General features: G+C 61.5%; 60 protein-coding genes and 1 tRNA gene (2 of these 61 running past the window's edge). 33 read left to right on the top strand and 28 right to left on the bottom strand.

Going from position 1 to position 55606, the window contains the following annotated elements; genetic code table 11:
- From gltB to pyk, 3 genes are all read left to right on the top strand, one after another.
- Positions 1 to 1547, top strand: partial view of a glutamate synthase large subunit gene (gltB, locus tag QFZ60_RS12040; protein WP_307090711.1) — the 3' portion only. It extends 3067 nt beyond the left edge of the window; the window shows 1547 of its 4614 coding nt (coding positions 3068-4614); the start codon falls outside the window, past its left edge; it ends in the stop codon at positions 1545 to 1547.
- Positions 1540 to 2997 (top strand): glutamate synthase subunit beta, encoded by a 1458-nt coding sequence (locus tag QFZ60_RS12035; RefSeq protein WP_307090710.1) that lies wholly within the window; start codon positions 1540 to 1542, stop codon positions 2995 to 2997. The genes gltB and QFZ60_RS12035 overlap by 8 nt, the downstream gene beginning before the upstream one ends.
- Before the next feature lie 64 nt (positions 2998 to 3061).
- Complete coding sequence (gene pyk / locus QFZ60_RS12030; protein WP_307090709.1) at positions 3062 to 4558, top strand: pyruvate kinase; 1497 nt, start codon at positions 3062 to 3064, stop codon at positions 4556 to 4558.
- 70 nt (positions 4559 to 4628) lie between these two features.
- Here the strand turns inward: pyk and QFZ60_RS12025 are convergent, their stop codons facing one another.
- On the bottom strand, positions 4629 to 5234 hold the full coding sequence (locus QFZ60_RS12025) for an ANTAR domain-containing response regulator (protein WP_009358190.1): 606 nt from the start codon (positions 5232 to 5234) through the stop codon (positions 4629 to 4631).
- A 201-nt stretch (positions 5235 to 5435) separates the two neighbouring features.
- Here QFZ60_RS12025 and QFZ60_RS12020 point away from each other — a divergent pair.
- The 6 genes from QFZ60_RS12020 to QFZ60_RS11995 all read left to right on the top strand — a co-directional run bounded on the left by QFZ60_RS12020 (position 5436) and on the right by QFZ60_RS11995 (position 10143).
- Positions 5436 to 5517: transfer RNA gene (locus QFZ60_RS12020), tRNA-Leu, on the top strand.
- An 87-nt stretch (positions 5518 to 5604) separates the two neighbouring features.
- The gene (locus QFZ60_RS12015) at positions 5605 to 6735 is read left to right on the top strand and encodes a site-specific integrase (RefSeq protein ID WP_307090708.1); all 1131 of its coding nucleotides are present in this window, start codon (positions 5605 to 5607) and stop codon (positions 6733 to 6735) included.
- A 130-nt stretch (positions 6736 to 6865) separates the two neighbouring features.
- Positions 6866 to 7138, top strand: a complete 273-nt coding sequence (locus QFZ60_RS12010; protein WP_307090707.1) for a hypothetical protein — start codon at positions 6866 to 6868, stop codon at positions 7136 to 7138.
- Positions 7139 to 7315: 177 nt separating this feature from the next.
- The gene (locus tag QFZ60_RS12005; protein ID WP_307090706.1) at positions 7316 to 8068 is read left to right on the top strand and encodes an HNH endonuclease family protein; all 753 of its coding nucleotides are present in this window, start codon (positions 7316 to 7318) and stop codon (positions 8066 to 8068) included.
- A gap of 252 nt (positions 8069 to 8320) precedes the next feature.
- Positions 8321 to 8617 (top strand): hypothetical protein, encoded by a 297-nt coding sequence (locus QFZ60_RS12000; RefSeq protein ID WP_307090705.1) that lies wholly within the window; start codon positions 8321 to 8323, stop codon positions 8615 to 8617.
- 905 nt (positions 8618 to 9522) lie between these two features.
- A complete protein-coding gene (locus QFZ60_RS11995) occupies positions 9523 to 10143 on the top strand; it encodes a hypothetical protein (RefSeq protein ID WP_307090704.1) in 621 nt (206 codons plus the stop codon).
- A 142-nt stretch (positions 10144 to 10285) separates the two neighbouring features.
- Here QFZ60_RS11995 and QFZ60_RS11990 read toward each other — a convergent pair whose 3' ends face one another.
- Positions 10286 to 10630, bottom strand: coding sequence for a hypothetical protein (locus tag QFZ60_RS11990; protein WP_307090703.1), 345 nt, complete (start codon positions 10628 to 10630; stop codon positions 10286 to 10288).
- A gap of 102 nt (positions 10631 to 10732) precedes the next feature.
- Between QFZ60_RS11990 and QFZ60_RS11985 the strand changes: the two genes are divergently transcribed.
- From QFZ60_RS11985 to QFZ60_RS11965, 5 genes are read left to right on the top strand one after another with little or no spacing between them, the layout of a single operon-like run.
- Complete coding sequence (locus tag QFZ60_RS11985) at positions 10733 to 11221, top strand: hypothetical protein (RefSeq protein WP_307090702.1); 489 nt, start codon at positions 10733 to 10735, stop codon at positions 11219 to 11221.
- The gene (locus QFZ60_RS11980; RefSeq protein WP_307090701.1) at positions 11218 to 12255 is read left to right on the top strand and encodes a hypothetical protein; all 1038 of its coding nucleotides are present in this window, start codon (positions 11218 to 11220) and stop codon (positions 12253 to 12255) included. Before QFZ60_RS11985 ends, QFZ60_RS11980 begins: the two co-directional genes overlap by 4 nt.
- The gene (locus QFZ60_RS11975; RefSeq protein ID WP_307090700.1) at positions 12245 to 12688 is read left to right on the top strand and encodes a hypothetical protein; all 444 of its coding nucleotides are present in this window, start codon (positions 12245 to 12247) and stop codon (positions 12686 to 12688) included. Before QFZ60_RS11980 ends, QFZ60_RS11975 begins: the two co-directional genes overlap by 11 nt.
- Positions 12675 to 13532, top strand: a complete 858-nt coding sequence (locus QFZ60_RS11970) for a S9 family peptidase (protein ID WP_307090699.1) — start codon at positions 12675 to 12677, stop codon at positions 13530 to 13532. The genes QFZ60_RS11975 and QFZ60_RS11970 overlap by 14 nt, the downstream gene beginning before the upstream one ends.
- Positions 13519 to 13851 (top strand): S9 family peptidase, encoded by a 333-nt coding sequence (locus QFZ60_RS11965; RefSeq protein ID WP_307090698.1) that lies wholly within the window; start codon positions 13519 to 13521, stop codon positions 13849 to 13851. Before QFZ60_RS11970 ends, QFZ60_RS11965 begins: the two co-directional genes overlap by 14 nt.
- Here the strand turns inward: QFZ60_RS11965 and QFZ60_RS21690 are convergent.
- Positions 13743 to 14066 (bottom strand): helix-turn-helix domain-containing protein, encoded by a 324-nt coding sequence (locus tag QFZ60_RS21690; RefSeq protein WP_373427721.1) that lies wholly within the window; start codon positions 14064 to 14066, stop codon positions 13743 to 13745. The two genes, QFZ60_RS11965 and QFZ60_RS21690, sit on opposite strands and share 109 nt — an antisense overlap.
- A 204-nt stretch (positions 14067 to 14270) precedes the next feature.
- Here QFZ60_RS21690 and QFZ60_RS11960 point away from each other — a divergent pair, with 204 nt between their 5' ends.
- A complete protein-coding gene (locus QFZ60_RS11960) occupies positions 14271 to 14780 on the top strand; it encodes a hypothetical protein (RefSeq protein WP_307090697.1) in 510 nt (169 codons plus the stop codon).
- Between the two features lie 31 nt (positions 14781 to 14811).
- Here QFZ60_RS11960 and QFZ60_RS11955 read toward each other — a convergent pair whose 3' ends face one another.
- Complete coding sequence (locus QFZ60_RS11955; protein ID WP_157238423.1) at positions 14812 to 15135, bottom strand: helix-turn-helix transcriptional regulator; 324 nt, start codon at positions 15133 to 15135, stop codon at positions 14812 to 14814.
- Between the two features lie 186 nt (positions 15136 to 15321).
- Between QFZ60_RS11955 and QFZ60_RS11950 the strand changes: the two genes are divergently transcribed.
- From QFZ60_RS11950 to QFZ60_RS11925, 6 genes are all read left to right on the top strand, one after another.
- Complete coding sequence (locus QFZ60_RS11950; protein WP_307090696.1) at positions 15322 to 16221, top strand: hypothetical protein; 900 nt, start codon at positions 15322 to 15324, stop codon at positions 16219 to 16221.
- A gap of 976 nt (positions 16222 to 17197) precedes the next feature.
- Positions 17198 to 18085: a C40 family peptidase gene (locus QFZ60_RS11945; RefSeq protein ID WP_307090695.1), complete on the top strand. Its 888-nt coding sequence runs from the start codon at positions 17198 to 17200 to the stop codon at positions 18083 to 18085.
- A 263-nt stretch (positions 18086 to 18348) separates the two neighbouring features.
- Positions 18349 to 19200: a hypothetical protein gene (locus QFZ60_RS11940; RefSeq protein WP_307090694.1), complete on the top strand. Its 852-nt coding sequence runs from the start codon at positions 18349 to 18351 to the stop codon at positions 19198 to 19200.
- 10 nt (positions 19201 to 19210) lie between these two features.
- Positions 19211 to 19381 (top strand): hypothetical protein, encoded by a 171-nt coding sequence (locus QFZ60_RS11935; RefSeq protein WP_166185493.1) that lies wholly within the window; start codon positions 19211 to 19213, stop codon positions 19379 to 19381.
- A 625-nt stretch (positions 19382 to 20006) separates the two neighbouring features.
- Positions 20007 to 20375 carry a hypothetical protein gene (locus QFZ60_RS11930; RefSeq protein WP_307090693.1) on the top strand — a complete coding sequence of 123 codons (369 nt, stop codon included), beginning with the start codon at positions 20007 to 20009 and terminating at the stop codon, positions 20373 to 20375.
- Between the two features lie 152 nt (positions 20376 to 20527).
- Positions 20528 to 21172: a hypothetical protein gene (locus tag QFZ60_RS11925; RefSeq protein WP_307090692.1), complete on the top strand. Its 645-nt coding sequence runs from the start codon at positions 20528 to 20530 to the stop codon at positions 21170 to 21172.
- 331 nt (positions 21173 to 21503) lie between these two features.
- Here QFZ60_RS11925 and QFZ60_RS11920 read toward each other — a convergent pair whose 3' ends face one another.
- The gene (locus QFZ60_RS11920; RefSeq protein ID WP_307090691.1) at positions 21504 to 22115 is read right to left on the bottom strand and encodes a hypothetical protein; all 612 of its coding nucleotides are present in this window, start codon (positions 22113 to 22115) and stop codon (positions 21504 to 21506) included.
- 357 nt (positions 22116 to 22472) lie between these two features.
- Here QFZ60_RS11920 and QFZ60_RS11915 point away from each other — a divergent pair, with 357 nt between their 5' ends.
- From QFZ60_RS11915 to QFZ60_RS11905, 3 genes are all read left to right on the top strand, one after another.
- Positions 22473 to 23015, top strand: a complete 543-nt coding sequence (locus tag QFZ60_RS11915) for a hypothetical protein (RefSeq protein ID WP_307090690.1) — start codon at positions 22473 to 22475, stop codon at positions 23013 to 23015.
- Positions 23016 to 23169: 154 nt separating this feature from the next.
- Positions 23170 to 23898 carry a YcnI family protein gene (locus tag QFZ60_RS11910; protein WP_307090689.1) on the top strand — a complete coding sequence of 243 codons (729 nt, stop codon included), beginning with the start codon at positions 23170 to 23172 and terminating at the stop codon, positions 23896 to 23898.
- 75 nt (positions 23899 to 23973) lie between these two features.
- Positions 23974 to 24543, top strand: coding sequence for a copper resistance CopC family protein (locus tag QFZ60_RS11905; protein ID WP_307090688.1), 570 nt, complete (start codon positions 23974 to 23976; stop codon positions 24541 to 24543).
- A gap of 1247 nt (positions 24544 to 25790) precedes the next feature.
- Here QFZ60_RS11905 and QFZ60_RS11900 read toward each other — a convergent pair.
- Entirely contained in the window at positions 25791 to 26705 is a 915-nt protein-coding gene (locus tag QFZ60_RS11900; protein ID WP_307090687.1) for a nitrilase-related carbon-nitrogen hydrolase, read from the bottom strand.
- A 143-nt stretch (positions 26706 to 26848) separates the two neighbouring features.
- Here QFZ60_RS11900 and QFZ60_RS11895 point away from each other — a divergent pair, with 143 nt between their 5' ends.
- Positions 26849 to 27256 (top strand): rhodanese-like domain-containing protein, encoded by a 408-nt coding sequence (locus QFZ60_RS11895; protein ID WP_307090686.1) that lies wholly within the window; start codon positions 26849 to 26851, stop codon positions 27254 to 27256.
- A 45-nt stretch (positions 27257 to 27301) separates the two neighbouring features.
- Here QFZ60_RS11895 and QFZ60_RS11890 read toward each other — a convergent pair whose 3' ends face one another.
- From QFZ60_RS11890 to QFZ60_RS11860, 7 genes are all read right to left on the bottom strand, one after another.
- Complete coding sequence (locus QFZ60_RS11890; protein WP_307090685.1) at positions 27302 to 27913, bottom strand: bifunctional 4-hydroxy-2-oxoglutarate aldolase/2-dehydro-3-deoxy-phosphogluconate aldolase; 612 nt, start codon at positions 27911 to 27913, stop codon at positions 27302 to 27304.
- Entirely contained in the window at positions 27903 to 28937 is a 1035-nt protein-coding gene (locus tag QFZ60_RS11885) for a sugar kinase (protein ID WP_307090684.1), read from the bottom strand. The genes QFZ60_RS11890 and QFZ60_RS11885 overlap by 11 nt, the downstream gene beginning before the upstream one ends.
- Positions 28938 to 28963: 26 nt before the next feature.
- Complete coding sequence (locus tag QFZ60_RS11880) at positions 28964 to 30133, bottom strand: ABC transporter ATP-binding protein (RefSeq protein WP_307090683.1); 1170 nt, start codon at positions 30131 to 30133, stop codon at positions 28964 to 28966.
- Positions 30134 to 30137: 4 nt separating this feature from the next.
- Positions 30138 to 30872 (bottom strand): carbohydrate ABC transporter permease, encoded by a 735-nt coding sequence (locus tag QFZ60_RS11875; RefSeq protein ID WP_307090682.1) that lies wholly within the window; start codon positions 30870 to 30872, stop codon positions 30138 to 30140.
- Positions 30873 to 30973: 101 nt separating this feature from the next.
- The gene (locus tag QFZ60_RS11870) at positions 30974 to 31903 is read right to left on the bottom strand and encodes a carbohydrate ABC transporter permease (protein ID WP_307090681.1); all 930 of its coding nucleotides are present in this window, start codon (positions 31901 to 31903) and stop codon (positions 30974 to 30976) included.
- Positions 31904 to 31969: 66 nt separating this feature from the next.
- The gene (locus QFZ60_RS11865; protein WP_307090680.1) at positions 31970 to 33253 is read right to left on the bottom strand and encodes a sugar ABC transporter substrate-binding protein; all 1284 of its coding nucleotides are present in this window, start codon (positions 33251 to 33253) and stop codon (positions 31970 to 31972) included.
- Between the two features lie 87 nt (positions 33254 to 33340).
- Positions 33341 to 34930, bottom strand: a complete 1590-nt coding sequence (locus QFZ60_RS11860; RefSeq protein WP_307090679.1) for an amidohydrolase family protein — start codon at positions 34928 to 34930, stop codon at positions 33341 to 33343.
- An 88-nt stretch (positions 34931 to 35018) separates the two neighbouring features.
- Between QFZ60_RS11860 and QFZ60_RS11855 the strand changes: the two genes are divergently transcribed.
- The 3 genes from QFZ60_RS11855 to QFZ60_RS11845 are packed head-to-tail and all read left to right on the top strand — an operon-like array spanning position 35019 to position 37300.
- Positions 35019 to 35753 (top strand): IclR family transcriptional regulator, encoded by a 735-nt coding sequence (locus tag QFZ60_RS11855; RefSeq protein ID WP_307090678.1) that lies wholly within the window; start codon positions 35019 to 35021, stop codon positions 35751 to 35753.
- A 17-nt stretch (positions 35754 to 35770) separates the two neighbouring features.
- Positions 35771 to 36901 carry an aminotransferase class V-fold PLP-dependent enzyme gene (locus QFZ60_RS11850; RefSeq protein ID WP_307090677.1) on the top strand — a complete coding sequence of 377 codons (1131 nt, stop codon included), beginning with the start codon at positions 35771 to 35773 and terminating at the stop codon, positions 36899 to 36901.
- Between the two features lie 18 nt (positions 36902 to 36919).
- The gene (locus QFZ60_RS11845) at positions 36920 to 37300 is read left to right on the top strand and encodes a RidA family protein (protein WP_307090676.1); all 381 of its coding nucleotides are present in this window, start codon (positions 36920 to 36922) and stop codon (positions 37298 to 37300) included.
- A 206-nt stretch (positions 37301 to 37506) separates the two neighbouring features.
- Here the strand turns inward: QFZ60_RS11845 and QFZ60_RS11840 are convergent, their stop codons facing one another.
- Positions 37507 to 38301, bottom strand: a complete 795-nt coding sequence (locus QFZ60_RS11840) for a helix-turn-helix transcriptional regulator (RefSeq protein ID WP_307090675.1) — start codon at positions 38299 to 38301, stop codon at positions 37507 to 37509.
- Positions 38302 to 38687: 386 nt separating this feature from the next.
- Here QFZ60_RS11840 and QFZ60_RS11835 point away from each other — a divergent pair, with 386 nt between their 5' ends.
- Positions 38688 to 38900, top strand: a complete 213-nt coding sequence (locus QFZ60_RS11835; RefSeq protein ID WP_307090674.1) for a hypothetical protein — start codon at positions 38688 to 38690, stop codon at positions 38898 to 38900.
- Positions 38901 to 39223: 323 nt separating this feature from the next.
- Complete coding sequence (locus tag QFZ60_RS11830) at positions 39224 to 40180, top strand: hypothetical protein (RefSeq protein ID WP_307090673.1); 957 nt, start codon at positions 39224 to 39226, stop codon at positions 40178 to 40180.
- A gap of 332 nt (positions 40181 to 40512) precedes the next feature.
- On the opposite strand, the gene QFZ60_RS11825 is transcribed toward QFZ60_RS11830, so the two are convergent.
- The 4 genes from QFZ60_RS11825 to QFZ60_RS11810 all read right to left on the bottom strand — a co-directional run bounded on the left by QFZ60_RS11825 (position 40513) and on the right by QFZ60_RS11810 (position 44831).
- Positions 40513 to 41280, bottom strand: coding sequence for an SGNH/GDSL hydrolase family protein (locus QFZ60_RS11825; protein ID WP_307093298.1), 768 nt, complete (start codon positions 41278 to 41280; stop codon positions 40513 to 40515).
- Positions 41281 to 41760: 480 nt separating this feature from the next.
- A complete protein-coding gene (locus QFZ60_RS11820) occupies positions 41761 to 42396 on the bottom strand; it encodes a DUF5655 domain-containing protein (RefSeq protein ID WP_307090672.1) in 636 nt (211 codons plus the stop codon).
- Positions 42397 to 42661: 265 nt separating this feature from the next.
- The gene (locus tag QFZ60_RS11815; RefSeq protein ID WP_307090671.1) at positions 42662 to 44293 is read right to left on the bottom strand and encodes an ATP-binding protein; all 1632 of its coding nucleotides are present in this window, start codon (positions 44291 to 44293) and stop codon (positions 42662 to 42664) included.
- 334 nt (positions 44294 to 44627) lie between these two features.
- Positions 44628 to 44831, bottom strand: coding sequence for a hypothetical protein (locus QFZ60_RS11810; RefSeq protein WP_307090670.1), 204 nt, complete (start codon positions 44829 to 44831; stop codon positions 44628 to 44630).
- A 164-nt stretch (positions 44832 to 44995) separates the two neighbouring features.
- Between QFZ60_RS11810 and QFZ60_RS11805 the strand changes: the two genes are divergently transcribed.
- Entirely contained in the window at positions 44996 to 45220 is a 225-nt protein-coding gene (locus QFZ60_RS11805; protein ID WP_307090669.1) for a hypothetical protein, read from the top strand.
- A gap of 500 nt (positions 45221 to 45720) precedes the next feature.
- Here QFZ60_RS11805 and QFZ60_RS11800 read toward each other — a convergent pair whose 3' ends face one another.
- Positions 45721 to 46035: a 4a-hydroxytetrahydrobiopterin dehydratase gene (locus tag QFZ60_RS11800; RefSeq protein WP_307090668.1), complete on the bottom strand. Its 315-nt coding sequence runs from the start codon at positions 46033 to 46035 to the stop codon at positions 45721 to 45723.
- A gap of 57 nt (positions 46036 to 46092) precedes the next feature.
- Complete coding sequence (locus QFZ60_RS11795; protein WP_307090667.1) at positions 46093 to 46716, bottom strand: hypothetical protein; 624 nt, start codon at positions 46714 to 46716, stop codon at positions 46093 to 46095.
- Positions 46717 to 46798: 82 nt separating this feature from the next.
- On the opposite strand from QFZ60_RS11795, the gene QFZ60_RS11790 reads away from it, so the two are divergent.
- Entirely contained in the window at positions 46799 to 47416 is a 618-nt protein-coding gene (locus QFZ60_RS11790) for a TetR/AcrR family transcriptional regulator (protein ID WP_307090666.1), read from the top strand.
- 318 nt (positions 47417 to 47734) lie between these two features.
- Here QFZ60_RS11790 and QFZ60_RS11785 read toward each other — a convergent pair whose 3' ends face one another.
- The 8 genes from QFZ60_RS11785 to QFZ60_RS11750 form a co-directional block, all read right to left on the bottom strand.
- Positions 47735 to 48061 (bottom strand): DUF202 domain-containing protein, encoded by a 327-nt coding sequence (locus QFZ60_RS11785; RefSeq protein ID WP_307090665.1) that lies wholly within the window; start codon positions 48059 to 48061, stop codon positions 47735 to 47737.
- A gap of 4 nt (positions 48062 to 48065) precedes the next feature.
- Positions 48066 to 48470 carry a YidH family protein gene (locus QFZ60_RS11780; RefSeq protein ID WP_307090664.1) on the bottom strand — a complete coding sequence of 135 codons (405 nt, stop codon included), beginning with the start codon at positions 48468 to 48470 and terminating at the stop codon, positions 48066 to 48068.
- A gap of 2 nt (positions 48471 to 48472) precedes the next feature.
- Positions 48473 to 48682 (bottom strand): hypothetical protein, encoded by a 210-nt coding sequence (locus QFZ60_RS11775; RefSeq protein ID WP_307090663.1) that lies wholly within the window; start codon positions 48680 to 48682, stop codon positions 48473 to 48475.
- An 81-nt stretch (positions 48683 to 48763) separates the two neighbouring features.
- Complete coding sequence (locus QFZ60_RS11770; protein WP_307090662.1) at positions 48764 to 49951, bottom strand: 4-hydroxybenzoate 3-monooxygenase; 1188 nt, start codon at positions 49949 to 49951, stop codon at positions 48764 to 48766.
- Positions 49952 to 50233: 282 nt separating this feature from the next.
- Positions 50234 to 51679, bottom strand: a complete 1446-nt coding sequence (locus QFZ60_RS11765) for an MFS transporter (RefSeq protein WP_307090661.1) — start codon at positions 51677 to 51679, stop codon at positions 50234 to 50236.
- Between the two features lie 79 nt (positions 51680 to 51758).
- Positions 51759 to 53018 (bottom strand): MFS transporter, encoded by a 1260-nt coding sequence (locus QFZ60_RS11760; RefSeq protein ID WP_307090660.1) that lies wholly within the window; start codon positions 53016 to 53018, stop codon positions 51759 to 51761.
- 79 nt (positions 53019 to 53097) lie between these two features.
- Positions 53098 to 54024 carry an MBL fold metallo-hydrolase gene (locus QFZ60_RS11755; protein WP_307090659.1) on the bottom strand — a complete coding sequence of 309 codons (927 nt, stop codon included), beginning with the start codon at positions 54022 to 54024 and terminating at the stop codon, positions 53098 to 53100.
- A 30-nt stretch (positions 54025 to 54054) separates the two neighbouring features.
- Positions 54055 to 55434, bottom strand: coding sequence for an aldehyde dehydrogenase family protein (locus QFZ60_RS11750; protein ID WP_307090658.1), 1380 nt, complete (start codon positions 55432 to 55434; stop codon positions 54055 to 54057).
- 159 nt (positions 55435 to 55593) lie between these two features.
- On the opposite strand from QFZ60_RS11750, the gene QFZ60_RS11745 reads away from it, so the two are divergent.
- Positions 55594 to 55606, top strand: partial view of an SDR family oxidoreductase gene (locus QFZ60_RS11745; protein ID WP_307090657.1) — the 5' end (the start) only. It continues 788 nt past the right edge of the window; 13 of the gene's 801 nt are visible here — the first part of the coding sequence; the start codon lies at positions 55594 to 55596; the stop codon falls past the right edge of the window.

Here is a 55606-nt window from a genome sequence, read left to right as displayed (position 1 = left end):
TCATCTACGATGCCAAGCGCGCCAACCCCTCGGCGAGGGTGCACGTCAAGCTCGTCTCCGAGGTGGGGATCGGCACCGTGGCATCGGGCGTGACCAAGGCCAAGGCCGACGTCGTGCTCGTTTCCGGGCACGACGGCGGAACCGGCGCCTCGCCGCTGAACTCGCTCAAGCACGCCGGTGTCCCGTGGGAGCTCGGCCTCGCCGAGACGCAGCAGACGCTGATGCTCAACGGCCTGCGCGACCGCGTGGTGGTGCAGGTGGACGGCCAGCTCAAGACCGGCCGCGACGTGGTGATCGCCGCGCTGCTGGGCGGCGAAGAGTTTGGTTTCGCCACCGCTCCGCTGGTGGTGGAAGGCTGCATCATGATGCGCGTCTGCCACCTGGACACCTGCCCGGTGGGCGTGGCCACGCAGAACCCTGAACTGCGGGCACGCTTCAGCGGCAAGCCGGAGTTCGTGGTCAACTTCTTCGAGTTCCTCGCCGAGGAAGTCCGGGAGATCCTGGCCGAGCTTGGCTTCCGCAGCCTCGAGGAGGCCATCGGTCACGCCGAGGTCCTGGATACCCGCGAAGCGATCAACCACTGGAAGGCCGACGGCCTGGACCTGGACCCGATCCTGCACGGCCTGGAGTTCGACGACGACGCGCCGCTGCGCAACATGACCGGCCAGAACCACGAGCTGGACAAGCACTTCGACCAGCGCCTGATCACCATGGCCACTGAGGCGCTGACCGACCGCAGCCCCGTGAAGATCGCGGTGGACGTCATCAACACGGACCGTTCCGTGGGCACCATGCTGGGCCACGTGGTCACCAAGACGTTCGGCACGGACGTCCTGGCCACCGACACGATCGATGTCACCCTGAGCGGCACCGCTGGGCAGTCCCTGGGCGCCTTCCTGCCGGCAGGCATCACCCTGCGGCTCTACGGCGACTCGAACGACTACGTGGGCAAGGGCCTTTCCGGCGGCCGGATCATCGTCCGCCCGGACCGGACCAACGTCTTCAAGGCGGAGACCAACGTCATCGCCGGCAACGTGATCGGCTACGGCGCCACCAGCGGCGAGCTGTTCCTGCGCGGCCAGGTGGGCGAACGCTTCCTGGTCCGCAACTCCGGTGCCACCGCCGTCGTCGAAGGCATCGGCGACCATGGCTGCGAGTACATGACCGGCGGCCAGACGCTGATCATCGGCCGCACAGGCCGCAACTTCGGTGCCGGCATGTCCGGCGGCACTGCCTACGTCCTGGACCTGGACACTGCCAAGGTCAACAAGGACGCCCTGCAGTCCGGTGAACTCCAGCTCCGCGAGCTGGACGCCGAGGACCGCGACATCGTGCACGGCCTGCTGGTCAAGCACGTTGAAGAAACTGACTCCCAGCTGGCGGCGCGCCTCCTCGAGAACTTCGATGACACCGCCGCCCGCATTACCAAGGTGCTGCCGCGCGACTACGCGGCCGTGCTGCAAACCCGTCTCGACGCCATCGAAGAGGGCCTTGACCCCGACGGCGAAGAAGTATGGTCTCGAATCCTGGAGGTGACCGGTGGCTGATCCACGCGGATTTCTGAAAGTACGCCAGCGTGAAACCCAGCCACGCCGTCCCGTTCCCGTCCGCATCATGGACTGGAAAGAGGTTTATGAGGCGCAGGAAAAGGGCACGCTGAAAGCGCAGGCCGGACGCTGCATGGACTGCGGCATTCCTTTCTGCCACCAGGGCTGCCCGCTGGGCAACCTCATTCCCGAGTGGAACGACCTCATGTGGCGGGACAAGGGGGAGGAAGCGATCGAGCGCCTGCACGCCACGAACAACTTCCCCGAGTTCACCGGCCGGCTCTGCCCGGCACCCTGCGAGGCGTCCTGCGTGCTGGGCATCAACCAGCCCGCGGTCACCATCAAGCAGGTGGAAGTCTCGATCATCGACGAGGCGTGGGACAACGGCTGGGTCAGCCCGCTGCCGCCTGCACGCCTGACCGGGAAGACCGTTGCCGTCGTCGGCTCCGGCCCTGCCGGCCTGGCCGTCGCCCAGCAGCTCACCCGCGTGGGCCACACCGTTGCCGTCTACGAGCGGGACGACAAGATCGGCGGCCTGCTGCGCTACGGCATCCCCGACTTCAAGATGGAAAAGGAGCAGGTGGACCGCCGCGTCGAGCAGATGAAGGCCGAAGGCACCCGCTTCCGGACCGGCGTCTCCGTGGGCACCGACGTCACCTGGGAGCAGCTGCGCAGGCGCTACGACGCCGTCGTGGTCTGTACGGGTGCCACCGTTCCGCGGGACCTGCCCATCCCGGGCCGCGACCTGGACGGCGTCCACTTCGCCATGGACTACCTGGTGCCGGCCAACCGCGCGGTTGCGGGGGAGACCATCGAGAACCAGATCAACGCCCACGGCAAGCACGTGGTGATCCTGGGCGGTGGCGATACCGGTGCCGACTGCCTGGGCACCGCCCACCGGCACGGCGCCGCCTCGGTGACCACCCTGGCGATCGGCAAGCAGCCGCCGTCGGAGCGCGCCGGCCACCAGCCGTGGCCCACGTTCCCCACCCTGTTCGAGATGGCCAGCGCACATGAGGAAGGCGGCGAACGCACCTACCTCGCCTCCACGGTCGAGTTCGTCGGCGAGAACGGCAAGCTGACCGGCGTCAAGGTCGCCGAGACCGAATTCGTCGATGGCAAGCGCCTCCCGAAGGCCGGCACCGAGCGGATCATCCCCGCCGACCTGGTGTTCCTGTCCCTCGGCTTTACCGGCGCTGAACCTGCCGGCATCACCGAGCAGGTAAACGCGGAGTTCGACGGCCGCGGAAACGTGGCCCGCGACGGCTACTACATGACCAACACCGAAGGCGTCTTCGTGGCAGGCGACGCCGGCCGCGGGCAGTCCCTGATCGTGTGGGCCATCGCCGAAGGCCGCGCCGCCGCTGCCGCCGTGGACAAGTACCTGATGGGAAGCACCATCCTTCCCGCTCCCGTAGCGCCGACGGACCGGGCCATCGCCGTCCTCTAGGGGTGCATCGAGGGTTCACCTCGCCGACAACTTAACCAATGCAAGAGACCAATAGGGTAGGTATATGAGACGCGCAAAAATTGTGGCTACGTTTGGCCCGGCAATTGCCAGCTACGAGAACACCCTGGCTGTGCTGGAGGCCGGTGTTGACGTGGCCCGCATGAACATGAGCCACGGCGACTACACCGTGCATGACAACACCTATGAGAACGTCCGCAAGGCAGCAGCCGACCTTGGCAAGGCCGTTGCCATCATGGCCGACCTGCAGGGCCCCAAGATCCGCCTGGGCCGCTTCGTGGATGGTCCGCACGCGCTGGCCGTGGGTGACATCTTCACCATCACCACCGAGGACGTTCCCGGTACCCAGGAAATCTGCTCCACCACCCTGAAGAGCCTCACCGAGGACGTCAAGGTGGGCGATGCCCTGCTGATCGACGACGGCAAGGTGGCACTGCGCGCCATCGAGGTCGACGACGTCAAGGTAGTGGCCGAAGTTACCGTCGGCGGCATGGTGTCCAACAACAAGGGCATCAACCTTCCCGGCGTGGCCGTCAACGTTCCCGCGCTGAGCGAAAAAGACGAGGACGACCTCCGCTGGGCCATGCGCCGCGGTGTTGACCTGGTGGCACTGTCCTTTGTCCGCGATGCTTCCGACATCGCCCGTGTGCACGAGATCATGGACGAGGAAGGCCGCCGCGTGCCGGTCATCGCCAAGATCGAAAAGCCGCAGGCCGTTGAGCAGCTGCCCGAGATCATCGATGCGTTCGACGCCATCATGGTGGCCCGTGGCGACCTTGGTGTGGAGCTTCCGCTGGAGGAAGTGCCGATCGTCCAGAAGCGCGCCATTGAACTGGCCCGCCGCTGGGCCAAGCCGGTCATCGTGGCCACGCAGGTCCTCGAGTCCATGATCGACAACCCGCGCCCCACCCGTGCAGAGGCATCCGACTGCGCCAACGCCGTCCTGGACGGTGCGGACGCGGTCATGCTCTCCGGCGAGACCAGCGTGGGCAAGTACCCGATCGAGACGGTCAAGACCATGGCCCGGATCATCGAATCCACAGAGGTCCACGGCCTGGAGCGCGTCCCCCCGCTGGGCACGAAGCCCAAGACCCGTGGCGGCGCCATCACACGTGCCGCCGTCGAAATCGCCGACCAGCTGGACGCCAAGTACATCTGTGCGTTCACCCAGTCCGGTGACTCCGCCCGCCGGCTTTCCCGCCTGCGTCCCATCAAGCCGGTCTTCGCCTTCACCCCGGTGGAGCAGGTGTGGAACCAGATGGCACTGACCTGGGGAATCCAGCCTGTACTGGTGCAGATGGTGGACCACACTGACGCCATGACCGCGCAGGTGGACCGCAGCCTGGAGGAAATGGGCCTGGTGCAGGATGGTGACCTGGTGGTCATCGCCGCCGGTTCGCCTCCCGGAAAGGCCGGTTCCACCAACTCACTGAAGGTGCACAAGGTGGGCGACCTTGCCGACTCCACCCGCGCCGGCGACGTCAACAGCAACAAGGAAAAGCTCGGCCCCTGGCCGGAAAAGAAGAAGAAGGTTCAGGACTAGCCTTCAGAACAAGAAAGGGAGGATCCCCACCGGTTGGTGGGGATCCTCCCTTTCTTTGTTGAGCTGTGGCTTAGTTGACCTGGTTGATGATGGTTTCGGCGACCTCGCGCATGCTGAGGCGGCGGTCCATGGAGGTCTTCTGGATCCAGCGGAACGCCTCGGGTTCGGTCAGGCCCATCTTGGTGGTCAGCAGGCTCTTGGCGCGTTCGACGAGCTTGCGGGTGGCGAACTGTTCCTGAAGGTCGGACACCTCGCTCTCGAGGGCCTTGATTTCCTCGTGGCGGGAGAGTGCGATCTCCAGCGCCGGGATGAGGTCTGCGGGGGTGAACGGCTTCACCACGTAGGCCATTGCACCGGCGTCGCGGGCGCGCTCCACCAGTTCCTTCTGGCTGAAGGCGGTCAGCAGCACCACGGGAGCGATGCGGGCCTTGACGATCTTCTCGGCCGCGGAGATGCCGTCCATGACGGGCATCTTGACGTCCATGAGGACCAGGTCCGGCTTGAGTTCCTCGGCGAGCTGGACGGCCTTCTCGCCGTTGTCCGCCTCGCCCACAACGTCATAGCCTTCGCCGCGCAGGATCTCGATGATGTCGAGGCGGATGAGGGTTTCATCCTCTGCCACAATGACGCGGCGCGCCGGCTGGGACGTGGGCTTGGACTCCGTCTGTTCAGTCACGGGATCTCCTTGAAAAGGTACGGCGGGACATCACTATCTTAGGTGCCACCGCGGCTGTACTTGGCTTGCAGGGTTTGTTTGCGGCGACGGCGGCGCGATTCTGGAATTCAGCCTATCTGCATGTAGAGTAATTCCGCGTACGTGAAGCGATCGCGTTGCTCACAGTCAGCTGTGGGCGTACTTCGGCTTCACGTATTCCGCGCCCGAGTGGCGGAATTGGCAGACGCGCCGCACTCAAAATGCGGTATCGAAAGGTGTGTGGGTTCGAGTCCCACCTCGGGCACAGTGTTTTCGCAGGTCAAGGGCCTGTTTCCTCTTTGAGTGTTGACAAAACCGCCTAAAGTGTTGACAGCGGCGTACCGTTTTTGGTGTGGCAAGCATTCGGAAACGCACCAAAAAGGACGGCTCGTCGTCCTACATGGTCTTGTGGCGGGACCCGAAGAGCCGCGAGCAGCAGGGACTGACAGTTGCCACGGTCGTCGAAGCTGAAACCCTGAAGAGGCTTCTTGACGCCAACGGCCAGTCCTTCGAGATCGCCCAGCATGCCATTCTGTCGAATGAGAAACGCACGCCTACTGTGGCCGAAGTCATCCAGGAGCACATCGACCTGTTGATCCGCCCCTCAAGCGGAACCACGAAGACGTACCAGACCATGCTGGACCTTCATATCCGGAACGTCATCGGCCATGTACCGGTGGACAAGCTGGATTACCGTCTGATCGCACACTGGGTGAAGTCGATGATGGCCAAGGGCAAGGCGCCGAAGACCATCCATAACGTGCACGGCCTGATTTCGGCAGCCATGAATACCGCGGAGATGCTCGGCTACATCACGCGGAACCCCTGCCGCGGCGTGCAGCTTCCCGGAATTGAGAAAGCCGAGGACGAGGCAATGTTCCTGACCCATGGCGAGTTCAGCCTCATCATGGAGGGCATGGGGGAGCGGTACAAGGCTTTCACCAACTTCCTTGTCATGACCGGTACCCGCTTTGGAGAGGCCACCGCGCTGACCGTGGCGGACGTTGATCTGCTGTCCAAGCCGCCTACCGCCCGGATCAACAAGGCATGGAAGCGGGACGGCCAGAATCAGTTCTACATCGGGGCGACGAAGACAGGTGCCGGTAAGCGAACCATAGGACTCAACCCTGCCCTGGTGGAGCTGCTGATACCGCTGGTGGCGAGCCGGCCTGGTAAGGAACTTGTGTTCACCACGCCCAAGGGTGAGCGAATCATCCACAAGCTGTACTGGCACCACTACTGGGTCCCAGCCGTTCGAACGGCCCAGGCAATCGGCCTGACCAAAAACCCACGCATCCACGACCTCCGCCACACCCACGCGTCCTGGCTGATCCAGGACGGAGTGCCCTTGTTCACCATCTCGCGCCGGCTCGGGCATGCCTCGACCAGGACTACAGAGCAGGTGTACGGGCACTTGATGCCGGAGGCCCTGCAGGCTGGCGCTGACGCCACTGAACGTTCTATAACGGCCTTTCTTCGATGACGGCGGTAGTGCAAGAATCGGGCGCTTCGGATCTCTGTCCCGGTTGATTTCCAGACTCGCACTTCCGTCATGTCGATTGGTCTCCATGCGGCCATGGAAGGGGAAAGCACCCTTCCTAATTGGAGATCCCGTGGAGATCGAGTTCTTTGAACCTGCTGAAGCTGCCGCACTGATGCGCTGCACAGAGTCATGGCTCCGTGACGGCGCCACCAGTGGACGATTTCCGCACGCATGCTGGGGAAAGGGGAAGATCATCTTCACTTCCGAACACATCATGGAAATCGCAAAGTTGAGTGAGATCCTCCCCGCCACCACTGCTTCGTCGCTCTCCGCGAGTGGGCACGTGACGAAGGAACGGCTCATCGGTACCCGCTCGAAAGTTAAACTCGCCACCGCGAATTGAGCGGGGCACCAATACGCGTCGCAACTGGGTACAAACAATCGCCTCAACGAGGCGCCACACGAAGCGGACGACGTGGGCCCAGAGGAAAGGAAATGTGGCAGGCACCACGGACACGGTTACGCTCGCCAGGCATTGGTCGAAGCTAGCGTGGAACGACCGTCGAAATCCAAAAGGACCATGAAGACCACCTGTTCTCCAGCCAAAATCCTGACCGCTGTCACCGCATTGATGCTGGCGGGGTCATTAGTAGGTTGCGACGCTGCAGCTAACGCTCTTGAGGCCATTGAGTCTACTCAAGGTAGCGCTGCCGATGAGCCTGCCCCGCTCGACCCGGCGTTGGTGGGTGACGCTGCCGATGCCCTCGTCCAATTGGAAAGCATTCCTGTGAAGGGTCGCGCGCCAAAGACCGGATACACGCGCGACGAGTTTGGACCGGCATGGGCTGACGTCGACCGAAACGGCTGCGACACCCGCAATGACATTCTCGCCCGGGATCTGTCCAACGAAACGTTCAAGCCGGGCAGCAAAAACTGCGTGGTCACCGCTGGCACCCTTGCCGATAGGTACACCGGCACCATCATCAACTTCGTCCGCGGCCAGGACACCAGCTCCGAGGTGCAGATCGACCACCTCGTTCCGCTCAGCGATGCTTGGCAGAAGGGCGCACAGCAGCTCAGTGCCGACCAGCGCAAGGAACTCGCCAACGACCCGCTGAACCTCATGGCCGCCGACGGCCCCACCAATAGTGCCAAAGGCGACAAGGATGCCGCCACGTGGCTGCCGCCGAACAGTGCTTTCCGATGCGAGTACGTCGCCCGCCAAGTTGCCGTCAAAGCTCAGTACGCCCTTTGGGTCACCCAAGCCGAGCATGATGCCATGACAGGGATACTTTCGAGCTGCAAACTGATCACGGCGTCCGTACGTCGTTGACGGGTGGACCGGCCGAATTGTTGTACCTACGTTGGATGAAACGGTTCCGGCAGAAGCAGCTTGTCCTTTCTGTACGCCTCAAAGACCTACTGGCAGCTCCAGGCCGTGGTCCTCCTATCCATCTGTTCTCAGGCTTGGGCGGCCCACCGGCACGCAATCTCAGGTAGCCGAAGAGTGCCTGGCCGCGAAATCCACCGCTTACCGACCTAATAGGGCTATAGGCCAGACAGGTGCGCCCGAATATGCTTCCCCATGGGGTTCATAATTTTCATGGTCATCGTCTTCATTCTCATGTTCTGCGCGGCCGGCTGCATTGGGTTCGCGCTTTTCTTGTCCGGTGAGAAAAGTAAGAAGAAAGCCGAGGCAAACGCGCCTGAGATCTTAGACAAAGCATTCGTCGGGGAGGACGTTGCATTCAAGATCAACGATGCCTCGCCTAAGTACGAGACAGTGGTTCTCGGCGCCAAGGCCCGCAGGTACAGGTTGGCCAACGAAACGCGAGACACTGCCAGCGGTTCCTCCAAGACGCTGATCTTCGAGAAGATCTGACCCTACGCAGGAGTCTGCTTGTCAGTTTTTCCATGCTGCCCGAAATACAAGTAAACGATTCAGTTCTTAGGTGGCAGTAGGAGAGCGCGGTGGCACCCTTGACAAGCTAATCCCTTCGAAGGCACGCGCTGCTGGTACCGCGACACGCCGACACAAAAAATTGTTTTGAGCTGATTTTCTGGAAACCCCTGGGGGAAATATAGGGAAAGCTGCTCCGCCCTCTCAATGTCCGTTTGGCGCACAGAATGTTCCATATGGAGTCCGGCGAGCCCATATAGAATATTTGAACCTATACAGGGCACCTCGTTCGCAGCCAGGCTTTCCCTAATGTTGACGGGATCCCCCAGGGATTGGGGCCGCTTGGCCCCGTTTTCCGGAATGACCATACGGGTCTCGTCGTACTGGACCGTTAGCCTTTTAACGTAAGCGGCAGGGCCCCCCGAGTCGGCAAACTTTCAGGGGCCCTGCCATTAGGAAACGATCAGCGCGTGCTGGTGCGTTCCGTGCCTAATGCTACCCATCCCTGGCACGGAACGCACTCAGCCGCGCGGGAAGTCTGTGCAAATGGCGAAGCGAAACAGCCCACACCGGCCCTGTCAATGTCGTCACTGCAGGTCCGCCCTGCCAAGGATTCTTCATCCCTGGGCGGCGCCGGCCGCGGCCGCCATCATTGAGCTTGTAAAGGCGCTGATGAGGGCCTAGACAAAAAGGTGCCCCTCCGGGCCTCCCTGCCGCGGAGGGGCCCCTTTCCGGGCTCGCCTGCTTCCCGCTAACAGCCCGTTCTCAGTCCACCTCTCGGTGGCACCAGGACGGCAAGGGCCCCGCGCTTGGGCATCTCTTCCGAACTCCAGTGCATCCACCGCTTACCCACAGAAATCCGGCGCAACCACTGTCATGATGGACCAATGAGTGCATCCATCAAGGTTCCCTACACAGAATCCCGGACCGGGGAGTGGGAGGGAGTGCGGAAGGTATACAAGCCGTCGGTGCCCGGGCCTGACGTTCTCCGGGCCTTGCATTGGTCCCGTCATGCTCTTGGTGAGGCGTATGGCCGCTGCACCGGCAGCCAAAATGATGCACAAAAAACTTGGACGGCAGCCGTTGAAGGTGTCTGGTGGGCACTCGCCTTGGACGAAGAGCTCAAGGAGCAGATGCCAGTGATTTACCCGGAGGCGCGAGCTCAGGACCCGTACGGCCAGACTGTGAGTGGGTTTCGGTGGCTGCGTAACCGGCACGCCCACGAGATTCTCGTGACTGGGCAGGGAGGCCCGAAGAAGGACTTTTTCGCTAAACCCGGCGATGACTACATGTTCTACATCAGTACTTCGAACCGCTGGAAGAGACGCGATGATATAGCACCTCGCCGGGAGAAGATCGACGAAATAGCCCAGGAGCGTTACGACAGCCACGTAGCTGGTTGGCCCTTGGATATGACACTATCCAGGGCTAGTACCTGGTTCGACAGGGTATTCAGTGCGTGTGGTTATCCGCCCGTTGATGAGATGGTCGACAAGACGGTCCTCTAAGCAATGGCATAGGTGAGGCCCCGTGGCATTGGGGGTAGCCACGGAGCCTCTTGACGGCCCGCCCAGATGGGGGAAAATGGGCAGCCGCCTCAACAAAGTTACTGGCCGGTCAAGTTCCGTGCAAACCAAACGTTCCCGGAGCTCAGCCGACAGGGATGCCAGCGTGCAGGTGGCGTTCCAGAAAGCGTTCTAACCCATGCAACTCGTCGAAGAAGACAACCTCCCCGACAGTTGATATTTCCTCCCCCATGGCCTTGTCCCAGGTTTGTTTGACTCCGATCGCAACTGCGATTCGAGATTCCTGCGGTGCCTCGGCAAAGCTGAACAAGTAAGCAGCGTTCGATTTGGTCCTCACGCTGCTGCTTATCGGTGCCACCAATTGCTTGGACGATTGTCGGGCCAGAACCCGACCAATGAATTGCTGCGGTGACCTGTCTTTTTCGTCCAGACATAAGCCATACTTCTGGTGCCTATCAGCTCTGGACATGTCCAGAGCGGGGGCGTTCAATTGAAGGTGGAGCGCTTGGCGCCACCGGTGGCAGCTATCAATGGAAGCCACGCTTGCTGTCCGCTGCAAGGAGGGGGCGGTATGGGCCAGCAAAAATCGCAAGAACAGGGGCCAGCTCAGGTTGCGGCGGAGGCTTTCTTATCACTGCGGCTACCGAGCCACCTATCGCTGGAGAAGCTCATCGCAATCGTGGCCGCCCGACGTCGGCGTCGAATCGAGATCGAGGCCACGACGATCCTCAACGGCACGTCCGTCTGCGGTCTCTGGTTGTCGACGGATAGTCGGGAAATCATTCTGCACGCCGTCACGGACTCGGCACTCCATAGGCAGCAGTTCATCCTTCATGAACTTGGGCATATGATCCTGCGCCACGATGAGTTGGGGATCTCCTCCGACTATGCAGGCAGCCTCTTCCCCAATCTTGACGGAGAGATGGTGTCACGAGCTTTGGCGCGGAGCAGCTTCGTCGACGATCTGGAGGCCGCAGCTGAGACTCTCGCAGATCTTCTTGCCGGCGCTATCCGCGACAGCACCATGGAGCCAAGGTCTTTTGAACAGGTTTTCGGGTGATCCAGGCAGTCGCGGCTGCGGTCATTTGGGGCCTTGTTCTGTGCTTGCTGCCCGGCGCGCGTACCAGGAAAGACCACAGCATCCTCGTTGCCGCCGTTGCGATTGCAACCGCGCTCTCCTTGAATGTCGATCCAATCTATCTCGTGGGTGATCGAGCCCTTGGCGGCCACAACCTCCTGGATCTTCTCGCGAACATTTTGATGGTCGTGGGAATCTACTTTCTTTCGCAGGCAATCCTCCGGGCTGCAGAGCTCAACGATGCATCGGTGCGCAGAGACCGTCGCGGCCTCCTAATCTTGGCTCTAGTCTCCGTGGGGCTGGTCCTCGCATTCCTCCTCATCGAAGCACCCGTATCCTCAACGAAATTCATGTTGGATTACGGGGACCAGCCTGCTGCCGCCCTCTATTCCGCCATCCAGTTCGTCTACATCGGGGCGGTTGTCGGCGTCACCGGATACGTGTGCTTCAGATTCCGACGGCGGATGGCCGCCTCCTACTTTCGCGTCGCCTTCACCCTTATCGGCATTGGCTGCTTCCTGGCTCTCGTCGTAGTGTTCTCAGTCTTGGGAATGGACCTAGCCCATCTTCTCGGAGACCAGTCGACAATGCTGCAGTTGGCGGCTATCTACGACACCAGTTTTGTTGGGGCGATGTTCTTCCTGTGCGCTGGACTGGCTATGCCACCAGTAGCACGCCGGATCGTTCAGCGAACGCAACATATGACCCAGGCTGGCTTACTCGAAGACCTCACATCCACTTGGGAGAAGGCGACAGCTACACGCAAGGATGGACGCCTGGCGACGCCCGCTGGAGTCATCGAACGGGGAGACCCAGAGACGCGGAGGCTTCATCGGATGCTCGTCGAGATCGAGGATGCTCTCCTGATGGATCCCGCTGCTGCTAAGTTGCTGGATGAAGCTGATTTTCAAACATTGACTCGAACAGAGACCTACCTCGCTTCCCATAGGGACACGCAGGGTGCTCGATTGGGCAGTGCGCGATGGGGGAGGGGGAAGAACCCAAGTGGCAGATGATGCCGTGGAACCCCCGGACTCGCCGCAGGCCAGGCTCGCTCGCAAGATCAATCTCTTGCTGGATTTGTATGAGTCCCGAGGAACAGGGCCCTTGTCCTACAAGGAAGTCAGCGAAGCAATGTCCCAACATGGCACGCCGTTGTCGCGGTCAAGATGGGCTTACATGCGAAGCGGTGACAGCTCCCTGGCTATGGACCAGGATCTGCTGCAGAACCTCGCGGCATTCTTCGGCGTGGATCGCCGGTACCTTTTGGATGACTCAACAGAGATACCCGAACTAGTGGAAGCCCAGATCAACCTCCTAAGGTCGATGCGGGAGGCTCGCGTGAAAAATTTCGCAGCAAGGCAACTGCAGGACTTGTCTCCCGAAACGCTGGCGCGACTTACGGACGTCATTGACAAGCATGTCAGGAGCGAAGATGAAGACTCCTAGAACGCTGCGCTTTCTCACCATTGCAGCCGTATGCGCATCTTCAGTGACGTTTTTGGGAGCTGCCTACTTTGCGCGTCGGGTGGTTGTGCCAAGCACTTCACGTCGGGAGGATCTTTCCATCAGGAAAGTCTTCTCCGGCGAGGATGGATCCCTGAGGATCGAACTGCCAGCGACCCCGTTAACGAGAGCGCCAGGCCGATACAGCTTGTGGTTCGGCAACGGCAAGGGCCACGCCTGCATAGGGGCTGTAATAGCCGAGGACACCAACGCGGAAGCGGTGACTCGTCTCGTGGAACGAGTCGACTCCGGTGACCTGCACGCTGCTGCCGCCGGCATCTGGAGTGGGTACGCGTACTCCAAACCAGAGCAACTGGGCCTGCCTTTTGAAGACGTGGAGATTCAGGTCGACGGCGGCACGGCGCCTGCATGGAAATTCACGCCGACCGCCGCCGGTCCGGTGTCGTCGACATGGGCCATCCACGCGCATGGAATGGGTGGAAAACGGGCCGGCGCCCTTCGCGGTGTTCCTGTTGCGAGAAGACTCGGCATCACATCGCTGGTCGTGTCGTTCCGGAACGACGGCGAAGCGCCGCCGTCGAAGGATTCCCGGTACTCATTGGGCCAGAATGAGTGGTTGGATGTGGAAGCGGCCATCAACTATGCGGTGGACCACGGCGCCGAGCGGATCGTATTGTTCGGTTGGTCTCTGGGCGGTTCGATGGCCCTGCGTGCAGCAGATCTTTCAGCCCACTCTGATCGGATCATCGGACTGGTGCTCGTGGCTCCCGTCCTGGATTGGGCCGAGACTCTAACGTCTAACGGGAGCGCAAGTGGGTTTGCCTGAAGCTATCGCCAGGGCTGGGCTGCGTATGTTGGCCTCGGATGTAGGCCGCTGGGTCACCGGTCTCAAGCAATCCATTGACCTCTCCGCGCTGGACTGGGTTACCCGCGCCGGGGACCTCAAGACACCGACCCTCATATTGCACGGGATCGACGACAAATCGACACCGGTCGCAGCCTCTGAACGATTCGCAGAGCTACGACCCGACCTCGTTCAGTTGGTTCGCTTCGATGTTCCGGGGCATTCGCTCGAGTGGAACGCTGATACCGAGAAGTGGGAGTCGTCCGTGACGCGGTTCCTGAAGTCGCTGCCCGCTGACTGAAACGTGGCCGCAAGGTCCGCAAGCTCCCTTTCGACCATATCCGGCCGCGCTTTATACTTTCCCGAACCGAGGATGACTAGGCCTGCCTCGCACAGAAGACTGAGGTGTTTGCGTACAGAGGCAGCAGATACGGTGAGGGCTGCGGCGACCTCCCGGCAGGTCGCCGGGCCATGGATGATCAAATAGCGAATGAGGCGGCTTCGCGTCTGGTTCATCAAGATGTTCGCCATGGAGACCACCAGGTGACGAGGGAATCTCTTGTCGCCCGCTGTAGACGGGTCTACAGCAGAACGATACGCTCATCCAGATACGGATGGAAGGACGAAGCCCCGCTTATTGCATGTGGCGTTGGCCAAGGCAATACTGGGCACAATTAGTGACTCGCTGACGATAGTCATGTCTGACCTGGGAGGTGAAGCGTGTCTGGAGGCGATGAAGGTCTCGAAGGCGCGGAACTGTCTCCCCAAGCCGAACTTGCACGCCGCCTCAACCTGCTGCTTGACGTCGTCGTTGCAGAGCGAGGACAACCCGTCACGTTCCGCGAAGTCCAGCAGAAGCTGGCGGAGAAGGGCATCAAGCTTTCCAGAGCCCGCTGGTTCTACATGAAAGACGGCACAGGCAGGCTGGTGAGCGACCCCGCGCTGCTAGGCGCCCTGTGCGACATCTTCAACGTGGATCCGGCATATTTGCTAGGTAGCGACGACGCAAGCCTTCCCGAGCGCATTGATTCCCAGCTTGAGTTTGTGAAATCGCTCCGCGCTGCGAGGGTGAAGACTTTCGCGGCTCGGACCCTTGGTGACGTGTCGCCCGAGACACTTCGGGCGATCACAGAGTACTTGAATAAGGACATCAGCCGCCGGCCAGAAGGGGAGAGGGCCGAGGCCCGTCCGCAGTTGGACGCGGATGAGGGGCCGGGGCGCGCAGACTAAACGTCTGGCTCATCTTTCCAACCCACTGCCGCTACTTTTCCAGCAAGTACTTAAGGTGAGCGTCGAGCAGTTCCTTGATCCGGACAGGGTTCGCCGAATACCGCGGTGACCGTCCGTGCCTACGTCCAGGCTCGACGTCGACCATCACCACGCCTGCCTCTTCGAGCGCGGCCAGATGCTTCGCGACGCTGGGATCGCCCGCGCTGACAGCAGCGACGATGTCTCCGCGCGTCGCAGGCCCAGTGGCTGTGAGGAATCGAAGGATTTCGTTTCGGGCCCGATTGCCGAAGGTTGCGACGGCAGCCTCGACGTCGGCCGACCAGGCGGCGTCGTGGGGCTGCGTAATTCTCGGCATACGGCCATTCTTCCCGAAGGCATCGCAAAAAGTAAGAACAGCACTCTTGACGATACTTTAATTATCTTCGACAATAATTCCTGTAGCTTCTTCTGATCGTTGTTGGATCTCCGCATCCACTAACTGGGGTGGCCGTTTGGGCGACTCTGCGAACTACTCGATCTGAACAGTCAAAGCGGTGAAGCCATGGAAATTGAAGCCAAGGCGTATCAATCTACAAAGGGGCCAGAGACGGTCGCTGACGTTGACGTCTCGTTGCGAAGCGCACCTCCGCCGGGAGAACCCGTCATCCAGATCGACCGGATCATGGTCGCGGTCGATGCGGTGCACCGTTACGTCGTTTCCCGCCTCACGCGAATTGGGCGGTCCTGCGATGTGGACGACGTTATGCAGGACATCCGGGTCGCCGTGTGGGACGGGGTTGCGCGGGGACGCTACCGGGAGCTGCCCGGCATTCCGTTTGAAGCGTGGGTCCAAGGTGTCTGCAACAAGATCTGCGCCGCCCATATCCGGCGCGAGCTTAGCCATCAGACGTTGCCCTTGCTTGTTGACTTCACGACGACGGAAAGCTCACCGGAGCTTCTTGCTGTCGTCCAGGCCGGGGCGTCAGGAAACGACGTCGAGAACTATGTTGATCAGGCCTGGGCACACGCCATGCTGGGCCTGGTCCAGCGCAGCGTCAGTGAGGAAATCTGGAGGCTTGCCGTATCCAGCCTCACGGGGCCGAGGCATTACGGACCTCCGTCTCCCAAGGACCGGCGTCGGTGGCATGCCGTAACCGTCGTTCGGCAGACGGCCAAAACGATCAACACGGCATTGAACTGCCACCCCGAACCCGGATTGGGCGTCGACGATCTCTGCCGGTGCGCTGCCAACTGCCTTCCCACAAACGTCCTCAGGAGCGTCGCGGAAACCATAGTCCGTCCGGGTCTGCGAGGACTGGATAGGTCCGTTCAGATGGCTGCTCTGGCCTGTGAGCTCGGCGTCACTGAGAGGTACATCGCGGTGAATATCGGATTTGCCCGGCAGTTGTACCAGGCAGCGTGGCGCGTGCTTCAGCACGAAGTGAACAGACCGGCTCCGTAGGTCTTGAGTTTCGGATATCGGTTTGGGCGATGAATTGGTTCCGTAGAGTTGGCCGCCGGGAGCGGCTGGCGGCAGGGCTGGTTGCCCTGCTCATGATTAGTGCAGTCTTTCTATTTTGGCCTGCCGATAGCCCCAGCGGATCGGTCCAGCCGACCACGTCCGCTGCCGCGCCTTCAACGGCGAAGCCAGCAGGCTCTGCCACTGCACCAGGCGGTAAGTCCGGTGTTCCTGACGAGCCGGTCGTTACGGCGGAAGCAGCGTCGGATGGTTTGCCTCGTACCCGCGATTACCGGGCGCTCGCTGTCGCGGTAGCAAAAGGAGTCTATAGCTGGGACAGCCGTTCGTCGTCGTACTCGGATGTGTATGCCAAAGTGCGGTCCTGGTGGGAGTTGCTGCCTGATGGATCGAATCCCTTATCTGTGCTGGTTCGAGAGTTTGAAGGGACCGGCGTGACAGCGGGGACGTTCACCGCCCTAACAGATCAGTCCGCTCGCCGAAGCAGCACCGCTGAGTCCCTGCGTTGCGATCTCGAGTTGGCCAAAGTCCAGGAGTATCCGGCTCCGTGGGAGGGCCTTCACGTATGCACGGTGACGGTGCAAGTTGTGGAGGAGTCTAGTACCGGCAGAGGTGCCTATGCGGCACCCGTCACGGTGATGGTCAACTGTCCTCCTGCCACCACCGCTCCAACTGGACGCTGCGCCATGGTCGCCTTTTACGCGACAGCAGAGAGGATCGTCTACTAGTGGCTGGACTCGAAGCCGTCGCAGTCCTCATTCGGCGCCGGGCATTAGTGAAGCTCGTATCGGCCGCTGCTTTCCTCGCTCTGCTAGTTGGCGCCATGGCATTTGCCGGAGGCGTGGCGGCGTTAACCGGTGTGGCGCGCCAATCTGAAGTTGCATGTACGCAAGTGGGATCCCGGATGGTCAATTCACCTGGCGTGGCTGGCACTGGCTTGGAAGTTCGGAATGCTGGGCGCTTGCTTTACGCGCTGACGCCTCGGCAGGAGAGCGTTGCAGGGACATACATTGCGGTCGGCAAGCAGCTTGGAATACCGCGCTCCGGGCAGGTCATCGCCATTATGATGGCGCTGCAGGAATCAAGCCTGCGCATGCTCGCGAACCCCAGCGTGCCGGCTTCCCTACAGTTTCGCAATGATGGCGTTGGGCGTGACCACGACTCGATCGGTTCGGCCCAACAGCGTCCAGCGGCAGGCTGGGGGACCGTTGAGCAGCTGATGGACGCCTCTTACAACGCGCGTGCCTTCTTTGGCGGGCCGTCGGGACCGAATCGCGGCAGTCCTCGAGGACTGCTGGACATTCCTGGGTGGCAGGCAATGGACAAGGGACTGGCTGCCCAAGCCGTCCAGGTGTCTGCTTTTCCTGAACTGTATGCGCGTTGGGAACCGGCGGCCTCGGCAATCGTGGCTGGGCTTGAGGGTGGCACTGCTCCTGCCTCCTGTTCCACCTCACCGGCAGGGCCGCGGTCCGCGGGATCAACAGCCAATTTGAGCCAGCTACGGCAGGACATTCTGAGGTTTACGCAGGAAGGTCTGGGCGGGCGATACGTCTGGGGCGGCACTGCTTTCAAAGCGTGGGACTGCTCCGGCTATGTGCAGTGGATTTATCGACAAGCCGGGATCGAACTACCGAGAGTGGAACAGTGGCGCGTTGGTGTCCGGACAAATGATCCACAACCAGGAGACCTTGTGGTTCAAAATCCACAGGGGCCCGATAACTGGGGCCACGTCGGTATTTACGCGGGCGACGGCATGATGTGGAGTGCGCTGAACCCGGTTGCCGGGACTTTGCTGCATCCCGTGAGCTGGAACCCCGGTGCTGCCTATTTCGACCTGTTGGAGCGCTGAAGGCGCATATCAGGTTTGCTGCGAGTTCTCCGGCAGGGAAGAGACAAATCAGCCGCCAAGCCAGGGCATTCTTGTGGACTCGAACGTGAGTTGGCGCGAGCGGGGAACAGCCGGCGGAGTGTAGCCTCGGCAAGACTCGGGAAAATTTGCCGGCGCGTTCCTGATAAGTGCGCTTATCGGGCCATGGAGGGAGGTACCCGTAGCGTGACACGCTGACTGTTCTGACGGGCCCCTCCGACGGCGACGGTGGGAGAATCAGGAGGATGACGACGGCGCTTCCTGACCTCTGGACCGACTGGTGCTTGGTCACGGGTGTGCCTGCCGGGAGGATCGACGAGGCCTCAATCTCTCGTTTTGTGCAGCAGGTACAGCCGTCCCGGGCTGTGCTCTCGACACTGCGCCGGCGGCTGGCTCCCAAAGGCCCTGCAGCCCCCGCGTGGCCGCGCGATCACCGTGAGGACACCAGTTCCCTGCAGCGGCTGATCCGACGCGGTGCGGCAATCATCCAGCACCCAGGCACCCACTGGGTCTTCCGGCTGCGGCTGCGCCGGATGCTGTTCGCCGCGGTACTCCTCGCACCGCCCTCCCAGGGAGGCCTCGGGCTGGACAGGTCAGGTGCGCTGGAGATGAGGCCGGACGGGATGCGGCGACTGCGCCCCAGGGTCGGCGTCGCCGAGGACCCCGCCTCCTGCCCCTCGTGCGCCACCTGGTCGTGGCTCGATGTGATCGGGACCAACAGCGGGTGGTCGCACGGTTCCGTCCGGGCCCTGGGGCACCGCCTCGACGAAGAAGGAACCGCTCACCGGCACCTGCAGCCGGACCCGAACCCGGACTGGCACCTTTGCCTCGGCATGCTGCCCGCCGTCGACCGCTGGGGATGGATCGACAGCTACCGCTCCATGCACCCCTCGTCGCTGTCGGCGGTCATCAGTGCCATGACCCTGCTGCTCGACGGTCCGGAGCCAGCGCCTGCTCCGGTGCCTGCCGCAGCTCCGATGCAGGCCAGCCCCCGGCGGCAGATGTCACATGAAGAGGAAGAGCAGATCCTCAAGCGCGCCGACGAACTCACCGCGCGCGTCGAGGCGATCCTTCGCGAGTTCGATACCGGCCGATAAAGTCGTGTGTATGGGATTCAACTGGGAGCAGGTCCTCGGGACCAAGGGTGCAGGCCTCTCCGACACCTACGACCAGAGCGCCTCGGACGCGCTGTACCAGGACCACCCGGGCGCGGCTCCGCCAGCAAGTCCGGAAGACCCGGGCGATGAGGTCGTCCGCCTGCCGTTCGACGAGAGCTGAGCCTCCAAAACTCCCATGCCGGGATGTCCGTTTGAGACATAACCCCATGTCAGGCCGCATGCACGCTTAGGTGTGCACTCCCCCGGGTCTGTGTCCTTAACCGTGTATTCGTGAGGAGGCATCCAAGCGATGGCCGACTTGCCGTCAAACCTGGCGGTATTCATCGCACGGATGCAGCGCCTGCCCGAGCCTGGCTCCGAGCTGCTGCCCGGGTTCGCCGTGGGCGACGTGTGAGCGGTGGGCGCGGCCCTCGACGCGGGGATGAAGGCCAGCGGGCTAAGCATCTCACCGCGGTCTCTGGTCTTCAGATGCTCCTGAACTCCATCAGCCCTGGGACTCGGCCCGTTCTTCCGCGCGCCTGCATCGACCCCGAATGCCTCTAGGACGACCGGGCCTACAAGGGGAGAAGGTCTTCGCCCTCACGTGTCAGGTTGAGTTCTATGACTCACTCGTGACCTTCTCAGGAAAGAAGAAATGGACTGTGACAGCCGGCACCCACAACCCATACGCCAAAAGATGTGCCTCTACCATATTGCCGTAAGGAAAACGTGACCAGCCCTAATGTTGTGGCGCCTTTTCACAAGGCATACTCTTTGAGCCTGATAGGGAATTGGGGTGCGGTCGAATGGCCGAAAAAATCAGACTGTCATTATTTGCCGTTACGCTACTGGCCGTTCTGAATGCCTGCGCAGCTCCTGCCACGCCGACGGTCGAAGCCTCCCCGGAAGCACCGCCCCCTACTGCCTCCACCATGCCGATGATGCTTTACACTCACTGCGGGATTGAGGAATTGCGGGTCGTCGACACGTTCTTCACTGCCGAAACTCCTTTAAACGACGGTCAGGGCAATCCCCCTCCGGGATGGGGGAACCCGTATCAGGCTGGCACCGTGACCGTGGCCGGTTCAGAGGCGGTCTTTCGGGATGATAATGGCCACGTCGTAACCTTCCATGCTCGCCCCGGTGCCACAAGCTTTCTCAAGATCTGTTCCTGACGGTCGAGAGATACCATCGGTAAGATCCTCGCCCGGACGCTTGGGGAAGTCCGTTGAGCAGCTACACTGGGCCCAAGGACGGATTGGGGGATCCAGGGTGGCATGCCGCTATTCCGCTGGTCGGTCGCAGCTAGCGAACCAAAGGAACGACCATGAACTTCTTCCAGGATTACCCGATCCCGGCGCCCCCTCCCCGTCGGAGGGCACCTCAGTTCACACCGCCTCCTTGGGCGGCGCCTCCGCGCTTCGAGTTGCCAGCCATCGTTTCTATCGGTGAATTCATCTACAAATCGCCGGCCTTTGTTTTGGCCGTCGAAGCAGCCAAGGTCTACTCCACCGGGTGCATCTTTGACGTGAATTGGATGCTGCGCCGAACTGATCAGGAGGACCGGAAGTGGGCGGAAATGAACGCCGTCTTCCACCACCCGGCACCGCAACTAACTGACAGAGGGATTGCAGTCGATTCTGTCCTCCTATTCGGTGCGCAGTTCCAGGACGGCGTCAAAGCCATCAGTTCATCCCTTTCGATGTACGCGCCACACAAGCCAATGGATCAGGAGCCCGACGGTCCGGTCTTCGAATACCGACCCAAGGGCGGCAACGCCGGGGAAGACGACATGTCCGCAAACGGTGCACTCTGGCTATGGCCGCTCCCGCCGGCCGGGGACCTGCGCCTAGTCGCTCAGTGGACCGAGATGGGCATGGGTGAAAGCTCGATCACCGTCGACGGTACCCAAGTCCGGGATGCCGCAGCAGGCGTCAAGAGGTACTGGCCGACTGAGACCGGACATGAATAGTGGTTCTTCCCATAGGCTCCTGGTCAGTTCCGTATAACGTTCGGCAATTCCCCGGGGAGTCTCGGCGAAGAAACGGCGTCAACTTCTGAGCACCGGTAGCCGATCCTCCACTGCGACAGATCCGTCACCGGGGCGTGCCCCCAAGATCGATGTCACCTTTCGGCCACTCGCTCGCATCGCGTTTGGCGGAGCAGATGAGCTTTGGCCCACCGTAAGATACGACCGCGGATTTCTGGTCTCTGCGAGATAAACATCGTTCCGTGGCATGGACCTGAACCCACCCCGCTGACTCGGGTCACCGGCGCCACGCCTGACGGAATCCTTCAGACCCTCACCAGGACGTGGGGCACGGGGCGGAACCGACGGGGATGACAGGCCTTCTGGCCCCCTCGGCTCCCGCCACCTCCACGCTCAGCCTGATCCACCTGGTCTCCGTTCCGTGGACCAGGAAGCCGCCCGGCCACCAGGTGTACGGGGTCTTCTCCTCCGGGCACGCCGTGAAGGTCACGGACGTGCTGCCCTCCGTCGCTCCGTACTCGGCCACGAGTCCCACGGTCTTTTGCTGCTCCGACGCCACGGTGACGGTGACCGTCTGCCCGGCACGCAGCCAGTACGGATCCTTCATCCATTGAACGCCGTTCATGAGGTGCGTTGTGCCACCGCTGGTCTGGGAGAAGTTATCCCTGATGAACAGCGGATCGACGTTGAAGAGCCTTTCGCCGGACGGGCTGAACCCCGCAGCGTTGGTCTGGCCCTGCAGGCATCCCGCCTCGTAATGCCCGGCAGGCGGAGGAAGTGCCGTGACGGAGGTTTGGGCCGTGGACGACGAAGGCGGGGAGCCGCTCGCAGCGTCCGGCGCCGGAGTGCCGCCGCCGGTGCATCCGGCCAGCAGCAGGATCAAAGGAACCAGTCCGAGCGGATGGCGCCGCGTCTGCTCCACCATGCCCTCACGCTACGCCGGCGCGTCGCGGGCGGAAAGTACAGGACGGCGCCACAGTCTATGCAGTGGTAAATGAAGGATCCATGACCGCAGGGCACCCGCGGGACCAGGGCAACCAAAGTTCCTCAGTGGGGCCAGAAATAACCGTCATGCTGGGGTCAAAAAAGGTTGACATAGTCAAGGCCCATCACCCCGCGGTGAAGGTCCTCTCTGTCCACCTATTCAGTCGGCCCAGAGGGCTGTATTACCTGTCGCCCCTCCGCTTTCTCTACACTGAATGCGGCAGACACGGGAAGGAAGGCGGCATCTAGTATGAGTGCACCGTTTCGTTTTCCGCGTGCAGTCGCTTTTACTGCAGCGATGTTTGCTCTCGCCTCCGGCGCCCACGTGCTTGCCGGCGGTTCGCTTCCAGCCCCAGCCATTTTTGCCGGTCTCATAGCACTGGCGCTGGCCCCGGTAATGGTCCTGGCCAAAATCCGTGTCACCGCGCCTGTGATGGCGGTGCTGCTGATTGCGAGCCAAATAGTTCTGCACGAAGCCTTCAACGCCCTGTCCGTGCCCACCGGGCTGGCCTCCGTTTCCGCCGATCACCAACACGGAACCTGGCCACCTGTCATTCCTGCAGAGGCGTTTGCCCCAGGCGGGACTGCTGCGCCTGGCGTCCTGATGTTGATCCTGCACTCCGCGGCGACCCTGGCCACCGCCTTGGTCCTTGCCCGGAGTGAGGCCGCGGTCTGGGCCCTGGCCGCATGGCTGAGACCCCTGATCCGGATCCTGATAGCGGTCGTAGTTCCGGATTGGCCTCACCTTCCGGCACCTGACTACGTGGTCATGCCTTCCCGCTGGAGGAACCTGCGGCTTCCCGCTCTACGCGGCCCGCCCCGCATTCAACCCGCGATCTAGAGCGGCACCTTGCGCTTGAGGATTCGCATGGTCCATACCCGCCTCGTTGCGGTATACCGGCTTCCGTTTGCGGATCCTCAGCTCCATTCCTCTTTCCCGCGCCGCCGCACGAACGGCTTATTCGGCGCACCCCTTTTGCCTTGGAAGGCACATCATGAAGACTTCAATCCGTCGTACCCTGAAATCCCTCACCGCTACTGCCGCGGCGGCCGGCTTGGTCGTCCTAGGCGCCACCGCGGCCTCGGCCCACGTCACCGTGAACCCGGACGACACCGGCGCCAACGGCTACTCGCATCTGACGTTCAACGTCCCCAATGAATCCCCCACGGCCAAGACCAGCAAACTTGAGGTCACCCTGCCCACGGACACACCGTTCACCTCCGTCTCCGTCAAGCCCGTTGAGGGTTGGAGCGCCCAGGTCATCACCAGCGACCTGCCCAAACCGGTCACCGTTGCCGGTGCGACCGTTACCAAGGCCCCGACCTCCGTGGTCTGGACCGCCGACGAAGCGCATCAGCTAGGTCAGAACCAGTACCAGGCCTTCTCGCTGTCGGTGGGCAGGCTCCCCGCCGCAGGGACGACCGTGACGTTGAAGGCAGCCCAGACCTACACCGACGGAACCGTGGTGAATTGGGACGAAGCAACGGCCGAGGGCCAGCCCGAGCCCAAGCACCCCGCCCCGTCCTTCGTCACGACCGCAGAAGATTCGCCGGCGGGGGCCTCGCCCGAAGCAACGCCAGCCGCTGCCACCCAGACCTCGGATACGTCCAGCGATGCCTCATCCGTATGGGGGATTGTCTTGGGAGCTGGCGGCTTGGTTCTGGGTGCTGCCGCATTGGGCCTGGTGCTGGCTGGCCGACGCAGCCGAACCGCCGCCAACTAACCGCGGCCAACTGAAGGTGCGGTGGAACGGATGTCCCACCGCACCTTCAGTTACTACTTTTGAATGGACTTTCTCATGACATCAGCACGGCGACCCCCGACCAAAGAACGGACCTGGAAGCGGCTGCTTACTCTGATCATCACGCTGTTCCTCATGGTGCCCGCAGCAGCGGCCCAGGCACATGATGTCCTTGAAAGCAGTGACCCGGCCGACGGCTCGACCGTTCACACCGTTCCTGCAAAGGTCGGCCTGACCTTCGATCACACCCCGATAGCGATCGGCTCCATCGTCAGGGTTAAAGACCCTAGTGGGACAGATCAGGCCGACGGGTCGGTGGAGATCATCGACAACCATGTCACCCAAGCAGTCAAAGCCAACGCACCACAAGGCAAATACACCGTGGTGTGGCGGGTCGTTTCCTCCGATGGCCACCCCATCGAAGGGACCTTCACGTTCACAGCAGATGCTGCCAGCACCGACACCGGGGCAAGCGCCTCCGCGCCAGCTGCGGCAGCGAACACCGGGAGCGCTCCGCAGGCTGGGCTGCTCGTTGCGGGAGCAGTAGGTATCGTGCTGCTCCTTGCGTTGATAGCCGCAGCCGTAGTGGTTAGGCACCGGTTGCGCAGCCCGGGGTCCGAAGACTAGGCATCAATAGCTGAGCCTCCTAGCGTCTGATCGAACCTGAGGCGGCCCACCTTTTGCATGATCCTGCATGAGTAAGGGCCGGGCCGCCTGAGGTACCCAGGGTTGACTTGTTCAGTGCATGGAGCGGTGCCAATAGGGCGGAGCTTTCACGACTGCTGCGTCTTGGTCTAGTGGAAAACCGCAGGTACCGGCATCGGAGCGCTCTGCCCGTGTGCCTTCTGTGACCACCACCTAAATCCGAGCGGCGGCGAACCAGGGACGAGCCTTCAGTTCCGGGAACCTACGCGGATGCACCACCAACTCTTTCCTTCACCCTCGACTGCGAGTTTGGCCGACGTGTGCTGTCGGAACTCGACAGTTAGTGAACATGTGGTGATCGCAGTGGGAGGGGGCTGTTTGTGCTGATTTAGCAGGGATCTTTTCTCCTCCAGTATCAGTGCACCAATACACCGATACGCGGACCCTCGGGTCTATGTCCTTAACCGTGTATGCGTGAGCATCCGAGTGATGGCAGACTTGCCGTCAAACCTGGGCGGTATTCATCGCGCGGATGCAGCGCCTGCCCGAACTTGGCTCCGAGCTGCTGCCCGGGTTCGCCGTGGGCGACGTGCGAGCGGTGAACGCGGACCTCGACGCTGCAGTGAAGGCCAGAGGACCTAAGCCATCTCACCGCAGTCTCCAGTGTTCAGATGGTCCTGAACTCCCTCAGCCCTGGGCCTCGGCCCGACCTTCCGCACGTCTGCATCGACCCCCAGGGTCTTCGCCCCCACGTGTCAGGTTGAGTTCCGACCCACTCGTGACCTTGTCAGGAAAGAATGAAATGGACTCTGTTGTGACAGGACCCGGGTGGGTCGCCGACGTCAGGTTGGGGTGTAGCTCAACTGGCACGCCGGGCAAATGCTTGGAGGCGAGCCAGGCGGTCGTAAAGGCTTCGAGCCAGATGACGGCGTAGGTTGCGCGTTGCGGCTCGGGTACGGGAAGCCGAATCCGGTCTCCTGCAAGGTGCCTGAACTAAGGCTCATCCCCAAGACCCGCAGGCTTCAGAATTACCATTCCCTGTTTCATCACCTGATCATCGTGAGCCCGTGCAGTGTTCTTCGAAGGAGCACCCGGGACTTTCTTGGTCTTTTGATCTCTCCCTACATGCGCAGATCCGTGGGTTGCTGCGACCTCGTCCTGCGCCATGTCTGATGCTGACCGAGTCCAGGTTGCACGGTTAGGCCAACCAAGCCTGCGGTCTCATGACCTTAAGGCACCGGCTGCGTGATGCTTGTGTAGTGCTCAGGGCGCCGATGATCAGAGAAGTTGAATACGTCCCGCCGGTACCGGGTTGCCATGTCCAAATCAATTTCCGCTGTTACGATTTCATCACCGAGCGTTCTCGCGGCGGCAACAATTTCCCCTGAGGGGGCGATGATGGCGCTGCCACCTATTTGGCTTACTCCTTCTTCAATTCCTGCTTTGGCGGTGCCGATAACCCACATGGCGTTTTGGTAGGCTCCGGCCTGCATGGACAGGTGGTTGTGAAAATCAGTCAGCTTGTCAGATTCCGGAAGATGAGGATTGGATGCAGGGGTGTTGTACCCCAGACAGACAACTTCAGCGCCGCCAAGGGCCAGCACCCGGTAGGTTTCCGCCCATCGTCGGTCATTGCAAATAGCGAGCCCAATCCTGGTATTGCGCCATGCTTGGACTCCAAACCCGAGGTCACCAACCTCAAAGTACTTCTTTTCCAGGTTTTGAAAAGGGGTTCCTGACTGCACGTCACGAAAACCCGGCAGATGGATTTTGCGGTAGCGATGAATCACTTGGCCGCCCTCGTCCACGAAGGCTGCGGTGTTGAACCGCCGCTCATCCGTCGTTACTTCCGCGTAGCCCAAAACGAATGCGACTCCTAGGCTGCGGGCTGCATCAAACAGGGCTTGGGTACCGGTTCCGGGGACGTATTCCTCGAAATAACTGCGAAGTTCCGCTTCATCCTGCACAAGCCAGTGCGGAAAAAAGGGAGTCAATGCAGCTTCCGGGAAGACCACCAGCTCCGCCCCTTCCACCGCCGCTGCTTCAAGGAGTCGGATAAGGCGGGCCAAGGTCTCCGCTCGAGTCGACGAACGGGGTATCGGCCCCAGCTGGGCGGCTGAAACTGTCAAAGTTCGGGTGCTCATCAGACGCTTTCAGAAGTAGGGGAGGGTGCCGGTATCGGCTGGGGGGAAGGGCTGTTTCGCCAATGGAGGCGTCGGAGCGCAGAAGCCGCAGTATGCAGAGAAGATTGCCCGTGTCGGGGAAGCAGCTCCGGTAAGTTGACCATATGACTACCCCTTTCGATTTCTTCAGATCCAAGCTCCAGTATGAGATCGATGTGATGGACGTGGCAGCCGGTCTTCATGCCGGGGAGTTCGTCCTGGTTGATACTCGGCGGCGTGCATCCTGGGACCACGCGCATATTCCCGGGGCACTTCACTTGCCTTCGACCGAAATCACCGCCGCTGCACCCCATCTCATACCTCGGGGGAGCAGTGTGGTGGTGTACTCCTGGGGCCCTGGCTGCAACGGCAGCACCGTAGGGGCGCTGGCTTTCGCTGAGCTCGACTACCCCGTGCGTGAAATGATCGGCGGGATCGAATATTGGATCCGGAATGGGCTTCCTGTTGAGACCGCGGACGGCCTGGTTTCGAGGGAAGCGGACCCGCTGGTGCGGGCCCACAGCCTGCCTTAAAGGCCTCATGTCCGAAACCCACCTGGAAGATTCCCGTTACGCCCGTCATGAAGTACCACGGGTGGCAATTATTTCTGCGACCAGGTCGAGTTGGCCGCTGTCTTCCAGTGCCGAACCGATGGCGATCGTTGTGGCCCCTCCATCAAGGAAGGCGACCGCGTTGGAAGCATCGATCCCGCCTGTAGCGACAAAGGAGACCCCCGGGAAGGGGCCACGCATTGCCTTGAACCATTCCGGACCAAGAACGGATGCCGGGAATGCTTTGAGGGCCGTGCAGCCCAAGCGTGCTGCTGACTGTATCTCGCTGGGGGTGGCCACCCCCGGTAGGTGCGGCAGTCGGAGGTCCCGGCAGAGGTTGACGACGTTGGGGTCCAGGCCTGGAGCGACCGTAAAGGCGACACCCATCTTGGCGCTTTGCCGGACCTGTTCTTCCGTCACAACAGTTCCGGAACCGACCGGTTTTCCACGTTCAGCCCCCGCTTGAATGACGGCGGCCAACGATGGCACGGCGTCGGGGGATTGGATCGGAACCTCGACCAGATCAATGCCGAGGTCCCATGCCTTTGAGGCCAATTCAACAGACCGTCGGGGGTCCATGTTGCGGAGAATGGCCATCACAGGTTGTCCGCGAAACAGATTGGTAACGTCAGTGGACACAGGTGTTTCCTTTCGGAGAGAGGGAATGCAGATCGTCGAGGTGTGAGGCGTTGAGCCGGATCGCCGTCCAATCGTCCCCGTCGAGTCCGCTGACGGCCAGAATGTCTTCGGGGGCGGGCAGGAGAGGAAGGTCACTGACGTGCTGAAGTGTCAGGCCGGCCATCAGGTGCCCAAGGCGGAGGGCCCTTGGAGTGTCAAATCCACGCATCAATCCCGAGAGGTATCCGGCCGCGAAAGCATCTCCGGCGCCCACCAGTTCCACGATCTCTGCGGCCAGGGCGGGTTGGCGGGTAACGGCCCCTCCAGTGAAGTGAACAGCTTCGATGCCGGCGTCCTTGACCACCAAATGCGGCACATCGGGCAGGATTTCCCGTACGTCTTCCGCACGCTCAGTACCCCATAGCCCTTGCGCCTCATCCCTGCCGACGACCACGATGTCTGCATGCCGCGCCAACTCCAGCAGCCGTTTGGCGGCTGCCTGAGGGGGCCAGAGCGCGGGGCGGTAGTTGACATCAAAACTTATGAGGACATCCGGGACCTTGTGATCAATGAGGATGTGCTGAAGCAGGTTGTTGGCCGAGGGCGAAAGCGCTGCGGTTATCCCCGAAATGTGACAAAGGGTCCGTTGTTCAAGGGCCAGTAACGCGGAGTCGCCAGGGCTGAGTGCAGAGGCGGCCGAGCCCGCGCGGTAGTAGTACACGCGGCTTGCCTCCGGTTCGCGGTCTTTGAAATAGATCCCCGTCGGACGCTCAGGGTCCACCTGCACCCTGTCAAGGCAAACCCCCCTGCTTCGAAGGAAGTCGGTAATGATGTGGCCGAAAGGATCATTGCCAAGTCTGCTGATCCACTCAACGTCGTGGCCCAAATGTGCGATCCCGGCCGCCACGTTGCTTTCCGCACCTCCGACGTGGATGCCCAGATGGCTGTTTTTGGCCAGGCGCCCCTCATCCGGTGTCAGCAGCACCATGGTTTCGCCCAGGCACAATATCGGCGGCGTGCCGCCCGGCGTTCTTTGTGTATTCATGGTTTTTCCAGCCGCGGCGCCAACACCTAGTTGGCAGCCATCGGCGCGGTGTCGAGCAGTTCGCCATTGTCCGCTGAGTACCAGAGGACGTCGTCAGGGTCGAATGATACCGAGCACATCTGGCCGTGTTTGAGCCAAACGTCGCCCACCAGCTTTGCGTAGAACAGGTCACGGGATGCCCGCGCCCCCACTTCAAAGTCATGGGCCTCAGCGCCGAACTTGAAACCAACCACCGTCTCCGCACCCAGGTGCTCCACCGTGATGACCTGCGCCTGGTAGCCCTGCTGTCCGTCGGGATGGATGGTGACCTTCTCGGCGCGGATGCCAAGCTGCATGGCCCCCTCGGCTGTTCCTGAAGGGGCAAAAGGCAGGACGTTGCCGAACATCTCCGCTCCCTGCCCGGTTTGAGTGACGGGGATAAGGTTCATGGGCGGGGCCCCGATGAACTTGGCCACGAAGGTGTTCGCTGGCCTGTCGTAAATTTCCTTGGGCGTCCCGTACTGCTGGACAACCCCGTCATTGAGGACGATGATGCGCGTTCCCATCGTCATCGCCTCGACCTGGTCGTGCGTCACGTAGACGAAGGTCTTCTTTACCCGATCGTGGAGTGCCGATATCTCGGCCCTCATCTGGGTGCGGAGCTTGGCATCGAGATTGCTGAGGGGTTCGTCCAGCAGGTAAAGCGCTGGTTCTCGGATCAGGGACCTTGCTACCGCAACTCTTTGGCGCTGGCCTCCTGAGAGGGCCTTGGGCCGCCGGTCCAGGTAGGGGGCGAGTTCAAGCATCTCGGCGACTTGATCAATCTTGGCGGCGATGTCCTTGCGCTTCATGAGGGCGCGCCGGGCAAAGCCACCTGCCACGGGGATGTGATGCCACCAACGGAAGTTGTCCATGACCAATGGGAATCCGATATTGGCTCGCACGCTCATGTGGGGGTAGAGGGCATATGACTGGAAAACAAACGCGATGTTGCGCTTCTTGGGCTCCAGGTTGTTGACCACAACACCATCGAAACGGAGCTCACCGGAGGAAATATCAGTCAGTCCGGCGATCATTCGGAGCATTGTTGATTTCCCGCAGCCCGACGGTCCCAGCAGGACCAGGAACTCCTTGTCCGGCACGGTTGCGTCGAAGTCCTTGATGACGGTGTTGCCGGCAAAATTCTTGCTTACCTGGTCAAATTCAATCGTTGGCATGGAACTATCCCTTTACTGATCCGGCGGTGAGTCCGGAGACGATCTTGCGCTGCATGAGGAGGAAGAAGACCACGGCCGGGACAGTAAAGACCAGGGCCGCGCTGAACACGGTATCCAGCGGCGTCGAAAATTCCCCGATGAAGGAAGCGAGGCCGGTGGAGGCGACCCAGGACGAACGATCGCGAATGAACGTCGTGGCAAACAGGTACTCGTTCCACCCATCAAAGAATGTGATGACTGCGGCGGCTGCCATGGAAGGAGCCACGAGCGGTACCACCATGACCTGGAGAATGCTCAGGGGGCTGCAACCGTCCACCCGGGCCGATTCCTCCAGTTCAAAGGGAATGTTATCGATAGCGGACTTCAGGATGAACAGTGCCACCGGCATCGCGAATGCGGTGTTGACGAGCACCAGGCCACCGAGCTGGTTCAGCAGTCCAAGCGCCGCAAACAACGAGTACAAGGGCACCACCAGCAGGGCCTCCGGAAGCATCTGCGTGGCGAAGAACAGGAACCCCATCGGCCCTTTACCCACGAACTTATAGCGCGAAAGCGCGTAGGCCGCCATAGTCGCCAGGATGAGGCTGAGAAAGGTGGTGCCAAAAGCGACCACGGCGGAGTTGGCCATCCAGCGCAGGAACGGTGTGTCCGTCGTCAGCACGGAAAAAAGATTGAAAGTCCTTGAAATGTCGGGAACGATCTTCTGCTGTCCCTGGTACAAATCGTTGGTGGGCGTCATCGCAGTATTGATGATCCAGAAGAGCGGGAACCCGGCAAGGCAGGTCAAGAGCAACGCCAGAAAGGCCCTCAACCCGACGCTTAGACGTCTGTGCGCAATCATTAGTTCATTCCGTTCTGCTTATTGGCCCGCTGTTCGACGGCGAAATAAATCGCCGTAACCACAAGGGAAAGCACCAGGCCCAGCATGCCCGCGGCGGCCGCGAGTCCCAGCTGGCTGTTGTTGAAGGCCTCCCGATAAACGTCGATGACTATGGTGTTTGTGGCGTCCACCGGCCCGCCCCCGGTCAGCAGCCAGATGATCTCGAAGCGCCTGAAGGACCAAATCGTCATCAGCAGCGCGACAACGCGCAAAGTGGGCAGCAGGAACGGGAGGACGACGAGCTTAAAGGTGCTGTAGCTGTCTGCTCCATCAATCCTGGTCGCCTCGTAGAGGTCCTCGGGAACCGACTGCAGGGCGGCCAGAACCACCAGCATCACGAACGGAGTGACCTTCCAGACCGTGGCGATGACCACCGAGGGCATCCCGTACGCGGGATCGGTCAGCCAGCCATGTTCGCCGAGGCCCAGGGCGCCGCTGGCACCGTTTGCGATGCCCGTGGAGTCGTTGTAGATCCATCGGAACACCAGCGCGACGGCGACGGTTGGGACAGCCCACGGCATCACCATGACGGCCCGGGCGAGCGTGCGTGCAGGAAAGTACCGGTTAATGACAAAAGCCGAGACCGTACCCAATGTCAGCGACAGGACAACGGTAAAGGCAGTGTAAATGAGCGTGGTTACCACTGACTTGAAGAACGCCCCTCCGCCCAGCAGATGGTCGTAATTATCGACGCCGATATATCGTCCCGCCGTCGGGTTGAGGAGGCGGGTGTTGGTAAAGCTCAGATCGAGCCCCTTGAGCAGCGGCAGGACGGCGAACAAGAGCAGATACAGTACGGCGAGTCCGATAAAAAGATACGGAGTCCAGCTGAAGCGCTTGCGGGGGGTTGTCGCCGCCGAACGGGCGGTAGCGGTAGTAGTCGCGGTCATCGATGGATTCTCTCGATAGGGGGCAGGCTGCCCCGGCGATAAGCCGCCGGGGCAGCCGTGCGTTTGCTAGGGAGCCAGGCTGGAGGCCTGTTGCTGGGCGGCATCCATTGCTTCCTTGGCCGATATGCCCGTGGTAAGCATCCGTGCAACCTGGGTAAGAACGATGGTTCGCACCTGGGGTGTCTTGGTTTCAAAGCCCGGAATCACCACAGACGAGGAGTTCTCCAACTGCTTGTAGAACGCGTCGATCCAGGGATTGGCCTTGATCTTGGCGTCCGGGGCGGACACCCCAGTGGCAATACCGGAGGGGAACAGGGCATCCACGAACTTGGACTGCGCATCGGCCGTCATCATCCACTTGATGAAATCCTTGGCAAGCGCCTTGTTCTTGGAGTGGGCGTTGATTCCAATGGAGAAGCCTGCATAGGCGGATCCGCCCTTCGGGAACGGCAATGGCGACGCCGACACCTGGGTGGACTTCACACCGTCCTTGCTGGAAACCATGGTGAGCAGGGCTGAGGAGTTGTCGATGACCATTCCAACCTCACCGGCGGAGAACTTGCTCCGGTAAGTTGAGGCATCATCGCCTACACCGAATCCGCCGGACTTGTAGGCCTTGAGGAAAGCGTCTGCAGCAGCAATGTTTTCGTCACTGTTCAGGGTGAGCTTTTTGCCGTCGGACCACTTTCCGCCGAATCCGAAGACCCAGTTGCTGTAGTCCGTGAACCAGGGCGCCTCCTCATTGAGCTGGTGCCGGACAACGAAACCCGTTTTCCCGGTCTTGTCCTTGATTGTCTTGGCGGCCGAAACAAGTTCATCGGCCGTTGTTGGCGGCTTGACCCCGGCTGCCGACATGATGTCGTTGTTATAGAACAGTGCGTAAGGCACGGCCTCCCAAATGTAGCCGAGCTGCTGGCCGTCGAACTTGTAGTTTTCATTCGTCTTGCGCAGGGCTTTTTCGCTGGTCGATTCCAGGATGCCGTCCAAGGGCTCAAGCGCACCGCTGGACGCCAGTTCGGGAAAGAACGGGTCCGGAACGATTAGAATGTCCGGTCCGGCACCCGAGCCAATCTGGGTGCTGATGGTTTTCTCGTAATCGGCGCGGGTAATCTCCTGCTTCTCAATCTTCGCCTTGGTATTGACCTTTTCGTATTCCTTGACTGCGGCCAGGATGTTGTCACCGCGGCCCTTCTCCAGCCACTGCCAGTTGGCGAAAGTAAGCGTTCCCCCCTCAGCGGCGGGCGGGCCTGACTCCGCTGTACCGCCGCCTCCCCCTCCGCTGCAACCAGATAGCGCCAGGCTCAGGGCAACCGCAACGGCTCCGCTCTTCATCACTGTTCGAATCTTCACGAGGACTCCCGATTGTGCATATGTTGCAACACGTGTTGCGTGATTGCTATATTGTCAGTTCCGGCCCGGGCTGTAAATAGCGGTGTGCTATTTCTGCAAGCGGCGGACGGCCCGTCCCGGTTTTGCCGAAGTGCGGATTCCTTGGCGTATGGTTGCCTCGCCGTTGACAAAAACGTGGTGGATTCCTTCGGGCAGCACTTTGGGGTTGTCGTATGTGGCGCGGGACCCAACTGCCCTAGCGTCAAAGACGACCAGATCGGCCCAATTGCCCACTTTGACCACGCCCCGGTCTGCCAAACCCAGCCGGCGGGCCGGCCTCGATGTCGCGTGCAGGACCGCTTCTTCCAGGCCCATGACGCCAAGCTCCCGGACGTAGTGGCCCAGGAAGCGTGGGAAAGTTCCCCACCCACGCGGATGGGGCCGGTCGCCCACCAGGATGCCGTCGCTGCCCACCGTGTGCGCGCGATGGCGCATGACTGCCTGCACATTCTCCTCGTTGCCAACCTGCACCAGGCAACCTGCACCAAAATCATCTGCAACAAGCAGGTCCAGGAATGCATCGCCGGCGGAGGCGGTGCCAGCCGCTGCCATTTCCGCCACGGTCTTACCCACCGCCCAGGCATTGTCGCTCCGCTGGGTAGAGGCGATGACGATCGTGGTCCAATCCATCGGCACACCGTGGTGCCCGTCGGATCCCTCCACCTCGATCTCGTGAAGGATCCGCTTCCGAATTGTCGGGTCTGCCAGCCTCCGGCCCATAGCGTCCTTGCCGCCTTCGTGGACCCAGCTGGGGAGCAATGCCGCCAAATAGGTGGCCCCTGCCAGGTAGGGGTAGGAATCAAGGGTGACGTCCAGGCCCGCACCCATGGCTTCGTCGATCGCGGCCAATACTTCAACGGCCCTTCCCTTGTTCTGCGGAAAATTGACGTGGCAGTGAGCCAAATGCAGCGGAACCTCCGCAGCGCCGGCGATCTTCAGGCAGGCCTTGTACCCCTCCACCACGTTCACTCCGTAATTCCGGTGATGCGGGCAGTAGTAACCACCAATTTCCTTGACGGCAGCCAGCGCATGAACCAGCTCCTCATCCGAGGCATACATGCCAGGCGTGTACGTCAGTCCTGTGGACATTCCCATGGCACCATCCCGGAGCCCCTGGACCACAATGTCCCGGATCCTGCCCAGCTCGTCTTCAGTGGCGGCACGTGACTCAGTGCCCATGACCATCATTCTCACGGTGCCGTGGGGTACAAGCACCGCAACATTGACTGCCGCTCCTTCGTCTACTTTTGCCAGATAGTCGGCGATACTTCGCCATGAGTAGTCCAGATCAGGAGTACCATTCCAACCTGCGATCTGCTCCCGGGTTGCAGCCATCACTTCGTCGTCGACTGGCGCGTACCCCAGCCCATCCTGGCCCACCACCTCCAAGGTGATCCCTTGGGCTACCTTGGAGACATGCTCGGGATCAGCAAGGACGGCGAGGTCCGAATGCGCGTGCATATCGATGAACCCGGGCGAGACCACTAAACCGGCAACATCCAACTCCTCCCCGCTGAAGTCCTGGCCTGGAGGAAGGACACCGCTGACGCGTCCGCCGCTGATCGCAATATCAGCCGAATACGCCGGTCTGCCCGTACCGTCAATGATCGAACCGCCCCGTAAAACCAAATCACCCATAGCAGCCTCCGCTGAAGCATAAACGTTGCACTCTTTGCACAGGGGTGTGCAAGAATGGTGGAACACTGCGAGTATATAAGGGGAGTGAATGTCTCAAGCCGTGCAGCGGGCCACCGAAATCCTCGAGTTCTTGGGTGAGGGCCCCCGGAGCCTGAGCGAGACAGCCAAGCGGTTCAATGTGCACCGCTCAACTGTCCTGCGTCAGCTGCAGACACTGGAAGAGGCAGGTTTTGTCCTGCGGCGGGGGAACGGCCATTACAGCATCGGACCGGCAATGATCGCGATCGCCCAACAGGCCCTGGACAGCCTTGACATGCGCGCCGTCGCCCATGACGAGATCCGGCGCCTGCATGCACGGACGGGCCAGACCATCCACTTGGCGCAACTCGTCGAATCAACGGTGATGTATGTGGACAAAGTGGAGGGACAGGACAGCGTCCGGATGTACTCCCGCATTGGAAAGACTGTGCTGCCTCACGTTACCGGGGTGGGAAAAGCAATACTCAGCCAGCTTCCGCAGAGCCGCCGTGATTCCATCCTGGCAGGTGTGGAGTGGAAGGCCTTCACCCCAAACACGCTTGCAACACGCGAGGCGCTTGAAGAGCAGTTGGCCCTCATAAAAGACCGGGGGTGGGCAATCGACAACGGGGAGTTTGAGGACTTCGTCAACTGCATCGCCGTGCCCATCACGAACTCCAGCGGGAGCGCCGTAGGCGCCATCTCCCTCACTGCAATCAAGGCCGTGGCCGCGGTGGAGGACCTCATGGCGCACTTGGAGGACATTCGCAGCACGGCCCAGACCATTTCCCGCCACCTTGGCTAAGACGAATGAAAGGCAGCATGAACTTCTATTCCGGCCTGGGCCTAAAACCCGTTGTAAATGCCGCCACAACCTTCACCGCGCTCGGTGGGTCCCTGATGCCCGAGGAGGTGCTGGACGCGATGAGAGAGGCTGCGGGTTCTTTTGTCGATATGCACGAACTGCACTTGGCAGTCGGTAAACGTTTGGCTGAAATCACCCGCAACGACGCCGCATATGTCACATCCGGCTGCGCCGCGGCCCTCATCCTTGCGCTCCTGGGCATCCGCACCAAGGGAGACCCCCGGGTCCTCACCGAATTCCCCGGCCGCGACCTCGCCCCAAGCGAAGTCATCATGCACGCCGCGCACCGAATTCCTTATGACGCAGCGATAGCAATGTCAGGCGTCACGATCCGCCAGATAGGCAATATTCAGCAGACATTCGATTGGGAGCTGGAATCGGCCATCACAGAAAGAACGGCCGCCGTCCTCTACGTGGCAGGCTCCCATCTCCCTCAGGTCGCCCTGCCCCTGCCCGAAGTTGTACGCGTTGCCAAAAAGAAGGGGATACCGGTGATCGTCGACGCCGCCGCGCAGCTCCCTCCGGTCGAGAACCTTTGGCATTTCACCCAGGAGTTGGGCGCGGACGTTGCTGTATTTTCCGGAGGGAAGGCGCTGCGCGGGCCGCAAGCCAGCGGACTCATGGTGGGAAACCCCGACATCATCGAAGCAGCGCGCCAAAACGGAGCACCTTTCCAGCGCTGGGCACGGGCCATGAAAGCCGGCAAGGAAGAGATCGCCGGACTCCTGGCCGCCGTCGAACGCTTCGTCAACCTTGATCATGCCTCGCTCCATAGTCAATGGCTGGCGACCGTGGAAGCCTGGCAAGAGGGACTCATGAATCTCGACGGTGTTTCGCTGCGTCCTGAGGCCCTGAACGAAGCGGGCCAGCCGGTGCCCCGCCTCTACGTCGGCCTAAACGACACCTCCCGGGCTGCCCGCGTGCTCGGTCAACTGGCAGCAGCAAACCCGCGCATCGCCGTCCACCCTGACTTGCGAAACGGTACACCATACGGGTTCTGGATCGGGCCGGACCTGCTCCAGGACGGCGAAGCGCAGATCGTTCTGGACACGCTACACTCCGCAATCGCCTCCTCAGCCAGCAAATAACACTCAACAAGGAGAACCATGAGCAAGAAGGCCATCGTCATTCCCAACGCCCCTGCGCCAGCGGGGCCATACAGCCAGGGCATCGTCGCCAACGGATTCCTCTACACCGCAGGTTTCGGTCCGCAGGACCCTGCCACTGGGGAAGTTCCCGACGGCGTAGCAGAACAGACCCGTCAGGTGCTTCGCAACATTGAAGCAGTTCTCACCGAAGCAGGCGCCACTCTTGCCGACGTCGTCAAAGTCACCGCGCACCTTCAGCACCTCAAGAGGGACTTCGACGAATACAACAAGGCATACGTGGAATTCTTCCCGGCTCCCTTTCCCGTGCGCACAACAGTGGGCTCGGACCTCTACGACATCCTCGTCGAGATAGACGTCGTGGCCGCCCTTCCGCAGTAAACCTAATGGCGGCTTCACGCTTCAGCGCTCCGGCGTTGCCGCCGATTATGGTCCAGAAGGTTCACTAAACAGCGCGAAAACACCTCTTTCGGACCCTATCCTGAGGTTCCTTTGGTTGCTGGCTCGAGTCATGTTGGGGTGTGCTGCAACAGGACGCGTTCCTGGAAGCAGTCACTTCGAAGGTGTGCAACCTTCTCCCGCCTTGCCTAGTACGCTGTTCGCCGGCTGGTTTGGAACTCTGGCGTCGGTGCCAGTAGGCCCAGTAGGCGTGCATTTTGGACTGCCATGAGCCGGTCACGCACATCCAGTTTGCGGTAAATATGTTCCAGGTGTTTGCTGGCTGTGCGTGGCGATATGGCGAGCCGCCTGGCGAGTGCTTCTGCCGTCAGGCCTTGACTCAGGAGCGTCAAGATAGTCATCTCACGAATCGTTAAATCTGGCGGGGAACCTTTCGGGACTGTGCCTCTTTGTAACACTGCGACATCGAGTTGGAAGGACAACCCGGTGAGAATTGGCTGCAGCAGTCCGGCCAGCGCAAGCTCCTGCTCAGTGAAGTCTCTATCAGGCCGGGAAAGAAGGTAGGCGTTATGGTCGCCTCCACCTACTCGCAAGGGGATGGACAGCTGATGGTTGATACCCCACGGGCGAGATAACTCTTCCCAAACCCCTTTTTGGTAGTCGCTGGCCAGCTCGTCGGGGACGCGGCCATAGGATTGAGGCCCAGTCCGCCCAGTGAGCACAAACCAGCGCAGCAGCGGTTGTTGGCTAAAGTCGTACCCGCCTGGAGGGTCATTGGGAATGATGTCGCGGGGCCAGCAGGAGAGGATGTGGTCTTCCCAGGTCGGGCTCACTTGGTTTCGCGATGCCACTGCGCTGTTGAACGACTGGGCTAGGAGCTCCAGGAGTTGTGGCTCGTATAGCCGAGACATGGTCAGCGGCTGGCGGAGGACCTCTCCGAGGAACTCCAGCCACAACCTGTACAGCGCATTATTGCTGGCCACGCGAGAATCTTAGACCCGGATGGTCTTCAGCAACACCGGAAGAAAATCACTGCTTGGTCGGTTGGTGCTCAACCTGTACGTAGTACTGCTTACAGAAACGACCGTTTCACAAACTTATTCTGGAGATAGCAGGCACGGAGACCAAAGAAAGGTCACACACCGTCCTGCGTTGGTTGACCAAGAAACGGGGCTCTTCGATCAGAACCTCGGGGCAGGCAGTGGACGTCTGCACCGGACTTAAGTAGCAATAATAAACGGAGGGACTCAGCCAGACATTTGGGCAGCTTTGCGAATATATCGCGACGAATTGCACTTGGGGGACTCTTCACGCCACCCCTCTTGGGCTGGCCACATTAACACACCTCGTGTCCTAATTGGAGACAGCTATGCCCGCACACCATCCCTCAGTTATTGCCGCCCTTTTCCTGGCACTCTTCCTCCCGGCAGGAGCAGCTACCGCACCCTCAGATACTGATGACAATATGTTGACCACCTACGTCGACTGCCCACTGGAACGGATCGGAATCCAGCTGGTGCGGTGCGATAACCTCACCGGCGCGGGAGTAGGGGCACCCATCTGGATTCCGGAACAGAAATAGAGTCCGTCAGCCTAGCCGGCAAGTAACACGAACGTGAGCTCCATGGCCAATGGAAACGATTCACCGGGTTTGCTTCCTGGGTACACGGCTCTTGGATCGTTCGGGGCGCAGTAATGCGGCGCCCGCCGAATAGCTATCATAGCCGTGACCCTCACTGCCCTCGAATGGGGATCACCAGGCGAGGGCCGGGTTTCGAGTAGCCCACTCGATCTCCGACTCCTTGACAGCTCTGGCACACGGGAGGAATGTGGCCCGCACGAAGTGGTCTCCTTCAATCTCACCAGCCTCGGCAGTGGCGCCGGGACAGTTCGAAGGAGAAACGCATGCATATCCAGCCAGCCCTCATTGCCTTGCTCGCACCGGTTCTATGTTTTACCAGCGCCCTTCCGGCTGTGGGCTCGCAGGATGAAGTGCTGAAGGGGGCTGAAAACGGCGACATCGCTTTTGGAAGGTACGACCCTGCACTGCAGGGGCTAAGCCTCTGGGTGGCAGAAGCTGATGGCTCCCACCAGAGGCGCTTGACCTACGACCAGGCAAATTTCTCTGACTGGGGCCCGGAGGGCAGGCTGATCGTGTTTGACTTCACCGACGACACCGGGGTGCACATTGCGACCATCGATCCCGACGGCGGGCACCGGACCACTCTGACATCAGCACCAGGGGTGCAGGAAGCCCCCAAGTGGTCTCCGGACGGCAATTCGATCGTCTATGACGGATTCCCGTTCCCTGTCGATGAGGCCAATTTCGCCATTTCCATCTGGGTCATCGATGCAGACAGCTCAGATCCTCGTCAGGTCACACGCAACGCCTTGGATGTCGAACCCGTTTTCTCCCCTGACGGGACCAGAATCGCCTTCGGCCGCATTACCGGAGACAGTCCCGACGGGCAGCTCGAAGCGATTTACGTGATTAATTCCGATGGTACGGGTCTCCGCGAAGTGGTCGCCCCCCGAGCAGGCCTGGAGCACCCGGATTGGTCCCCTGACGGCCGCTCCATCACCTTCAACATCGCACCCGAGAATCCAGCCGCCGCGGACTCCGGCTCAATCCTGGCCGTCCGGCCCGACGGCAGCGGCGTTCGCGTACTTCAGCCAGCGACATCAGGATTCAAATTCTTCAAGGCGGTATGGTCCCCTGACGGACGCAGAATCCTCAGCGGGTGCGTGGAGGTAAAAGCCAGCATCGACAGGATCTGCACCATCTCCCGCGGCGGTCGAATCAATATCATTGTGGCCGGAGCCCAAAGGGTGAACTTCCCCTCGTGGGGACCGGCCGATTAATATTTGACGTCAACAACGGCTCAGGTTGGCGAGGCCTCTCTGCTCCGTCTCAGGAACTTTCGTCTGGAAACACTCTTTCGAACGCAAGTCAGACTGTGAATCCCAGCAATAAAGGGCAGCGCTTTCGCACCGCTAGATACTGGCAATTTGAGTTCCTCGCGCCTAGGCAGATAATCGAAATCCGTAACTGGAGCTTTCTCGGTGGATCGCCCTGCGGGTGCTGGGTCATTGTTCACCGAGTAATCAAGACCCACTCGCCCGGAAGGTCCGCGTAGTCAAGAACCGCCAGCGGCAAAAATGGGCTTTCTGCACGTCGGAACCTGTGCGGTGATTTATGTCAGGGCGAAGGAATTCTGGCTGACCAATGAGGCAAAGTAGCCGTGCCTGTAGCCTTCCGCCGTTGGATGGAAATTCGCAGGATCCTGCAGGTTATCGGGGTTGAAGTTGATCCATGGGTCAACTGACCCGACCCCATGTCCGGCGAAGGCTCCGGTGACGTCGACATACTGGACATCGCCGAACTGGGCATTGGTGAACTGAGCGACGCCGGCAATTACGGCGTTGAGTCCACCAGCCAAGGAGTTGACTTCGGCAGCCAAAGGGTGGCTCGGATCTAAGGGGAATGGGTATCCCGTGAGGGTAATCTTCGCGTCAGGTGCGAGCATGTGGATCGTGGTCACCAATGTGGTCAGCTCCATTGCAAAACTGCCGTCCGTCAGCATAGTTGCCACACGCGTACGAGCCGCGAGGCATTCAGGCGATGACGGCGCTGGAAGGCATGCGAACAGGAGTTCCGTGGAGTTCAAATCGTTCGCACCCACAGTGAGCGTGACGATTTCCGCTTCCTGCAGAGCAGCGACGGGAAGATTGGCTAGCACCTGGTCCATCGTCCATCCAGAGCACGCGGCGTTGGCTGTCAGCTGCACGACCCGGAGTTTGTCCGCGATGGCAGGGTATCCCTTTTGGCTCACGAAACAGTTGAGGTCTGTATACGGGACCGCGCCGTGACCGGACGCGTACGAGTCCCCGAGCGCAACGTAGTCCAGCGGCGTAGGCCGCGGCGCCGCCTGTGCCGGTATGGCCACTAATCCGATTGACATAGCCGTAGCAGCGATACCTGCCGCGAATGCCGAGAGCCGCCGTCGTCCTGCTGAATGTGTCATTGGTCCCCTTGTAATTTCTGGACGCACGATTCAAGAGGGTGCGTAGGAGCCACCGTACGCCTGAAGGGGGTTCCGGTCATCGGCCAGGAGTACCTGTTTTTCTGTTGGCCCAAGGTTTCGGCAACATCAGCAACTTCAGGATCACCTGTCAGCCCTGGTCCAGAAACGACCGGTCTAAGCTCCTTCAATATCGAGATAGATTCTGTTATTGCCTTCATCTCCGTCAGTCAAGTTCGTGGGTCATTGCGGCTCCTGCATCCCAGGCCGTCGCACCCAGTACTCAAGCGCCATGCCCGGTCTTCCGACGCAACAGCTCCTTGTTCTGTCCAACCAGGAGTTGCCAAATCGCGGATTTTCCCACGAAAGGGTGGGAATATCGCGCAGCAGAGGTGCAATGGACCCGTATAAGACGTGTTCCTAGCTGTTCTGTTTCAATGCCAGTGACAGGATAGCGATTAGTCTGTTATCTACCTGTTCGAGGGATGTCAGGCGGACGCGCAGGTTGAAGGGGTCGTCGGAGCGGGTTTTGATCCTTTCCAGCCGTCCTTCGACCTCGGCGTTGAGTCGAAGGGTTACGTCGACGGCATTGTTGGTGGCCCGGGTGATCTGCGCGAATTTTCGCCGTGGGCTGTGCAGGGAAACGAAACCCTTCCGCATTTGAACATGAATAGCTGCGGTGTTTGAGGCCCAGGTGAGAATTGCGTCTGCAATGGGACGCAGCTGCGGATGATGCTCGTACTGTCCGTTGATGAGCTGATCGGCGTCCTTGAGCATGAAGTCCGGGTAGCCGAACATTTCCCAGGACACGGCGTACTGCGCATAGCCCGTGATACCGAGCTCTTCCCGCATCCAGTCACGAAGTTCACGGTCATTGCGGACTCCGGCATCGCGGGCCCGTCCCACCCAGTACTCAACGTCATGCCCGGTCTTCCGCTGCAGCAGTTCCTTGTTGCTGTCCACCATGTGTTGCCACGTCCCGGCCTTGTTGTCGCGGGGAGCCGGCCCTTCTGGAGTTGACGACTCAACGGGGCGGGGTTCAGCGGAGTCAGGCATTAATCGATCGTAACGCAGCGTTTCGCCGGCGCTGGCAGTCTATCGACTGGGACTGGATACACCCGGTCAAGGTTTGTGGTCTGCGCTCTGACGATGCGTCATGAAGCCTCCGGTGAAAGTTTCACCAATGCTGACGCAACCCACCGGCTTGGGTCTGGGCTCCTCAGCTGCAGGCGTGGAATGAGGAAGCCGCATCGGAGGCAGCCGAATTGGGGACCTATCCTAATGGGTAAAGACAAGGCTCATCCGACCGGGGGCCTTGTTCTTAGGAGATCTTCTCCATCGACGCCGCTCCGACTCTTGTACGTGGCAGGGTCAGGGACACTGTGGTGCCCTTCCCGGGGCTGCTGGAGAGAGTGATGGTTCCGTTGTGGTTTTCGATGATGGACTTGGTGATGGCCAATCCAAGCCCCGCCCCGGGGATGGTGGAGGAGTGCAGGCGGGCGGCCCGGAAAAACCGTGTGAATGCCTGGGACATTTCTTCCTCTGTCATGCCGATACCGGTGTCAGTGATGCAGCAGTAGAGGGTGTCTTCGTTGGCGCTGGCGGAGAGGGTGACGGACCCGCCGTCACGGGTGTATTTGAGGGCGTTGGAAATCAGGTTGTCGATGGCTTGGCCAATGCGGTCAGGGTCGAAACTCCCCTTAAACTGGCAGCCGGGTTCCACATCGAGTGTGAGATTGGTGCCCGTTGCGTGCGCCTTGGGACGGGCGGCTTCGACGCTGTGCGCGAGGATTTCGGCGAGGTCTGCCGGGCGCGGGCTGATGCTTAAGGCCTCGGTGGCGGTGGCAAGCAGGTCATCGACCAGGCCCAGGAGCCGCTGGGTGTTGCGGCGGATCACGGTGAGGTATTCCTCCAGGTCCGGGTCCAGGTCCTCGTCCTGGGCGAGGGACAGGTAGCCAAGGATTGAGGTCAGCGGGGTCCGCAGCTCGTGGGAGACGCTGGCGACGAACTGGTCCTTGACTTCGAGTGCTTCCACGAGTGCTGTGACGTCGGTGAAGGCCATCACGGCGCCGGAACGGCACCCGTCGGGGCTCTTGATCAGCCGGCAGGTGGCTGAATAGGCGCGCTGGTTGGTGCCGCTGCCGATCCAGAGCAACTCGTCGGTGAAGGATTCACCTCTCGCGGCCCGGCTGCGGGGGCTTTGTTCCTGAGGCAGGGGAGTGACGCGGTCCCGGCCGTAAATGGTGATCCCTGAGGGATTCTCCGCCGCCGGGTCCTTCCGGACCGCACGGGTGAGGTGGCTGCTGTACTGGTGGTTGGTGAGGGTGGTCCGGCCTTCGCCGTCGACGGCGGATACTGCGACGCTGACGGTGTCCAGGATGGTGCCGAGCAGTTGTTCGCGGTCCTGGCTGACTGCCAGCAAATCGCGCACCTGCGTTTCGCGTTGTTCCAGGGAGTGCCGTTGGAATGAGATGACGTTGAAGGCGCCGTACGTGGTCAGGGCTACGGCTCCCAGGATGGCGGGGAGCAGGAGCACGCGGATGAAGTCTGCCGGGTCGACGTCCGTGCCGAGGATGATTGGGGGCAGGACTGCGCTGAGGACCGTTGCCATCACGGCAATGACGATTCCTGAGCGGTGCCGGCTTGCTGAAAGCCAGACCACGGGAAACACGAGGAGGAAGCCCAGCACAGCCAGGTACTGGTCGGCGGCTTCGCGGGTCAGCCCTATGGCCAGGCAGTCCAGGAACGGGATGATCAACGCTGCCCTCGCTGGCAGGCGTTCCCAGGGGATCAGTGCGCAGGCGGCAAGGAGGAGCAGGTGAGCTCCCATGCTGAGGATGAGCGGTGGCGACCAGTCAAGGGCTGGGTGCAACATTGCCACCAGTTCGGTGACCAGCAGCATCGTAACGGACAGCGGCAGCTGGAAGAGGACTGTATGGCCTCGGGGCCCCAACGAGCGAAAGTACCGTTCTGCGCCGACCAGAAGCGTGGTATCCCCCATAAGGGCATTCAATCACACCCGCTGCAACGCCCCGGACATTGATGCCACGGCCCAGAACCTGACCTTTTCCGTGACAGTGAGTTTCCCTCCAGGAAGCAAGGGAAGGCATGGACGCAGGCGACCTACCCTCCACAGCCCCACTTTCCGCGCCGCGCTTCGGAGTGTCCAAGAGAGGGAGGACCTAAGGCGACTTGGGCGTTTTGAGCCGGGACCATAAATTGGGGCAGGAACACGTCCGATGCGCCGGGCGCCTCTGCGGCCTGTTGCGTGGCCACCAGCGCCGGCGTCATTTAGCCAGTTCCTCTATCGTTACTCTCAGAACTTCAACCTCCAGCCCGTGGAGGAGGGGGATGTCATGAACGAAGGCGTCCAGTTCCAAGACCCCAGCGCTTCCTCCTCGTGATTTGTACTGAAGCCAGAGGTCCTCAATGGACAGTTCGCCTGTTTCCAGGAGGTGCAGGGCTGCTGGGCGAGGATCGTATCTTTTCATCTCGACCTTTTGGATGCAGTTTGGGTCATGTGATGTCTTTGCTGGAAAGGCATCATAAGAGACGGTGGACAGCCACTGCTTGACGTCCTATAAGGCTACTCCCTGACCGGATATAAGGACTATCGGCTCTGTACCAGATCGACTTTGGTCGGAAAGACTCTTTCATGCCGTTCTTCCTCGAATACTCGACCGATAAGAGCGGTGGTTGTTTCACGGTTGAAGGCACCAATTCCAGCGACGCCATGACAAGGGCAATTGACGCTCTGCGCGGCATGGGTTGCACCAGCGCGGCCTTACGGCAGAATTTTGATCCGCAGCCCGTCTTCGGGCAAGGCTTAATCATCGCTACCTACACCGCGCGCGCAGGCTGGAAAGTCCACGGAGAGTAACCCAACCAGCGCAATCCGGGCCTGCCGCGGGCCGGATCCCTCACGACGGTGCCTTCCCATCCGGCGGTCATAGGCAAGGATCAGGCAGCGTAGAGGTCGTGAACTCCGGCTGCTTGCGCCGACTATTTGCGAACGCCGATACTAGAAATTCTGTCAGTCTGCCCGAGGCGGAAACTGACGGTCTTGGCGCTGCCACAAAGCTGCCCAGCGCAGGGCCACATTTTCAACATTCGTGGTTGCCTGCGTGCTGAAGCCAAAGTGGCCATCATTCCGGCTACAGCAGGTTGAAAAATACACTTCCGGGAAGTGCCGGAACGTCCAGCGACAGCACATCAGTGAGCAGGGCGGGGGTGTGCCCGGGACTGCCAGGAAATGGGCAGCCGCGTGTACCGCCGCATGGGCGTGCCAGGCGGCCAGGATGGTGCGGCTCCGACCGCGGCTCTTGGGTTATCCGCTTAGGGTCTCGGCGATCCGTTCGCCCCGTGTCCGACGCCGCGGACTCACGCGGCGGCAGAGACCCCGAGGTCTGCGGCGTGACCGCTGATGGTGTGGGCCAGGTTAATGTCCCGACTGGTGATACCGCCGACGTCGTGGCTCGAGAGCGTGACTCCGGCCTCGGGGTAAGTGAGTGTGAGGTCGGGGTGGTGGTTGGCCTCCTCGGCGGAGGCGCTGACGCGGTTCACGAGCTCTAGCACGGTCGAGAACTTCCGGGTACTGAAGCTGGCGGCGAGGTCTTCGCCGGTCACGCTCCAGGCTATTAGCCCGGGTTCGGCGAGCTCGGCGGCGGACAGGAGCCGGCCGCAGAAAGCTTCCACGTCGTCGATCTTCCTGTCAGTGGCGGGGTGGGGGCACCACGACGGGCATCCTCACAATCAAGATGCTGCGGTGGTCGTTCCGGTTTGAACGCTTGGTCGTTTACGAGCGTCTGCTGTGAGCAGGAGGACTGAGACTATGGCGATCCAGAGGAAATCGGGTTGGAAGGAAATCATGAACAGTGGTATCTGGGTGAGCAGCAGCGGTCGCAGGATTGTCACGATGCCGGCGATGATGCCGAACCAGGCGACCCACTTGGGCAGACCATCGGCGAGCAGCGAACTCGCGCTGAGGGCAATGATGACGACTCCCAAAGCTACCTGTCCCTGTGCGAGGGCGGTGAACCAGAGGCCCTGCAGCAGAAGGGCTGAGTTGATGTCGAGGTTATAGTCGGGGGTTGAACGCAGCACTATGGCGATGCCCGTCGATAGTGTTTCTGACAGCAGCCCGCCAGCGAGAACGCTCCATTCCGGAGGTAGTCCGCGAGTTTCCCTCCCGCACCGGCATCCCAGTAGCTGGGTGTCCTTTGCAGGGCTATCGACAGGGGACCATTGATCACGATGGCTGCAACCATCCCAAGCCCACACCACCCCGTAAGGCGACGCGCTCGGCCATTGAGTAAACAGCCATCCGGCAGGGCCGGTGAAAACACCGCGCTGCCCCTTGTTTCTGACGACTTCCACATTGCCCTCTCCACCTCACGTTAGTATGACTCTAACGAACCAAGTTATACTCCACTTAATTTGCCTTGACTATACTGAACTCATGAATTCTTCCGGCCGAATTACCCATCGACAGCGGCAGGCTCAGGAAACCAAAGATCGAGTGGTTGCCGCAGCGCGCACGCTGATGTCGGCCAACGGTTGGGCCGCTACCACCATTGATTCCATTGCTGCGGAGGCCGGCGTCGCCCCTCAAACGGTCTATGCCGCGTTCGGAAACAAACGTGCCTTGCTCGAAGGTATGCGCGAAGTAATGCTGCGGGAATCGAAAATACCTGACCTGATGGCCCGTGCCGCCGCCGAACCCGATGCCTCCAGCAGCCTTAAGCTCTGGGCGGAACTGGTGCGCCAGCAGATGGAGACAAGTTATGACGTCATCTCCATCCACCGCCAGGCCGCGGCGTCCGACCCAAAGGTCGCGGCCGATTACCGCAAAGTATTAGACAACCGGGCCCGAACCTTCGCAGAGTACATCCGCAACCTGCGCAACGATCTCGCCGACGGTATCGACGAAACGACCGCAAGCGACCTCCTGTGGTGCTTCTCGAACGAGGAAATCTATCGGGAACTTGTCCAAGAGCGCGGCTGGTCGGCCGATCGCTACCAGCAATGGCTTGCCGCGACGCTTGTCGCGCAGCTCGTTACGAGCCGAACCAAATAGCAATACGACCGCGCTGAGATGAAGCTGTCCGGCTCGCTGATTCCGCCCCTACCAGCCCTCGGGCTCTCTCCAGAAAAAAGTAGGATCCAAAGCTCGACTTCGTCGGGTTGGGGTGTAGGCCATCTGGCTGTGCGGGTGGGCCCTTGACCAGGCCTGCCGATTGATCCGTTTCGATTACCAAGGGAAGCCATCTTCGAGAGCGCTACTTGGTGCAGTTCTGGTCTGGCAGCCCTACTAGATATGGTGCGAATTGTTCGTAGCTGAATACTCACTTCTACAGTTGGCTGTGCTGTGGAAGCGCTCTCAGCACCTTCAGTTCTAGCTGGCGAGGACGATTGCGATTCCGAATATTCCCAGCACTGATCCGGCCAGGGCTGTCCACAATACTGCGGCTATGTCGGCGTTAACCTTTTGCCGTGTGATGCCATGGGAGCTGGTGCTGTACCGCCGGCGCTGGGTGAAGTAGATGACAGCGGCCGCAGTTACAGAAATTGAGAGTAATGCCAGGACGGGCAATCCGTGATGAGGAAGCCAGCGGAGGAAGATGGTGCTGGCACCTGCGAGGGCCATCATGGTTCTGCCCCAGGCAAGAGTGGTACGTTCCGGTTGCAGGCCAGCATCTTCGTGAATGCGATGGGATGTCATGCTTTCAGGGCCAAAGGATGACGACCAGTACGATGGCGGCTGCCAGTGCGCCGGATGCGGCCAGCAGCGGAACAATAAGGGGGAGTGGAAGGGGCGCCTTACCGCGGATGCTGCGTTCCACCCGCAGCCACCGCACAGCCGATCCCGCGCTCAACATGATGCCCATTAGAAGCAGAAGGACCGCCAGTGCCTTGCGGGCGGGTTCGAGGAACAGGTCTGCCGTGAACGCCTCAATAGCAATACCGCCGGCCAGGAGGGCGAGGGAGGTGCGGATCCAGGCAAGGAAAGTGCGCTCGTTAGCGAGCGTGAAGCGGGGATCCGGCTCTGATCCGCCGGGGAGCAGCCGCTCGGCGATCCGTCCGCGAGGGGGCGGAACCTGAGCGGTGCCCTTCGTTATGTTGCTGGGCATGGTCAGTGCGTTTGCTTTGGTCGGTGTGCCATGTTGATTGGTCGATCCAGCGCTTCATGCTGGTAGTGCAGCAGAAACTCGTGTTTGTAGTGAAGTCCAATCCAAGGCGAGGCAATAACGCCATCGATTTCGGCAGCCAATTGCAATGACGTTTTCATGTTCGCTGCTTCGAGTCCCGGGTTGGTGGTTGGGTGGGGGGTGACTGGCTTCATGTCGCGTTTCCTTTCTTGATTGTCCGCGTGCAGCGGTGGAGCATTTTTCGTCGGCAACACATCCACCTCCGCACCGGTCCTTCACGAGGCGGCGGGCCAGCCAGTGTAGGCCTCGGCGAGGTAGGCCATGCCGTGGCGGGATGAGACCACTGAATTGAGTTCGCCGAGCTGGCGGGCGCGGGAGAAGTCGTCCTCGCCGGCTTGGGTGTGCAGCATGGTGGTCATCCAGTAGGAGAACTGCTGGGCCTTCCACACCCGGTCCAGGGCGCGGTCGCTGTAGGTCTCCAGCAGCCGGTCGGAGCCGGCGTTGTAGTGGCTGTCCAGCCCCTCGAAGAGGACCTTGACGTCATTGATGGCCAGGTTCAGGCCCTTGGCGCCGGTGGGCGGCACGGTATGCGCCGCATCGCCGGCCAGGAAGAGGTTGCCGTGGCGCATGGGGGTGTGGACGAAGCTGCGGAAGGGAAGCACCATCTTCTCCAGGACCGGCCCCTCCTTGAGTTCAAAACCGTTGCCGTTGACCCGGCTGCGGAACTCGGCCCAGATCCTGTCGTCATCCCATTCGGCCACGTTCTCCTTGGGGTCGCACTGGAAGTACATCCGCTGCACGGTTTCCGTACGCTGGCTGATCAGGGCGAAGCCGTTGGCGGAGTTGGCGTAGATCAGCTCATCCGAACTGCGCGGCGCCTCGGCCAGGATGCCGAACCAGGCGAAGGGGTATTCATGGAAGTACCACTTGCGGTGGGCCTCGGGAATCTGGAACCGGCAGTGGCTGCGGGAGCCGTCGGCACCCACCAGGAAGTCCGCCTGGATCTCGAACTCAACGCCATCGGAATCGGTGAACCAGACCTTCGGCTTGCCCTCAAGATCATGGACGGAGGTGTCCGTGACGCTGTAGCGGACGTCGCCGCCGTCGTCCTTCCTCCGTGGGGCAAGATCCAGGAACACGTCCGTCTGCGGGTACAGCCACACGGACTCCCCCACAAGGTCCTTGAAATCGACCCTGTGGCTCTCGCCGTTGAACCGCAGTTCGATGCCGTCATGACGGTCCCCGTCGCGCAGCACCCGGTCCGAGACCCCGCTGTCCACCAGCAGGTTGACGGTGCCGTGCTCCAGGATGCCGGCGCGGACGGTGTGGGAGATTTCCTGGTGGCTGCGGACCTCGATCACCGTGGATTCGATGCCTGCCTTCGCCAGGAGATGGGAGAGCATCAGGCCTGCCGGGCCGCTTCCCATGATGGCCACTTGGGTGGTGATGACTTTTCGTGCCATGGCTGCGTCTCGCTTCGTTGCGGGCCCCGCAGTGGCGGTGGCCTGGGTGGGTTCAGTTGCCTCCCAGTCTGCGCTGGAAGGGGTTCCGGTGTTATGCCGGTTCCGTTGAACGGCGGGTGGGTCACAGGGTTCGCCGAGTCACTTGAAACTGTCCTGGGCTGATTGACAGGTTTACGTCCTGTCCAGGAAACGGAGAACATTCGGGATTGTCCGGCTGTGACCGACCTTTAGGGAGTGGTGGCAGCTGGCAGGTAGGCTTCGGGCCGTCCCGGAACGAACCGGCTAAGCCTTGGTGCTTGCTTGGGCAGGTGTGACTTCCAGGCCACTGGGCGTGGTGGATGCATCAAGAGTGGACGCGGCGGGAGCCCCATCATGGGCTACGTCCAGGCCAAGGCTGCGTCGGTCCCGCTGCTGGTTGACGAATACCAGGGCCAGGACGCCGAACGTCAGCAGCAGCGCTCCGGCCAGGGCGAACGCTGCACGGTATCCTTCAGCGGGGGTGGCTGCGCCACCGATCAGGAAACCTGAGACGGCGGGTGCAAACACGCCCCCGGTCGTGAGGACGGCATTGGCGATGGAGAGGTTTGCGCCGCGCTGCGCGATGGTGGTCAGCTCGGCGACGACCAGGTAGGTGATGGCGAAGAGGGCGGGGGCCGTTCCGAAGCCGAAGACCATCAGGGCGATGGACAGGACTGGCGAAGTGGTGAGTGTTGCTGCCACGAGGCATGCCCCGGCGAAGGTACCGGCGCTGCCGAGCACCCAGCCGCGGGCTTTCCTCGTGGGTACGCCTTTCAGGTGCAGCCGCTGGGTCAGGGCACTGAGACCGACGGTGGCAATGGTGCCCCAGGCGGCAGGAAGGGCGATCATGGCGCCGGATTGCTGGCCTGTGAAGCCGAGCACGTTTTGGAAGTACGCCGGTCCCCACGACATGGCCAGGGTGAAGGTCCAGTAGCCGAAGAAGGATGCCAGGACCGCGAAGATCCAGCTGGGAGAGAGGATGGTGCGCCAGTAGCGGACCTTGGTCTCGGTTACGGCGGGAGCTTCTTCGGAGCCGGTGCCGTCGATTTCCTGTTCGGCTTTCCGGCTCGTGTACGGGCCTTCCTTGCCTGCAATGAGCCAGAAGATGGACCAGACCAGGCCCACGATGGCGAGCAATGCGAAGGCCGTCTGCCATCCAAACTGCCCGATGACCCACGCCAGGACTGGTGCGAAGGCTACGATGCCCAGGGTTACGCCGGAGGAGGCAAGAGCTGCCGGGGTGGCGCCTTTCTTCTCCGGGAACCACTTGTAGATGCCGTGCATCAGCACCGGGGCCAATGGTCCCTCGCCGGCGCCAAGCAGCAGCCGGCTTGCCCAGAGTGCCGGCAGGGAGGCGAACAGCAGGATGGGGACCTGCGCCACGGACCACAGGAGGCAAAGGACCAGCAGGATCCACTTGCTCGAGATCTTGTTGGCGATCGGGGCGGCGACGATCTGGGCTACGCCGAAGGTGAGGAACATGGCGCTGCCCACCAGGCCGAACTGCTCGGGAGTGATGCCCAGCTGCTTCATTATCGGCACGGCAGCGATGCCGAGCACCGCTTTGTCAGCCCAGCTGAGCATCATGAGGAAGAGGACGCTGAACGTAATGAACCAGCCGTAGCGGTTGCGCTTGGCCCGTGACCAGGTCCGGGGATCGCGGGAGGCGGCAGTGGCCGGCACCACGCCGGTAAGGGGAGTTTCAGACACGGTATGCCCAATCGTTGAAGGGGAAGTCTTTGCCGGTTTGGGGCGGCGTTTCCTTGACTCTAGGCTCGTGTGACGGGCCTTACATTCGAGCTTTCCGTTGGGCGGAAAGCGACTTTTCGCCCCGGCGCGCAGTGCTTGCCGTCCCGCTCGCGGCCGGGCCCAGAAGTGCCAGCAGGCCCATTCCCAGGATGCTCAACCCGCACGTCAGCCACCACGTGGTGTTCCAGCCGCCCGTGGTGGTGGCCAGCAGGGCGAACAGCATGGGTCCCAGGAAGTTCCCCACGTTGAAGATCTGCTGCGTCAGCCCCAGCACCGCTGTGACGGAACCGTCAGCGGGGGCAATGTGCACGGAGTACCTGGTGACCGCGGCCGGGATGAGACCGCCGACCGCGGAGAACACGGCGATCAGGATGAACTGGAACAGGATGCCGTTGCCGATGTTCTCCCAGTCTGCGGCGAAGGTGGCCGCCGACGCTGCGGACATGGCAAGGAAGGTCCAGAAGATGATTTTCCGTTCGGACAGTCCGCGCTGGATGAGCGGGCCGGCGCTGAGTGCCCCGATCGCATTGACTCCGCCGACGACGGCGCTGAGGATGCCGGGAAGCGGGCCCTCCAAGCCGGCGGAATGGTAGATGGAGGGCAGGAAGCCGAGCACTGCCATCCATTGGGCTGTATAGCAGGCGAAGACGACGCCGATGATCCACGGCTGGGGCGAGGCTACTGTCCGGCCGACGCGGCGGAGGGCAGCGCGGAGCCCGGCATCGGCCGGAGACTCGTCCCTGGGTACCTGGCGCAGCAGCAGAGGCACCGGAAAGAGCGTGAGCAGCGCCATTACCAGCCACCACTCGCGCCATCCGGCTGCCTGTAGAAACAGTGCTCCGGCCGTGAGGCCTATCAGCGTGGCCATGCCCTGGAAAGCACCCCAGCTTGCCAGCGCCACGTTCAGCCGCCGCGGTGGTGCCACCTTGCGGATCAGGGCAGGGGCGACGACGACGGCCAGCAGGAATCCGGCGCCCTCCAAAGTCCGGGCTGCCATCAGCAGTTCGGTGGTGGGGGCGGCGGCCCCCAGCGCGGAGGCGGCGCTCAGCAGTACCAGCCCGGTGAGCAGGAGTCGGCGGAGGCCAACCAGTTCCCCACCCACCGCCGTGGCGAGGCCACCCACCACGCTGGCCAATTGGATGATGCCGAGCAGCAGCCCGCCCTGAACCAGGGTTGTGTCCAGATCCGCCTGGATGCCGGCCAGGGCGGCAGGCAGTTTCCAGATGTGCATTGCTGCCGCGATGCCCGCTGCGAGGACGGCCAGCCAGGCCCCGTCCGCCGTAATCCTTGAATCTTTCATTGCTGGTGCGGGCGACGGCAGTTCCAAAGAGTTGTCCTTGATGCGGGATGGCGGGGAGGTTTCCTTGGTACCCGGGTTCCTAAGCGGAGGCCAGCACCGGGCTGCCGATGCGGAAACGCTGGCCGCTGGCGGCAACATCGACAGGCCCGTCGAAAGTAGAAGCGGCGCGGGCGCGCCACCATTCCGGCTCCGCACGGCCGGCCAGGTGCGAGAGGACCAGCCGGCCCACGCCGGCGGAGGCCGCCACCCGGCCTGCCCCCTCGGGCGGGGTGTGTGCGATCCGCTGGTGGTTAAGGAACTCCGGCGAAAAACCCTTGCCCTCATAGAAGTCGAGATTGACTGCCTCATGCACCAGGACGTCCGCCCCATTGGCGAGTGCAGCCATGGCATTACATTCAGCGGTGTCGCCGGAAAACACCACTGAGCCGGCATCGGTGTCAAAGCGGAAGGCCAGGGCAGGGCGCACCGGCGGGTGCTCCACCAGGATCCCGGTGACCTTGACCCGGTCATCCTCATAGACGTCGAAGGGCCTGGCCGCGTCCGGGCTCCCAGGGGCCGGAGTTGTGAGGTCCACGGTGTGTACGAGGGAGGAAAGGTCCGGGCGTGCCTCGTCATGGACGCGGATATCGATGTCATAGGAGAAGGCCTGCAGGGAATGGGAGACGAGTCCGCCCGTCCCGGACAGTCCGGCACCGCCTGTGCGGGTGGCGTCTTTGCCGGGACCCACAATGGAAACGGGGCCGGTGAAGCCCTCTACCGGGCTGCCCCAGTTCCACAGCAGGAAGCCGGGAAGTTCCACCACATGGTCCGAGTGCAGGTGGGTGACGAAGCCTGCGACGAAATCCTTGCCGCGAAGCCCCGCTTCATGGGCAGCACGCGAGCAGCCCAGGCCAAAATCCACCATGTAGAAGGCGTCGCCGACCACCAGTGCGCTGGAGATGCCGTTTTCAGGTCCGCGGATGGCCGGGCCGGCGGCGGTGCCAAGGGTGATCAGTTCGACGCTCACAGGAAGTCCTTCTGCAGGGTGGGGGCGGGCTCAGGAGTGGGGGCGGGCATTGATGACGCGGGTTTCCAGGTATTCCTCCAGGCCCCAGCGGCCGCGTTCGCGGCCGATACCGGAGGCCTTCCAGCCGCCGAAGGGGGCGTCCGGTTCCACGAGCGTGTGCTGGTTAATCCAGACGGTTCCTGCTTCAATCTGCGAGGCGGTGGTGTGGGCGCGTTCCTGGTTGGGACTCCAGACGGAGGCGCCGAGGCCGAATTCCCCGGCGTTGAGCCCGGCGATGGTCGCCTCGAGATTGTCGTATGCCACGATGGGCAGGGCCGCCCCGAACTGTTCCTGTTCCACCAGGTCCATGCCCGGTTCGGCGTCGATGATTACTGTGGGGGAGAGGAAGTAGCCTGGCAGGTCGCAGCCGGGGCTGCCGCCGGTGATGATGCGGGCTCCGGCGCCGACGGCTGAGTCAACGAGTCCGTGGACCAGTTTGAGTTGGGATTCGTTGTGCATGGGGCCCATGGTGGTCCCGTCCGCGATGCCGTGGCCCAGCACGTGGCGGGAAGCCTCGGCGGCGATGGCCTCGGCAAGTTCGGCGCTGCGGCTGCGCGGGACGTAGACGCGTTTGACTGCCATGCAGACCTGGCCGGCGTTGCGGAAGGCGCTGCCCACGATTCCACGGGCGGTCACGGCGATGTCAGCGTCATCGAGCACGATGGCAGGATCGTTTCCGCCGAGCTCCATGGTGACGCGTTTGACCGTGGGGGCGGCCTGCTGGGCCATGGAGATACCCACTTCGGTGGAGCCGGTGAAGGAGATCTTTCGGACGCCCGGAGAGGTGCTCAAGGCCACGTTCACCGTCCGCCGGGAGCTGGTCCGCACGTGCAGCACGCCGGTGGGGAGGACCTCGTTGAGCAGGTTCACCAGCGCGACGGTGGACAGCGGCGTGGACGGGGAAGGCTTTGCGATCACCGTGCAGCCGGCCACCAGGGCAGGGGCCAACTTGACGCAGAGGAGCGAGATGGGAAAGTTCCAGGGCGTAATCGTGCCCACGATACCTACTGGCCGGTACTGGACCTCAAGGTTCCTGTCCGCCCGTGGCGGGAGGGGCTCAACTTCATCCCATGGCAGGTCCGCGTAGTACTCAAAGAGTCCTGCCGCCACCGTAAACTCACCGGCGGCCTCCGCCTTGGGTTTACCCTGCTCACGGGAGAGCAGGGTGGCCAGCGAATCGAGGTCACGGCGGATCAGGGCGGCTCCGGCACGCAGGGCGGCGCGCCGGGCTTCCCGGTCTGCTGCCCAACGGGGCGATGCCAGGCGGGCAGCAGCAACGGCCTGCTCAACATCAGCTCCGGTATTTTCCGGGGCGTGCCCCACGAGCTCAAGCGTGGCCGGGTCCAGGACCTGGTAAGTGGATGCCGTCATGGCCTGTCCTTTCGGGCGGGAAGGGAAATTCTCATCCCAGTCTCATGGCACCTGTCACAATCCGCGCCGACCTTTCCGCCCAACGGAAAGGCCTGGCGGGGGAACTGCTGCGGTTTGCCACTATTGGGTGAAGCACGTCACGCACTAACGAGGAGTCCCATGTCCCAAGAGC

This window comes from Arthrobacter sp. B2I5, assembly GCF_030816735.1.
GTDB lineage: Bacteria > Actinomycetota > Actinomycetes > Actinomycetales > Micrococcaceae > Arthrobacter.
This window is presented reverse-complemented; position numbering and strand designations above follow the sequence as displayed.

Excerpts from the sequence above, each read along its gene's own strand:
- QFZ60_RS11885 (WP_307090684.1), bottom strand. The coding sequence starts at position 28,937 with ATGAATACACAAAGAACGCCGGGCGGCACGCCGCCGATATTGTGCCTG.
- QFZ60_RS11930 (WP_307090693.1), top strand. The coding sequence starts at position 20,007 with ATGGCCGAAAAAATCAGACTGTCATTATTTGCCGTTACGCTACTGGCC.
- QFZ60_RS11830 (WP_307090673.1), top strand. The coding sequence starts at position 39,224 with ATGCATATCCAGCCAGCCCTCATTGCCTTGCTCGCACCGGTTCTATGT.
- pyk (WP_307090709.1), top strand. The coding sequence starts at position 3,062 with ATGAGACGCGCAAAAATTGTGGCTACGTTTGGCCCGGCAATTGCCAGC.
- QFZ60_RS11880 (WP_307090683.1), bottom strand. The coding sequence starts at position 30,133 with ATGCCAACGATTGAATTTGACCAGGTAAGCAAGAATTTTGCCGGCAAC.
- QFZ60_RS11900 (WP_307090687.1), bottom strand. The coding sequence starts at position 26,705 with ATGAGCACCCGAACTTTGACAGTTTCAGCCGCCCAGCTGGGGCCGATA.
- QFZ60_RS11855 (WP_307090678.1), top strand. The coding sequence starts at position 35,019 with ATGTCTCAAGCCGTGCAGCGGGCCACCGAAATCCTCGAGTTCTTGGGT.
- QFZ60_RS11820 (WP_307090672.1), bottom strand. The coding sequence starts at position 42,396 with ATGCCTGACTCCGCTGAACCCCGCCCCGTTGAGTCGTCAACTCCAGAA.
- QFZ60_RS11835 (WP_307090674.1), top strand. The coding sequence starts at position 38,688 with ATGCCCGCACACCATCCCTCAGTTATTGCCGCCCTTTTCCTGGCACTC.
- QFZ60_RS11870 (WP_307090681.1), bottom strand. The coding sequence starts at position 31,903 with ATGACCGCGACTACTACCGCTACCGCCCGTTCGGCGGCGACAACCCCC.
- QFZ60_RS12005 (WP_307090706.1), top strand. The coding sequence starts at position 7,316 with ATGAAGACCACCTGTTCTCCAGCCAAAATCCTGACCGCTGTCACCGCA.
- QFZ60_RS11955 (WP_157238423.1), bottom strand. The coding sequence starts at position 15,135 with ATGCCGAGAATTACGCAGCCCCACGACGCCGCCTGGTCGGCCGACGTC.
- QFZ60_RS11875 (WP_307090682.1), bottom strand. The coding sequence starts at position 30,872 with ATGACGCCCACCAACGATTTGTACCAGGGACAGCAGAAGATCGTTCCC.
- QFZ60_RS11770 (WP_307090662.1), bottom strand. The coding sequence starts at position 49,951 with ATGGCACGAAAAGTCATCACCACCCAAGTGGCCATCATGGGAAGCGGC.
- QFZ60_RS11970 (WP_307090699.1), top strand. The coding sequence starts at position 12,675 with ATGAAGACTCCTAGAACGCTGCGCTTTCTCACCATTGCAGCCGTATGC.
- QFZ60_RS11785 (WP_307090665.1), bottom strand. The coding sequence starts at position 48,061 with ATGACATCCCATCGCATTCACGAAGATGCTGGCCTGCAACCGGAACGT.
- QFZ60_RS11990 (WP_307090703.1), bottom strand. The coding sequence starts at position 10,630 with ATGTCCAGAGCTGATAGGCACCAGAAGTATGGCTTATGTCTGGACGAA.
- QFZ60_RS11780 (WP_307090664.1), bottom strand. The coding sequence starts at position 48,470 with ATGCCCAGCAACATAACGAAGGGCACCGCTCAGGTTCCGCCCCCTCGC.
- QFZ60_RS11910 (WP_307090689.1), top strand. The coding sequence starts at position 23,170 with ATGAAGACTTCAATCCGTCGTACCCTGAAATCCCTCACCGCTACTGCC.
- QFZ60_RS11920 (WP_307090691.1), bottom strand. The coding sequence starts at position 22,115 with ATGGTGGAGCAGACGCGGCGCCATCCGCTCGGACTGGTTCCTTTGATC.
- QFZ60_RS11810 (WP_307090670.1), bottom strand. The coding sequence starts at position 44,831 with ATGAAAAGATACGATCCTCGCCCAGCAGCCCTGCACCTCCTGGAAACA.
- QFZ60_RS11825 (WP_307093298.1), bottom strand. The coding sequence starts at position 41,280 with ATGTCAATCGGATTAGTGGCCATACCGGCACAGGCGGCGCCGCGGCCT.
- QFZ60_RS11750 (WP_307090658.1), bottom strand. The coding sequence starts at position 55,434 with ATGACGGCATCCACTTACCAGGTCCTGGACCCGGCCACGCTTGAGCTC.
- QFZ60_RS11995 (WP_307090704.1), top strand. The coding sequence starts at position 9,523 with ATGAGTGCATCCATCAAGGTTCCCTACACAGAATCCCGGACCGGGGAG.
- QFZ60_RS11895 (WP_307090686.1), top strand. The coding sequence starts at position 26,849 with ATGACTACCCCTTTCGATTTCTTCAGATCCAAGCTCCAGTATGAGATC.
- QFZ60_RS11805 (WP_307090669.1), top strand. The coding sequence starts at position 44,996 with ATGCCGTTCTTCCTCGAATACTCGACCGATAAGAGCGGTGGTTGTTTC.
- QFZ60_RS11905 (WP_307090688.1), top strand. The coding sequence starts at position 23,974 with ATGACATCAGCACGGCGACCCCCGACCAAAGAACGGACCTGGAAGCGG.
- QFZ60_RS11925 (WP_307090692.1), top strand. The coding sequence starts at position 20,528 with ATGAACTTCTTCCAGGATTACCCGATCCCGGCGCCCCCTCCCCGTCGG.
- QFZ60_RS11985 (WP_307090702.1), top strand. The coding sequence starts at position 10,733 with ATGGGCCAGCAAAAATCGCAAGAACAGGGGCCAGCTCAGGTTGCGGCG.
- QFZ60_RS11940 (WP_307090694.1), top strand. The coding sequence starts at position 18,349 with ATGACGACGGCGCTTCCTGACCTCTGGACCGACTGGTGCTTGGTCACG.
- QFZ60_RS11760 (WP_307090660.1), bottom strand. The coding sequence starts at position 53,018 with ATGAAAGATTCAAGGATTACGGCGGACGGGGCCTGGCTGGCCGTCCTC.
- QFZ60_RS11790 (WP_307090666.1), top strand. The coding sequence starts at position 46,799 with ATGAATTCTTCCGGCCGAATTACCCATCGACAGCGGCAGGCTCAGGAA.
- QFZ60_RS21690 (WP_373427721.1), bottom strand. The coding sequence starts at position 14,066 with ATGAACCAGACGCGAAGCCGCCTCATTCGCTATTTGATCATCCATGGC.
- QFZ60_RS11935 (WP_166185493.1), top strand. The coding sequence starts at position 19,211 with ATGGGATTCAACTGGGAGCAGGTCCTCGGGACCAAGGGTGCAGGCCTC.
- QFZ60_RS12000 (WP_307090705.1), top strand. The coding sequence starts at position 8,321 with ATGGGGTTCATAATTTTCATGGTCATCGTCTTCATTCTCATGTTCTGC.
- QFZ60_RS11950 (WP_307090696.1), top strand. The coding sequence starts at position 15,322 with ATGGAAATTGAAGCCAAGGCGTATCAATCTACAAAGGGGCCAGAGACG.
- QFZ60_RS11850 (WP_307090677.1), top strand. The coding sequence starts at position 35,771 with ATGAACTTCTATTCCGGCCTGGGCCTAAAACCCGTTGTAAATGCCGCC.
- QFZ60_RS11775 (WP_307090663.1), bottom strand. The coding sequence starts at position 48,682 with ATGAAGCCAGTCACCCCCCACCCAACCACCAACCCGGGACTCGAAGCA.
- QFZ60_RS11860 (WP_307090679.1), bottom strand. The coding sequence starts at position 34,930 with ATGGGTGATTTGGTTTTACGGGGCGGTTCGATCATTGACGGTACGGGC.
- QFZ60_RS11845 (WP_307090676.1), top strand. The coding sequence starts at position 36,920 with ATGAGCAAGAAGGCCATCGTCATTCCCAACGCCCCTGCGCCAGCGGGG.
- QFZ60_RS11915 (WP_307090690.1), top strand. The coding sequence starts at position 22,473 with ATGTTTGCTCTCGCCTCCGGCGCCCACGTGCTTGCCGGCGGTTCGCTT.